Here is a 57,671-nt window from a genome sequence, read left to right as displayed (position 1 = left end):
CAAACTGAGCACCAACCACGGCGATATCGTCATTGAACTGAATGACGAAAAAGCCCCGATCACCGTGGCCAACTTCCTCGAATATGTGAAGGCCGGGCACTACAGCAACGTCGTGTTCCACCGTGTGATCAAGGGCTTCATGATCCAGGGCGGCGGTTTCGAGCCAGGCATGAACGAAAAACGTGACAAGCGTGCCAGCATCCAGAACGAGGCCGACAACGGCCTGAAGAACGACAAGTACACCATCGCCATGGCCCGTACCATGGAGCCGCACTCGGCCTCCGCGCAGTTCTTCATCAACGCCTCGAACAACGACTTCCTCAACCACAGCGGTAAGAATGTCCAAGGCTGGGGCTACGCCGTGTTCGGTAAAGTGACCGAAGGCACCGAGGTTGTCGACGCCATCGAAAAGGTCGCCACCGGTTCCAAGTCTGGCCACCAGGACGTGCCGAAAGAAGACGTGATCATCGAGAAAGCCGAGATCATTGAGTGATACTGCTGATCTCCGATCTGCACCTGCAAGAAGAACGCCCGGACATCACCCGGGCGTTTCTTGATCTGCTCGACGGCCGCGCCCGCCACGCCAAGGCGCTGTACATCCTCGGCGACTTCTTCGAGGCCTGGATCGGCGACGATGCGATGACGCCCTTCCAGCAGTCGATCTGCCAGGCCCTGCGCCGGCTGAGCGACAGCGGCACGGCGATCTACCTGATGCACGGCAACCGCGATTTTCTCATCGGCCAGGCGTTCTGCGACGCCGCCGGCTGCACCCTGCTGGCCGACCCCAGCGTGGTCGAGCTAGGTGGCGAGGCGGTGCTGCTGATGCACGGCGACACCCTGTGCACCCGCGACGTGGCCTACATGAAGCTGCGCCGTTACCTGCGCAACCCGCTGACCCTGTGGATCCTGCGGCACCTGCCGCTGGGCACGCGGCACAAGCTGGCGCGCAAGCTGCGTAGCGAAAGCAGCACGCAGGTGCGCATGAAGAGCACCGAGATCGTCGATGTCACCCCCGAGGAAGTGCCCAAGGTGATGGCCGCCCACGGCGTGCGCACCCTGGTCCACGGCCACACCCATCGGCCGGCGCTGCACAAGCTGGTGGTCGATGGCCAGCCGGCACGGCGTATCGTGCTGGGCGACTGGGACCGGCGTGGCTGGGCGTTGCAGGTGGATGAACAGGGTTTCCAGCTGGCCCCGTTCGACTTCTCCTGAAACATCGCGGGTCTCCCCCGCGATGTCTTCACCGGCACTATTGGGCGCTGACCACCCGCCCCTTGTCCCGCTCGCTGATCACATACTGCCGATACTGCGGATCAGCCTTGATCTGCGCCTCGGTGAACGGTATCGGCGCCAGTTGCTTGGCCGCGAAAGCTCGCGTCTGGTCAGCGGCATGCGCCGACGCCCGCTCGCTCGACAGCGAGAAAGCCAGCAGCCCTTGGGCCTGAGGGCCGTGCTCGGTAAAACTGACCACTTGCAGATAGCTCGAACCACTGACCACCAGGCGCTTGCCCGGCCCTACCGGCACACTGACCATCGCGTTGTAGACGCCCAACGCCTGCGGCCCGCCGGGCACCGGCGTGCCATCGGCGGCCTGCTGGATCTGCCCCCAACGCTGGTCGGCGGCGATACCGGCCTCCTTCACCTGCGCCAGCGAGTCCAGCGCCGCTTCGTGCAGCAGCTTGCGCACCGCGGCCTGCTCCACCGCCAGGCCACGAGGCGTGTGCAACGGGTCGGCCGGATCGAACGGCACGCGCCAGCTTTGCGGATGCTCGGCCAACGCGCCTGCGATGTTGATGAAATGAACCAGGCCGATGCCGCTATCCGGATCGGCCTTGCCGGCCCACGCCTGCAGACTGGCACACACCGACTGTATGTCCGCCTCCACGCCCTTGCACCATTGCAACAGGTCCGGCATCAGCAGGCTGGCCTGGTACACCTCGTCATCGAACACCATGTGCTGCAGCTCGGCGCTGCCCAGCTTGCCCTTGCCTTGCAGGCGCTGCAGGGCAAAGCGGCTACGCAGGCCCAGGGGCTGGTCGGCACGGCTGACCAAGGGCGAGAAGCCGGTCAACGGCTGGGCCGGGTTGGCCATCCACGCCGAATCGTTGGCGTGCTGTACATAATCGCGCCGCTCCAGGCTCGGCAGCAGGTTGGCCGGGAAGATCCCTGGCTGGGCCGCCTGCGCATCCACCTTCCATTGACAGGCACTGCGCGAGCCGTCGAGCACCACCAGCGGGCCCGACGCGCCCGGGTTGCTGCACTGCTCCAGCATCCCCTGGTCGACATAGGGCACCACCGACTGATTGAGGTACAAGGCCTGGCCAGCAGCGTCCACTGCCAAGGTGTTGACCCAGGGGATGCCCTGCAGCTCGCCCACCGACGCCTTCAGCGCCTGCAGGCTGTCGGCACGGTTGATCCGGTACCACTGCTGCAATACCCGGGTGTTGTCGAGGTTGGCGTCGCGCAGGCTGTAGGCGGCGTGATTGTCCCAATCCAGACGGCCGGGCCATTGCACCACAGGGCCAAACTTCGACAGGTGAATCGTGCGTTCGACCTGGCTGAGCGTACCGTCCTCACCCTTCACCGTGACCGTTAGCAGCTTGCGCTCCAGCGGCAGCGACTGGCCGTCATACAGGTAGCGGGTGGCGTCCTTGGGGTCCAGTTGCAGGCGGTAGAGGGTGAAGTGCTTGGAGGTGTCGACCGTGTGGGTCCAGGCCAGGTGCCGGTTGAAACCGATATTGACCACCGGCAGGCCCGGCAAGGCCGCGCCCATCACATCCAGTTGCCCGGGGATGGTCAACTGCATCTGGTAGAAACGCAGCCCACCGACCCACGGGAAGTGCGGGTTGGCCAGCAGCAACCCACGGCCATTGGCCGAACGTTCGGCGCCCACGGCCACGGCATTGCTGCCACGCTCGGCGGCGAACTGCGCCTGTCGCGCCAAGGCCACGCTGTAGTCGACCGCCGGGCGCTGCGCCGCCAGCTTGGGTGGCGTCGCGGCGACCACGGCCTCGACGAATTGCCCCACACCGCCCTCGGCCAGCAAGCGCCGGGTCAGCTTGACCAGATCGCGACTGGTGATCGGTCGTAGCCACTCCCCTGCCCCGCACTCGGCCGGCAGCCCCTCGGCCCGTCGTTCACCCAGGGCACGGTTGTAGCCGTTGGCATAACCATCAAGCAGGTCGCGCACCGCCACCGGCTGCGCCTTGAGGAAACTGTCTACCGCCGCAGGCTCGTTGAGCCAGGTAAAGAACAGGTCGCTGGAGAGATTGTCACGCTGCTCGACCGTCTTGCCGTCGGCACCGAAATAGCGGGAGCGCTCGCCATTGACGGTCAGTACTTCGCCAGCCAGCAGGCACAGGTTGTCCTGGGCATAGGCGTAGCCGATGCCGTAGCCCAGGCCGCGCTCGTCCTTGGCCAGGATGTGCGGCACGCCGAAACTGGTGCGCCGGATCTGCGCGGAGGCCTCGCCATCGACCTCGCGCGCCTGCAGGGTCAGGCTGGAAGCGACCAGGGCGGCGGCAAGGCCCAGGCGAAACAGGGGAAGAGGGATCACAGGCACTCCTCGTGCTTATCGGGGTCATCCCGAACAGACGAATGGCCAGATGAAAATTTTACGTTCGACGCGGTGCTGCAACGTTCTCAACAGAACGTGTCAGATTTTTTTCACCGGGGGTTGCAGTTTTGTCGAGCTCAAACGTCTTTAGATGTGAGGCACCCATGATTTCGGGACAGTCCACGAAAAGGAGCATTCACATGTACAACCCGCAACAATCGCTAGCGGCGCAGCCTGCACCCAGCCAGGCCGCCGCCTCCCAGGAGGAACGCGTGGGCAACGAACAGATCCGCGAGCTGCTGCGCGCCTACGGCCTGCGCACCAGCCTGATCCGCCTGAAGGTCATCGACGCCCTGCACACCGCCGGCCGCAATGGCCGCAGCATTGGTGTGCGTGGCGTGCATGCGCAACTCGAGCAGCTGGATATCCCGCTGTCGTTCCTGAGCGTGCGCGAGGTGCTCAAGCGCCTGTGCAGCGAAGGCGTGATCAACCTGGGCAGCGACAAATGCTACAGCCTGAACCCTCAGGCCCGGGCCGTGCTCGAACAACCCGCCTCGCGCTGAGCGCATGGCCGGCAAGGATATGCCGGCCCGCCTGCTTCAGGGTTTCACCTTGCGCCGCAGGATCCCGTTGATCACCACCACGACCACCGCAATGGCGATGGCGACGTACTGGAATGTCTGCTCGCTGATAGTGCCCTGCTTCTGCAGGTAACTTAGGCCAAGCATGATCCCCAGGACCACCAGGATGATCAGGATCGAATATTTCAGGCGCTGCACGTGTGTCATCGGAGGTTCCTTGCGACATCGGGGACATGAGGCTCCAGCGGAGCCGACGCCATGATACCTCGGCCGCTTTCCCCTCGCTGCAGTTCCTGCCGGCTCCCAACGCAGCCATCCCCTCTTTCCTGCCCCTGCCCCACGGAAGCGTCGAGATGCGCCCGTATGTGCATGTCTAGGTAAGCTACCCACTAAGCCATCATGGAACCCTTTCTCTAGATGGTTTGGGGCCTGCAGCGCAGGGGTGAAGGCATTTCCTACCTCAAGGCGTCCAGTTGCCCGCAAACAACAGACAAGGACGACTACAAACCCCGGTCCGCTTCGCGCCTAGCGACCCTTTCCGTCGCTGTTCGAAAATCTGGCCACGCCACGCGGACCTCCCCGTGGCAACCCACGCCGCAGCCCATCGGGACCTCGGCGCCGGCCAAACCCAATGACGGAAGGAACCATTTCGTGGAAATGCCAGACCTGAGCAACATCGACCTCACCCAACTGCCTCAGTCGCTGCAGGCACTGATCGAATGCATCGGTTTGGACAACGCCTACCGGCTGACCCATGCCTTTGGCGGACGCCCCAAGTACATCCCCAAGCATCGCCAACGCACCAAACTGGCCGATGTGCTGCCGTCCGAGGCGCTCGATGCGCTGATCCAGCGCTTCGCCGGCCTTGCCCTGGAGATCCCCAAGTCCGACCACTTCCAGCGCCAGCTGCGCAACCAGCAGATCCAGCGGGAGAGCGCCAGCGGGCTGTCACGCAGCCTGCTCGCCGACAAGTATGGGTTGAGCCTGCGACAGATCGGCAACATCCGTCGACAGGCGTAGCCACGGCAACCTCGAACTACTTTTCGCCGTCCTCGAGTGGTGTGCTCCACAGCACCAGCTCGAGCGCCGCGGCAATCTGGATACGGTGGTCGGCAAAGGGAATGGGCAGCATGTCCTGGGCGCGCTCCAGGCGCCGGAGCAAGGTATTGCGATGCGTACCCAATACTTCGGCGGTCTGGATCAGAAATCGCGCTTGTAGAAGATATCCAGCGAGCTGGCCAGGCCGCTGGCGGCTTCCAGGTAGACCTTCTTGCTGAGCTTGTAGCGCAAGGCAATGGTATTGGCCGGCTCGAACACGCCCACGCCATAGCGCAGGCTCAGGCGCTCGGTGAGGTTGCCGCTGGCCACCACGCTGGTCTTGTTGCCCGTGCCCTGGGTGTCGAGCTGGAAGTCGTCGATGCCCAGGTTCGAGGCCAGGCCGCCAGTCAGACCGGCGCTGCCCATCAACCCCAGCCCCAGCGCCGCCTCGGCGAGCATGTTGCTGTCTTCGCCGGAGCTGTTCAGCGGGCGACCCAATACCAGGTAGGACAACGCCTGCTCCTGGCTCATCGCCGGCTCCGAGAACACCTTGGTGGTCGGCTGCTCGGCGCTGCCGCTCAGGCGAATGCCGGCGATCACGTCGTCGACCTTTCGGATCGCCTCGATGTCCAGGTATGGCTGGTCGATGGGCCCGGCGAACAGCAGCCGCGCGCGGCGAATGGTCAGGCTCTGCCCATACTGCCGATAGCGTCCGTCGGCCAGGCTCAGCTCGCCACGGGTGTCGAGGTTGTCGCCGATATGCACGTGGCCCAGCAGGTTGGCGGTCAGGCCAAAGCCCTTGAACGACAGTTTTTCGCTGCCGACATCGACATCGATGTCCATCGCCACCGCCATCGGCGGCTTGCCCTGTTCGGTCTGGTGGCCCACGATCACCGTATCGTCCGAGACCTTGACCGTCGACGGCGGCAGCTCGCGCACGGTGATCTTGCCCTTGGGCACCTGCACCTTGCCGGTCACCGCCAGTTTGTCGTCCACCAGGCGAATGTTCAGGTCGGGCGCCACTTCCAGCGCCGCGTAGGGCTCGACGCTGACCGGCAGTTGCTGGCCTTGCAGGCGCAGGTCCATGCCCAGCGCCTGGCCCCAGGTCATATGCCCGGTCAGCTGCCCACGCCCTGCTGCGCCACTGCGCCAGTTGCCGTTCAGTTGCACCTGTTCACCGGCGATCAGCGCCTGCAGCGACAGGTCCTCCAGGCTCACCGGCAACTCCGCGCCGCTGACCTCGCCACCGCTCAAGGCCAGGCTGCCATTGACCTGTGGCGCAATCAGGCTGCCGGACAGACGCCCGCTGCCGTTGAGCTGGCCGGCCAGGCGCTCGACCATCGGCAGGAACGGCCGGATGACGGACAGCTCAAGCCCGGCCAGGCGGAAATCACCGGACAACGGCTTGTTGCGGCCCAGCGGATCAAGGCGGGTGTTCACATTCAGCTCACCCAGGCGCTCGCCCCGGAAGTCCAGGCGGGTGTCGACCCGGCGTGGCGCCAGGGTGCTGTCCAGGCGCAGCACCTGATAGGGGAAGTCGACCCAGCGGTCCTTGTCGCGTACCCGCAGGGTGCCGCCGCCGGCATCGACGCGGATGCTGCCCTTGGGGCCGCTGGCCGGGATGTCGAGGTTGATGTCGGCGTTGAGCAGGCCCTGCCAGGCGAAGTCCTTGGGCAGCCACTGCGCCAGGCTGTCCAGCGGGAACTGCTTGAGGTGGTAGCGCAGGCGCGGCTCCGGCGCCAGGCGCTGGTCCTCGCCGCACAGGCTGGCCTGGCCGGAACGCCAGCAATGGGCGCCGAAATCGAGCTGACCGCTGGCCAGGCGCTGCAGGCGCGCCGGGGCCTGCAACTGCCAGTCTTGGCCGCCGGCCTGGATCCGCCCGCTGGCCAGGCGACCACGCCAGTCACCCTTGGCCAAGGCGCCATCCAGCGCCAGGTCGAGCTTGAGTTGCGGGCCGTCGAGGGCCAGGGTGGCAGCCTGCTGGCGAAGATCGCCCTTGCCTTGCACATCAAGACTGCCCAGGGCGGTATCACCCACCCGGATACCGCCGGCCTTGAGCGTCACCTGGCCACGCTGGGCATTGTCCAGCCGGGCATCCAGGTCCAGTCGCTGCACACGGTTGTCGGCCTGGCCCAGCTGTTGCCCCTGCAGGGTCAGGGTGCCTTGCGGCGCGGCCAGGGTGCCGGCCAGGTCCAGACGGCCCTTGGCCTGCCCTTGCAGCTGTGGCCAGAGCTGGCCCAGGCGCGGCAGGTCGAGGTCGATGCGCCCGGCCAGGCGCTGCTGCACGCTGGCGCTGCCATTGATGCGGTTGTCGCCCAACTGCACCGCCAGGCTGCCCAGGGTCCAACGCTCGCCCGCGCCTTCGGCGTCGACCTTGACCAGCGCCGGCTGGCCGCGCAGGCGCCCTTTGAGGTCCAACTGAGCCTTGAGCGTCAGTTGCTCGTGCTTCAATTCGCCCTGGCTGCGCAGCGGGCCGGCCAGGGTGCCGGGCAGCTCCGCCAGCCAGTAGGCCGGGTCCAGGGCCGACAGTTGCAGGTCGACATTCCAGGCCAGGGTGTCGGCGAAACGCACGCCGACACTGCCGACGGCCTTGCCCTGCCCGGCGTTGAGCACCAGCTGTGGCAGGCGTACCTGGCCCAGGTCGCCGTCGAACGGGCTGGCCAGGCTGAAGGCGCCGGCCGGGCCATCCAGGTCGCCGTTGAACACCCCCTTGTAGCTGCCGTCGCGGTACTGCACCTGGGCGTTGAAGCGCTTGAGCGTGACCTGGGGCGCCGTCTCCAGCGGGTACAGGCGCAACCAGGGGAAGTCCAGCCAGTCGAGGCTGGCATCGGCGCTCAGGCCTTGCTGCCAGTCGGCGCTGGCCTGCAGCTTGAGGCGCTGCTGGTCGCTGGCGTTCAGATCCAAGGCATCGAGCCGGGCACCCTTGGCATCGACCTTGCCGGCCAGCACCAGGCCGATCGGCCCTTGCTCGGCGGGCAGCGTGGCCGAGCCGGACAGTTGATACCCCTTGAGCAAGTCACCCTGGGCATCGAGCCGCAGCTGGTCGAGTTGCAGGGTGTCGGGCAGCTCGGCGGCGGGTTTGAAGCTGTCCGCGCGAATGCTCAGGTGGGCCGGCAGGTGCTCGGCCAGGGCCTGGAGCTCACCGCTCAGCCGTGCGTCCAGGTAGCCACTGCTGGTGGCATCGACGGCAAGGGACTTCTGCAACTCGCCCTTGGCGCTCAACGCCAGTTGCCAAGGCTTGCCATCGACCGCGGGCAGTTGCAGCGTACCTTGCAACTGCAGCGGCCAGTCGCCTTGGGGCGTAAGGTCGCCCTGCACGTCCAGGCGCAGGTCGTCGCGGCGCAGTTGCAGGCTGTCCACGCGCAGGCCGCTCGCAGTCCAGTGCGCGGCCAGGCTGAGGTCACCCAGCAGATCGCTGCCATCCAGGCGCAGCTGGCCTACCTTGACCTCGCCCAGCTCGATGGCCAACGGCAGATTCAGCGTCGGCAGTTGCAGCGGGCCGCTATCGGGCTTGTCCTCGCCCGGGGCGAAGGCCATATCGATACGCTCGGCCTGCAGACGCTCGACGCACAAGGTGGCGCGCAGCAGGCAGGCTGGCGACCAGTCCAGTTGCGGGGCCTGCACCTCGACACGGTCTTCGCCCGCCGTCCAGCGCAGTTGGCTGGCCTGCCAACTGCCGCCGAGGCGTCCGGAAAAATCGCTGACTTGCAGCCCCGGCACCAGGCCCAGCACCCAGCGGCTGCCGCCCTGGGTACCCAGCACCAGGCCCAGCGCCAGGACGATCAGCAACAGCAGGCCCAGCAGTGCCAGCAGGATGGGTTTGACTACACGCGTCACAGCTCAGGTCCCATGGAGAAGTGCAAACGAAAACCACCGTCGTCATCCAGGGCGCGGGCCAGGTCCAGGCGCAGCGGCCCCACCGGCGACACCCAGCGCACGCCGATGCCGACGCCGGTCTTGAGGCTGGGCAGTTCCAGCGAATTGAACGAATTGCCCTGGTCGATGAAGGTCGCCAGGCGCCATTTCTCGGCAATCGAGTACTGGTACTCGGCGCTGCCGGCCACCAGGTAACGGCCACCGATGCGGTCGCCCTGGTTGTTCTTCGGCGACAGCGACTGGTAGTCGTAACCACGTACGCTCTGGTCACCACCGGCGAAGAAGCGTAGTGACGGCGGGATGTTCTGCTGGTAGCCATTGGTGGCACTGCCGCCGAACTGCACGCGGCCAAGGAAGCGATGGTTCTGGCCCAGGGTGGTCAGGCCCTTGAGCAGCACGTTGCCGTGGATCAGGTTGGTGTCCGAACCCAGGCCTTCCTTGGCCGCTTGCAGGTCGAACTGCAGGCGGTAGCCATTGTGCGGGTCGATACGGTTGTCGCTGCGCAGGTAGGAAAAACTGACGCCCGGCATCAGCAGGTTGCTCAGCCCCGAGTCGTCGCCCAGGCGATACTCCTCGCGCTGGTACTTGAGTGAAATCACCCGCTGCCAGCCGCTGGGCAGCTTGCTGTGCCACTCCGGGCCGACGGTGAGCAGTTTGCTCAAGGTATCGGTGCCGGAAATCTCCTCGTTCTGGTAGCCGCCGGCGAAGCGCAGCTTGTCGGTGAGCGGCGGGTCCAGCGGAACGTCGTACCACAAGCCGACGTTCTGCCGGGGCGCCGACAGCTCGGTTTCCCAGCCGTAGCTGTGCCCTTGCGGGTTGACCCAGTGGCGGGTCCAGTTGGCCTTGCCGCGCGGGCCGACGTCGGTGGAGAAACCCAGGCCCAGGCCGAGGGTGCGTGGCTTGCGGGTGTCGAGGTGGACGTCCACCGGAATGTCCTCGCCGACTGCGGCGGTGGGCGCGGCGTCCACGCGCACGCTGTCGAAGTACCCGCTGGACTGCAGGTCGTTGTTGAGTTCGGCGATCAGTTCCGAGTCGTACGGGGTGCCGGGCTTGAACCCCACCATGCGCTGCAGCAGGTCGTTGTCCAGCGGCGCATCGCCACCGAAGCTCACCGCGCCAAGGCGGTAGCGCGGGCCGCTCTGGTAGACCAGTTCGATGTCGGCCACACCGGCCTGCGGATCGACCGCCAGGCGCTGGCGCTCGAAGCGCCCGGCGAAGAAGCCGTAGCGTGAGGCCTGGTTCTGGATCAGCCGCTTGGCGTCCTCGTAGGTGCCATGGTTGAGCTGCTCGCCCGGACGCAGCGCCTTGCTGTCGGGAATACGGAACACCCTGAGCTCGCTGGCCGGCCCTTCGATACGCACGGTCACGTTGCGCAGGCGAATCGGTTCGCCGGGCTCGACTTGGATGATCAGTTGCGGTGGCTTGTCTTTTTCGGCCGGTGCCTTGACCTCGGTCTCGACCCGCGCCTGGTAATAGCCCAGGGCCTGGGCCGCCTTGCGCGCCTGCTCCTCGGCGCCCCGGCTGAAGCGCAGCAAGGCCTCTTCGTCGCGATCACCCAGGCTGCCGATATACCCTTCGATATTGGACTTGAGCGCCTTGTTGGCGGGTTTGACCCGCACCAGCAATTCGCTCTGCGCCCATGCCATGGAGCTGGCGGCCAGCAACAGCAGGCCCCAGCCAAGTCTTCCTGAATACGTCATGCGCGGCATGCTACCAGAGCGCAACGGCCAAGGGGCTTTCAGAAAACGCCTGTCACAGGTTCGCTACCCTCGACGAGCGCGGGTTGGGATGGAAGAACACCCGCTCACGGATCGGCCCCACGGCGATCTCGCCGATCTCTTCATAACCCTGGCGCTGGTAGAACGCCAGGTAGTGCGCATTGCCGGTGTCCAGCACCACGCCCTCGGTACCGGCGTCCTCGGCGCACCAGTCATGCACGGCCTGCAGCAGTTGCTCGCCGTAGTGCTGGCCCTGGAACTGCGGATGCACGCCCAACAGCGGCAGCACATGCACCTTGTCCCCCGGCAGGCAACCGGCCAGCGCGGCCTGGTAATCCAGGTAGCGGCGGGTGCAGCGCAGGCCGGTGCCGAGGATCATGCGCAGGCGCCAGGCCCAACTGTCGGCCACGCCGAGCCGGCGTTGCGGCGGCACGATCAGCGCCAGACCGATCAGGCGATCCTCCAGCAACAGGCCGATCGCCGGCAATTGCAGATAAAAGTGCTGGCGCACCCACTCGCGCACCATCACCCGCAGGCGGCGCTCGTACCCGGGGCGCTGGGCCTCGAACAGCCAGGCGAAGGTCGGTTCGTGGCGGTAGGCATGGTAGAGCAGCGAACGCGCCTCGCGGGCGTAGCCGGCGTCGAGCAGGCAGATCCGGGCCGGGGCGGCGATGTCGTCGGGCATTGCGGGCAGTCCTCCTGGAATGGGCGTACAGGGCCTTGGAGCCAGATTCCGGCGCTGGGTTCACCTCCTCCAGCACGTTAGCAGCGCCCGCAGCGCGGCGCCATGCTGGCCGTGGCCGGCGATGTCGGCTAGCATCCGTGGCTTTTACCAGGATCGTCTTTCCATGAAGATCGTCTCGTTCAACATCAACGGCCTGCGCGCCCGCCCGCACCAGCTGGCGGCGCTGATCGACAAACACCAGCCGGACGTGATCGGCCTGCAGGAAACCAAGGTCAGCGACGATCAGTTCCCGTTGGCCGACGTCGAGGCACTCGGCTACCACGTGCACTACCACGGCCAGAAGGGCCACTATGGCGTCGCCCTGCTCTCGCGGGAAAAACCGCTGTCACTGTCCAAGGGCTTCGCCAGTGACGAGGAGGACGCCCAGCGCCGCTTCATCTGGGGCACCTTCGCCGATGCCGACGGCACGCCGATCACCATCATGAACGGCTACTTCCCCCAAGGTGAAAGCCGCGACCACCCCACCAAGTTCCCGGCCAAGCAGCGCTTCTACAGCGACCTGCAGGCCCTGCTCGAAGGGCAGTTCAAGAATGACCAGCCTGTGGTGGTGATGGGCGACCTGAACATTTCGCCCCAGGACTGCGATATCGGCATCGGCCCGGACAACGCCAAGCGCTGGCTTAAGACCGGCAAGTGCAGCTTCCTGCCCGAAGAGCGCGAGTGGATGGAGCGTCTCAAGGGCTGGGGCCTGGTCGACAGCTTCCGCCACCTGTACCCGGACGTGGCCGACCGCTTCAGCTGGTTCGACTACCGCAGCCGCGGTTTCGAGGACGAGCCCAAGCGCGGCCTGCGCATCGACCTGATCATGGCCTCCCATGGGCTGCTGCCGCGAGTCAGGGCCGCCGGGGTCGACTATGAGCTGCGGGGGATGGAAAAGCCTTCGGACCATGCGCCGATCTGGCTTGAGTTGGGCTGATTGCGTACGGGCTGCGCGATTACAGGCGCAGCCCTACCACACCTGGATACAAATCCCCCTTAAACATCGCCTCGTTCAGTTCGTCCAACAGCACGAACTCCCGCTGTCTGCCCAGCAACCCTGAACAAGGCTTCCCCATGACCGCACCCCTGAACCGCCTCACCCTGGCCGCCCTGCTGGTCGCCTGCAGCCTGCCGGCCCTGGCCGCGGCGCCCGCGCACAAACCTGGCAGCGTGTTCCGCGACTGCGCCAAGACCTGCCCGGAAATGGTGGTGCTGCCCGCCGGCAGCTTCATGATGGGCACCCCGGATGACGAAAAAGGCCGCCAGGACGACGAAGGCCCGCTGCACCAGGTCACGTTCAACAAAGCCTTTGCCGTCAGCCAGTACCAGATCACCAACGGGGAGTGGAAGGCCTACCTCAAGGCCACCGGCTACAAGGTCCCCAACGGCGATACCCGCCCGGGCCGCGAGTGCATCGCCGGCGTGCCGCGCTACCAGCAAGGCGACCGCCAGCCCGCCGTGTGCCTGAACTTCCACGAAGCCGAGGCCTATGCCGCTTGGCTGTCGAAGAAGACCGGCAAGGTCTACAAGGTGCTCAGCGAATCCCAGCGTGAGTACGCCGTGCGCGGCGGCAGCACCGGGCCGTTCCCCTTCCCGCTCGATGACAACGACGAGCAGAAGTACCAGATTTCCAAGCACGCCAACACCTACGGCCCTACCGACGGGTTCTCCTTCACCTCGCCGGTCGGCAGCTTCCCGCCCAATGCCTTCGGCATCTATGACGGCCACGGCAACGTCTACGAATGGACCCGCGACTGCTACGTCGACAGCTACGCCAGCGCCCCCACCGACGGCAGCCCGCAGACCAACAGCAGCGAATGCGAGGATCGCCGGGTGATCCGCGGCAACGACTACACCGAGGCGCCGATCTTCTCGCGCTCGGGCAACCGCAACGAGCGCAGCTCCACCCTGCGCGGCGACTGGATCGGTTTCCGCGTCGCCCGCGAGCTGTAAGCCCTGCCCCGCCCCGGCGCCCTCGGCGCCGGGCGACTAAATCCGCGCAAAACCCTCTCGTCTACCAAGATCAGGACCTGCTCCTGCCCGGCGCCAACGAATACTCACGAGATGCCCCCATGACGCTCAAGACACCCAGCCTCGCCCAGGAAACCCTGCGCATACTCAAGCCGTTCTGGATGCTGGTCGCGCTTTCGGCGGCCCTTGGCGTGGTCAGCGGCCTGAGCGTCACCGCCCTGCTGGCCACCATCAACAGCGCAATGAATGCCGCCGGCGGGCCGGACACCCATACCGCCCTGCTGTTCGGCGGCCTGTGCGTGCTGACCCTGGCCTGCTCCACCGGTTCGAACCTGCTGACCAACTACGTGGGCCAGAAGGTGGTGGCGCGGCTGCGCCGCGAATTGTCCGCCAAGGTGCTGGTGGCGCCGATCGCGCAACTGGAGCGCTACCGTGCCCACCGCCTGATCCCGGTGCTGCTCAACGATGTCAGTACCATCAGCGCCTTCGCCCTGTCCGTGGCGCCGATGGTCATCGCCTTCACCGTCACCCTCGGCTGCCTGGCCTACCTGGCGCTGTTGTCCTGGCAGATCCTGCTGATCACCGCCCTGACCGTGGTGATCGGCACGGGCGCGCAGTTCCTCGCCCACCGCTTCGGCATGAAGAACATCCTCACCGCCCGCAACGGCGAGGACGAGCTGCAGAAGCACTACCAGGCCCTCTCCGGCGGCGCCAAGGAACTGCGCATCCAGCGCAAGCGCCGCCAGCACATGCATGACCAGCTGATCCACGACGCCACCGAGCGCATCTGCAAGGCCAACATCCGCGCGGCGAACATCTTCGTCAGCGCCGAGACCTTCGGCTCGATGCTGTTCTTCGCCGTCATCGGCGTGGCCATCGCCTTCCAGGCGCTGTGGCCGAGCACCGAGCGCACCGTGCTCGGCGGCTTCGTACTGGTGATGCTGTACATGAAGGGGCCGTTGGAGCAATTGATCACCAACCTGCCGAGCATCAGCCGCGCGCAGATCGCCCTGCGTCGTATCGCCGAGCTGTCGGCGCGCTTCTCGTCGCCCGAGCCGCACCTGCTGGTGAGCGATCGTGCCCCGGCCGTGTCCAGCGTCGAGTCGATCGAGCTGCGCCAACTGCGCTACGACTACCCGCAGGTCGAGGGCAGCCAGCCGTTCCACCTGGGGCCGGTGAACCTGAGCATCCGCCAGGGCGACATCGTCTTCATCGTCGGCGAGAACGGCTGCGGCAAGACCACCCTGATCAAGCTGCTGCTGGGCCTGTACAGCCCGCAACAGGGCGAAGTGCGCCTCAATGGCGAAACGGTCACCCCGCAGCGCCTGGACGACTACCGCCAGCTGTTCACCACTATCTTCGCCGACTACTACCTGTTCGACGAGCCGCTGCCCGGCCAGGCCGAGCTGCCGCCCGAGGCCGGCAAGTACCTCGAGCGCCTGGATATCGCCCACAAGGTGAGCATCCGCGACGGCAGCTTCACCACCACCGACCTGTCCACCGGCCAGCGCAAGCGCCTGGCGCTGATCAATGCCTGGCTCGACCAGCGCCCGGTGCTGGTGTTCGATGAATGGGCCGCCGACCAGGACCCGGCCTTCCGCCGCGTGTTCTACACCGAGCTGTTGCCGGAACTGAAACAGCAGGGCAAGACCATCATCGTCATCTCCCACGACGACCGCTACTTCCCAGTGGCCGACCAACTGGTGCGCATGCACGGCGGCCAGATCGTCGTCGAGCGCAACCAGGAACCCGCCCTGCCCGCCTGACCCCGCCTTACGGGCGGTGGTCCTCGCCACCGCCCGCACGTTGTAAATTCCCCGCCGCTCCGCTCGTTCCCCTATAGCCGCACGCTGAATCACCCCTGCCTACAGGGAAGTCACAGGTCAGGCCCCTGCCAACCGAAAATATTTTTCCGGTTTTGGCATGCGCATGCGTCCTACTCGCAACGGAATAATTTTCATTTACTTTGCGTACCTTGAGCCAGAGCATAAAAATGCCACTACCAGCCAACACACTGACCCCCTTGAGCAAGGCGCTGATGCTGCGCCGGATGCTGCGTTCCTCGCCGGCCATGGCCACCCTCGGCCTCGCCCTGTCCCTGCCGCTCGCCGCCCAGGTGCAAGCCCAGGAGCAGGACTTCGACATCCCTGCACAATCGCTGAGCAGCGCGCTGCAAGAGCTGGGCCGCCAGGGCAATCTGCAGGTGCTGTTCAGCCCGGAAACCGTACAGGGCCTGCGCAGCAGCCCGGTCAAGGGCCGCTTCTCGCCAACCCAGGCAGCTGGGGAGCTGCTGAAGAACAGCGGGATTCGCTACAGCGTGCAGGACAACACCCTGATCATCAGCGGCGCGGCTGAATCCGGCTCGGCCATGACCCTGGACGCCACCACCATCAATGGCCAGGTGCTGGGTGCCACCACCGAAGGAAGCAACTCCTACACCACCGGCGCGGTGACCATCGGCAAGACCGCGCAATCGCTGCGCGAGACCCCACAGTCGGTCACCGTGGTCACGCGCAAGCTGATGGACGACAAGAACCTGGTCTCGCTGGACCAGGTGATGGCCCAGACCACCGGTATCACCCGCGCCAACCGCGGCTATGGCAACCACCACTTCAGCTCCCGTGGCTTCGACCTCACCGACGAAAGCTACATGGTCGACGGCGTGCCCGGCCAGGCCTACGCCTACACCGGCTGGATGACCCCGGACATGGCGATCTTCGACCGCGTCGAAGTGCTGCGCGGCGCCTCCGGCCTGCTGGTGGGCGCGGGCAACCCGGGCGGCGCGGTGAACCTGGTGCGCAAGCGCCCGACCGCCGACCCGCGTTTTTCCGTCATCACCCGCGCCGGCTCCTGGGACAACTACCGCCTGGACCTGGATGCCAGCGGCCGCCTCAACCCCCAGGGCACCCTGCGCGGACGCATGGTCGCCTCCTATGAGGACCGTGGCTACTTCACCGATGTCACCAAGTCCAAGCGGCCGCTGCTGTACGGTATCGTCGAGGCCGACCTCAACGATGCCACCACCGTCGCTGTCGGACTGCGCCGCCAGACCTCGCGCATCGACGGCTACAGCGTGCTGGGTATCCCCAACAACCCCGACGGCAGCAACCCGCACCTGAAGCGCTCGACCTACCTCGGGCAGGACTGGACCAAGTTGCAGACCAACATGGACGAGGTGTTCGCCGACCTCACCCATCGATTCAACGACAACTGGACCGGCAAGCTGGCGCTGTCTCACTCCGAAGGCGGTTACAACCGCAGCGCCATCGAGTGGGGCGTGAATGACACGCTGGAGTACGGCGCCCCAGGTGGTCCAGTGGTCAAGGACGTCAGCTATCACAAGTTCGATGTCACCTCCAACGCCGTCGACGGCCACTTGGATGGCACCTTCGAAGCGTTTGGCCTGACTCACCAGCTCACCCTGGGTGCCAACTGGTCCAAGCGCAAGATGAACGACAAGGACGCCACGGAGTTCTTGCCCACCCCTATTCCTCTCGATGTGTTTGATCCCAGCCACAGCAATATTCCTGAGCTGGCGCGCCAGGGATGGGACTCCAAGAACGACACCATCGACACCCGCTACGGCACCTACCTGAGCGCCCGCCTGCACGCCACCGAAGACCTGAGCTTCGTCCTCGGTGGTCGCCTGAGCTGGTACAAGAACGAAGCCTGGAACGGTCCGAAGGTGACCACCAGCCGGCAGGACGAGGAATTCACACCCTTCGTCGGTGCGATCTACGACCTGAACGACCAGTGGTCCTGGTACGCCAGCTACGCCGACATCTTCCTGCCGCAGTCCAACTACCGCACCGTCAGCGGCAGCGTGCTCGACCCGTCGATCGGTTCGAACTACGAGACCGGGATCAAGGGCGAGCTGTTCGACAAACGCCTGAACGTGTCCTTCGCAGTCTTCTACATCGAGCAGGAAGACGTGGCCCAACAGGACGCCGCCAACCGTGGCAAGTGCCCGACCGATCCGGCCGGCCGCTGCTGGGTCAACGGCGACGGCATCAACCGCAGCAAGGGCTTCGAAGCCGAGGCCACCGGCGAACTGCTGCCGGGCCTGCAAGTGGCGGCTGGCTACACCTACAACACCACCAGCTCGTCCGAAGGCGGCCCGATCTCGGCGCAGACCCCGAAACACATGGTGCGCGTGAACACCAACTACACCTTCCCGGGCGAGTGGAACCGCCTGAGCGTCGGTGGTGGCGTTTCGGCGCAGAACTCCTACGTCGATGCCTACAACGAGGCGTACAACAGCGGCCGGGCGATCTTCGACGCGCGTGCCGCCTACAAGCTCGACGAGCACTGGACCGTGGGCGTGGACGTCGAGAACCTGTTCGACCGCAAGTACTTCGACTCGATGGGCTACTGGACCCGCGGCACCACCTACGGTACTCCGCGTAGCTACATGTTCACCCTGCGCGGCGACTTCTAACCCCCGCGCGGCAGAGACCGGCGCCCTCTCTCAAGAGGGCGCTGTGTTTTCAGCGGCATCCAACGCCCTGTTGTCTTTCCCCCCGCCCCACCGCACACTCGACCCCGCCAGCCAGGAAGCGGAGTCCGCAGTGCCCACGCCACGCCAATTCAGCAAGAAGACCAGCACCAGCAACATGCTGCGGCTCAAGTCCGGCGATGCCGGCGACCAGCGCCCCTATCGCGTCGACTTCGTCCTGCTCGAACACTTCTCCATGGCCAGTTTCACCGTGGCGATGGACGTGCTGGTCACCGCCAACCTGCTGCGCGCCGACAGTTTCACCTCCACCCCGCTGTCACTGGGCGGCGATCGCGTGCTCAGCGACCTGGGCCTGGAACTGATCGCCAGCCCGCTCGACCCCCGCAGCCTGCACGACCTCGACCTGTTGGTGGTGTGCGGCGGCCTGCGCACGCCATTGAAGTACCCCGACCTCGACCGCCTGCTGGGTGACTGCGCCAGCCACGGCATGACCCTCGGCGGGCTGTGGAACGGCGCCTGGTTCCTCGGCCGCGCCGGGGTGCTCGACGACTACGGCTGCAGCGTGCACCCCGAGCAGCGCGCCAGCCTGGCCGAGATCAGTCCGCAGACGCGCATCACCCCGGCCAGCTTCACCCTGGACCGCGACCGCCTGAGCGCCGCCAGCCCCAATGGCGCCATGGAGCTGATGCTCGGCCTGGTACGGCGTCTGTACGGCGATGCCCTGGCCGAAGGCGTGGAAGAGATCCTGTCGTTCTCCGGCGCGCGCTATCGCCAGGTCGGGCCCGGGGCGAAGAAATCCATGAGCCTGCACCTGCGCACCATCGTCGAACTGATGGAGAACAACCTCGAGGAAACCCTGAGCCTCGACCAGCTGGCCGCCTACTCCGGTCGCTCGCGGCGGCAGATCGACCGTTTGTTCCAGGCCCAGCTGGGTACCTCGCCCAGGCGCTACTACATGGAACTGCGCATCACCAAGAGCCGGCGGCTATTGCAGTATTCGGACCTGTCGGTGATGGAGGTGGCGGTGGCCTGCGGCTTTGTTTCGGTATCGCATTTCAGCAAGTGCTATGCGGCGTACTTCGGCTATCCGCCGTCGCGGGAGCAGCGGCTCGGCGAATGATGCTGCCTGGGCGGGCCCTATCGCGGGGCAAGCTCGCGCAGGTTGCTAGACGGCGGTCGTGGGAGCGGGCTTGCCCCGCGATAGGGCCGGAACGGACAACGGATCAGCCCTGCTCATCGAGCAATGCCTGGATCACCCGCTCCTGCCCCGCATAATCGCCTTCGCCAAAGTGCACATGGCGCACCTGCCCCTTGCGGTCGACGAAGTAGTGCGCCGGCCAGAACTGGTTGCCCCAGGCGTTCCAGATCCGGTAGCCGTTATCCACCGCCACCGGATAGGCGATGCCCAGTTGCTGCACCTGCGCCCGAACACTGTCGATGTCATGCTCGTAGTCGTACTCCGGCGTGTGCACCCCGACCACCACCAGCCCCTGCGCGCTGTAGCGCCGCGCCCAGTCGTTGACATGCGGCAGGCTGCGTCGGCAGTTGATGCAGTCATAGGTCCAGAAATCCACCAGCACCACCTTGCCCTCGAGGGCCGGGCCGTCCAGCGGCGGCGAGTTGAGCCACTGCTCGGCCCCGGCCAGCGAAGGCATGGGGCCATAGCTGTCGCGGGCCAGCAGGTGGCCGGCCAGGCCCAGCCCGAGCAGGGCCAGGGCCACGCCGCCGGCCTTGAGCAGGCGGCGCTTGCCGCGCGCCTCAGTTGTCATGGCAGCCACTGGTGGCGTAGGAGCGGTACTCGACGCTCTGCGGCTTGCCCTGGGAGTCGAGGTAGTCCATGCGGGTGTTGACCACGCCGCAGGTGTCACTGCGGTCATCCTTCACTGACAGCACCTTCTTCACATCCAGCTTGTCGCCGTAGCGGTACTGCATCACGCTGGCCTCGTTGAGCGAGGTGCTGCTGGCCTGGGCGGTGATGGCGCCGAGACCGAGGGCGGCGAACAGGGCGGCGCTGGCGAGGGTCTTGATAGTCATGGTGGTTCTCCTGATGCGAGGTCTTGGCATTGGGGAGGCGTCGCTCCCCGGTAAGGCCATTTCACTCCCGCCAGGTATCCCGCTTGTGTCCGCCCAGGCTGTGAAGTGCTTGCTCCTGTATCCACGGCAGCGCCAGATACACTGCAATACAAAGCGTGGCAGGCAAGCCCGGATTCGCTCGGTACACTGCGCCCAACCCTCACCTACAAGGACACCCCGATGGAGCATGTCGATCACATTCTGGTCGTCGACGACGACCGCGAAATCCGCGAGCTGGTCGGCAACTACCTGAAGAAGAACGGCCTGCGCACCAGCATCGTCGCCGATGGCCGGCAGATGCGCGCCTTCCTGGAAAACAACACGGTCGACCTGATCGTCCTCGACATCATGATGCCCGGCGACGACGGCCTGCTGCTGTGCCGCGAACTGCGCGCCGGCAAGCACCGCAACACGCCGGTGCTGATGCTGACCGCTCGCAACGACGAGACCGACCGCATCATCGGCCTGGAAATGGGCGCCGACGACTACCTGACCAAGCCGTTCTCCGCCCGCGAGCTGCTGGCGCGGATCAACGCCGTGCTGCGCCGCACACGCATGCTGCCGCCCAACCTGACCATCAGCGAAAGCGGTCGCCTGATCGCCTTCGGCCCCTGGCGCCTGGACACCACCGCCCGCCACCTGCTCGACAGCGAAGGCACCCTGGTGGCGCTATCCGGCGCCGAGTACCGCCTGCTGCGGGTATTCCTCGACCACCCGCAGCGGGTGCTCAGCCGTGAACAGCTGCTCAACCTGACCCAGGGCCGCGAGGCGGACATCTTCGACCGCTCCATCGACCTGCTGGTCAGCCGCCTGCGCCAACGCCTGGGCGACGACGCCCGCGAGCCCACCTGCATCAAGACCGTGCGCAGCGAAGGCTATGTGTTTTCGCTGCCGGTGCAGCTGCTGGAGTCGCCGGCATGAAGTGGCCGCGTACCCTGGCCTCGCGCCTGGCGCTGATCTTTTTCACAGGATTGGTGCTGGCCTATGGCCTGTCATTCAGCCTGCAGGCGTACGAGCGCTATGTCAGCAGCCGCTCGATGATGCTCAGCAACCTGGAGCTGGACGTGTCGACCTCGGTCGCCATCCTCGACCGCCTGCCCGCCGCCGAGCGCCCGGCCTGGCTGTCGCGCCTGGAACGGCGCACCTACCGCTACCGACTGGACGAGGGGCTGTCCGGCGAAGCCATGCCCAGCGAGAACCCGCCGATGGCCGCCGACTCGATCGTCAAGGCCATCGGCGACCGCTACCGCCTGACCTTCCAGGAAATCCCCGGCCCCAATGCGCATTTCCAGGCCCACCTGCGCCTGGCCGACGGCGCGCCGCTGACCATCGACGTCACCCCGGCACCGGTACCGGTGGCCACCTGGCTGCCGGTGGTGCTGCTGATCCAGCTGGCGGTGCTGCTGGCCTGCACCTGGCTCGCCGTGCGCCTGGCCATCGGCCCGCTGACCCGGCTGGTCCAGGCCGTGGACGACCTTGACCCGAACAGTCCCGGTCCGTTGCTCGACGAAAGCGGCCCGCGCGAGGTGCGCTACGCCGCCGTGGCCTTCAATGCGCTGCAGGCGCGCATCGCCGCCTACCTCAAGGAGCGCATGCAATTGCTGGCCGCCATCTCCCACGACCTGCAGACGCCGATCACGCGCATGAAGCTGCGGGTCGAACAGATGGACGACGGGCTGGAAAAGGACAAGCTGTGGCACGACCTCGACGCCATGGAGCACCTGGTGCGCGAGGGCGTGGCCTATGCCCGCAGCATGGACAGCGGCACCGAGGCGCCGTGCCGGGTCAACCTCGACGCCTTTCTCGACAGCCTGGTGTTCGACTACCAGGACAGCGGCGCGCAGGTGAATCGCAGCGGCAGCGCCCAGGCCACCCTGGAAACCCGCCCCCACGCCTTGCGCCGGGTGCTGGTGAACCTGGTGGACAATGCGCTGAAGTTTTCCGGCGCCGCGCAGCTGGAAGTCGGCTGCGAGAACGGCGTGACGCTGATCCGCGTGCTCGACGATGGCCCCGGTATCCCCGAGGCGGAACTCGATGACGTGCTCAAGCCGTTCTACCGGGTCGAAAGCTCGCGCAACCGCAGCACCGGCGGCACCGGGCTGGGGCTGGCGATCGCCCAGCAACTGACCCAGGCCATGGGCGGCAGCCTGACCTTGCGCAACCGCGCCGAAGGCGGACTGTGCGCGCAGGTCGAGTTGCGTTGAAGTAAAGGGCAAGCCCGCTGCTCAAGCCTGTGGGCTTGCCCTTTGACGCGGCCAGCAAAGGCGACAACAAAGCAAGATCGTTCAAGCCACCTCCGGCCCCCTCTGGCATGCTTGTCTGCCCTGTCGATTCGTTGCCGCTTCCATGCCCAGCCCACCCCTCGCCCGCCAAGCGTTCCTCCACGGCGCCATCGCCATCCTGCCGCTGTCCGTGGCCGTTGCCCCCTGGGGCCTGCTCGCCGGCAGCATGGCCATCGAAGCCAACCTCAGCGCCTGGCAAGGCCAGGGCCTGTCGGCCATCGTCTTCGCCGGTGCCGCGCAACTGGTGGCCATCGGCATGCTCAAGGGTGGCGCCAACCTGTTCTCGATCCTGCTCACCACCCTGCTGCTGACCTCCCAGCACCTGCTCTACGGGCTGTCGATGCGCCCGGTGCTGTCGGGGCTGCCGACCCGCTGGCGGTTGGGCCTGGGCTTCCTGCTCACCGATGAGTTCTTCGCCCTCACCAGCCACCACGACCAGCAGCAGTTCAACCGCTGGTACGCCTTGGGCGTGGGCCTGACCTTCTACGTGGCGTGGAACCTGTTCACCCTGGCCGGCATTGTCCTCGGCCAGAACATCCCGCACCTGGATCAGCTGGGCCTGGACTTCTCCATCGTCGCCACCTTCGTCGCACTGATCGCGCCGCTGGTACGCAACCTGCCGACCGTGGTGTGCGTGGCGGTGTCGCTGTTCTGCTCGGTGCTGTTCAGTTACTGGCACTGGGAGACCGCCCTGGTCGCCGCCGGCCTGCTGGGCATGACCGCCGGTTTCGTCTGCCAGAAGTTCTCCGGAGGCCGCCCATGATCTGGCTGCTGATCTTCGCCATGGGCGCGGTGGTGTTCCTCAACCGCTACGCCTTCCTCGAACCGCGCCTACCCCTGCGCCTGAGCTCCAACGCGCGGCAGTTCCTCGGTTTTGCCGTGCCCGGCATGCTCACCGCGATCTGCGGGCCGATCATCTTCCTGCCCGGGCACCAGCTCGACCTGAGCCCGCTGAACCCCTATCTGCTCGGTTCACTGGTTGCCATCGCCCTGGTGCTGTTGACCCGCAGCGTATTGCTGAGCATGCTGGCGAGCATGCTGATCTTCTTCCTCCTGCGCAGCTGGCTGGCATGACCACGCCCCTGCGTGAACAGGCCCACCTGTGGCAGGCGCCCGCCCTGGGCGATGTCGAGATGCTGCACGCCCGCTATATCCAGCAGCGTTTTGCCCCGCACGTGCACGAAGGCTATGTGTTCACCGTGATCGAGTCCGGCGCCCAGCGCTTCTGGCACCGAGGCAGCGAGCACCTGGCGCCGGTGGGCAGCATGGTGCTGATCAACCCCGACGAGCTGCACACTGGCGCCACCGCCCACGAGGCCGGCTGGCGCTACCGTGGCTTTTACCCCGAGCACGAACGGGTCACCGGCGTGCTCGACGAACTGGAACTGGGCCGCCATGGCCTGCCCCGGTTCAAGGACAGCGTGATCCAGGACCCGGCCCTGGCCGCCACGTTCAGCCACCTGCACCGGCTTTCGGAGTCCTGTGCCAGCGCCCTGGAGCAACAGACCGCCTGGCGCCAGGCCGTGCTGGCACTGGTGCAGCGCCATGGCCATTGCGCCGAACCCGTCGCCCCCGGCAACGAACCGCTGGCCGTGGCCCGCGCCCGCGAGCTGCTGGAGAGCCAGCTGGCCGATCCGCCGTCGCTGGAGGCCTTGGCGGCCGCGGTGAACCTATCGCCGTTCCACTTCGCCCGGGTATTCCGCCAGGCCACCGGCCTGCCGCCGCATGCCTGGCTCAAGCAGCGCCGCCTGGCACGCGCCCGGGAACTGCTCAAACGCGGCCAAGCCGTCCTCGAAGTCGCCTTTACCCTGGGTTTTGCCGACCAGAGCCATCTGAGCCGGCAGTTCAAGCAGGCCTATGGAGTCAGCCCGGGGGTTTATCGGCGAGCCTGGCTGGGCTAGACCCAGATACCTATACTCCCTTGCAGACGATCACCCGCTTAACTGAACGGAGCGCCAAAGCCTGATACTGCGCCAAGCTACTTACTGGCCTCTAGCGCCACGAGCAGGTATTCGATTACAGCTGTTTCCGAAATTTTTCAACCCAGTAGAAGGCATATTCCTGCTCGCCCATGAATGGGCTAAAATCTGCATCCTTACCGGCCGAGGTGACCATTTCAAAACTCAAAGTACTATGAGCGGGCTTACCTATCTTCAATTGGTTAATATAAATACCCTTAACGACCCCGCGAGCAGTATGTTCACGCAATACTTCATAATTATTCGTAGCAACTGCCAAGACTGCACCGGGCTCCCCCTTTTGCGCATATCCCGAAGCGCCCACAAAAGTATCTGTAACAAAAAAGCTATTACTAGACTCTTTTATCCCACTGCGCATGATGCTTATTGCATTTTCCTTGCTTGTGCCATGATACCCAAAGAATACTCCTTTAGACCTACGCGGAGTGGCAATGGCGGCAGAAGTAGTAATGGCGACAGCGGTAACAATGGCAGCATTAATGGCTGTGGCTGTGGCTGTGGCTGTGGCTGTGGCTGTGGCTGTGGCTGTGGCTGTGGCTGTGGCGTCGTTCTTTATTTTTCTAGAGAATAATTTCCCCAAAAACTTCAACACACCATGACCCGAAGGATCAATATGATTAACAGGGTCGCACCCGCAATAACTGTAGGCATTTATCCAACCTACCCCCCAAGGGCTCTCACTGTCCGCCGACAGAAATCGCATGAGTGTCGTGCTGTAGCAACGGTAACCGTTACCTAGAGAGTAAACATGCTCCATTTTCTTCAAAGCAATTTCAGCATTATACCTCAGAACAGGAGAAGACCCGAGTCTAAAAGCATCAAAACCATACGGCATGTAACTCACCGCATAACTTTCTTTTAGCGCACAACCGATCATTGATGAACCCTGCACATCAGAGCCAAGCAAAACTGATATGCGGTTATCTTGGATAAACGCCTCCATGTAACCTCCTGGGAAATTTGCCGAGCACTTAATATCTACTTGCTTTCGATGGACGGCAACTGGCAAAAATGATAGGCGTATATACATCAGCATAGAGCTGAAATTCGGCAAATAACAGATGTCTTGCATTAGACCGAAGAGGGTGTGGTCAGCGAATACAACTACAGGGCCCGCATTGCCGCTGATCGCCATTGCCATCTGCGGCCCACGACTAGCCTGTGCGGGCTGTGACCGCTGCTACACTCACAAGGCTGAACGGAGGAACCCGCCATGTCCGAACGAGAAATCACCACGCTCCTGTCGCTGATGAGCCAGCGTCAGGCCTGCCTGAGCAGCGCCTGCAAGGAGATCGCCGACTGGATCGACCGCCAGGGCGACGTGCCCGCCGCCGGCAAGATCCGCGCCAGCCTCAAGGCACTCGAGGCCGAAGACGCCCAGGTGCGCAAGACGCTGACCTCGCTGAACATCGAACGGCCGCTGCCACGTTTTCGTAGCTGACCGCTGACAACCATCGCGAGGGAGCAGGCTCGTCGGAGCGCCGCATCGCCCGCGATGGGTGCTGCATCAGTGGTTCATGTGCATATGGTCGTGGCCAGCGCCGGCCTCGGCGTTGAGCGCACGCACCGGAGCCTGCACCTGCAGGGTTTCCTTCGCGCCCTTGGCATCCTCGATGGTCAGGGTCAGCGGCACCTGCTCACCCTCCTTCACCTGCTGGTTCAGGCCCATCAACATCACGTGGAAGCCGTTCGGGTCCAGCTTCACCGCCTTGCCGGCCGGCAACTCGACCGCCTTCACTTCACGCATGCCCATCACGTCGCCGTTCATGGTCATCTCGTGCACCTGCACGGTCTTGGCCACGGGCGAGGCAACGCTGACCAGCTTGCTGTCGCTGCTGGCAGTCAGGGTCATGAAGGCCCCGGTGGCATGCTGGTGCGGCACGCTGGCGCGTACCCAGGCGTCGCTTACGGTGGTCTGGGCCAGGGCCGGCAGAGCCAGGCTCATCAGTGCCAGGGCGGCCAGGCCGCGCTTGATCGGTTGCATCGACATTCAGCAGATCTCCATCAGGGTGACCAGGTCTTCGGCGCATTCCTGGGCGTTCAGGGAATGGCCCAGGCTCAGGCGCAGGGTGCCACGGGTATCGTAGACGTAGCTGGTGGACGAGTGAGAGATGGTGTAGGTATCGCCGGCCGGGACCTTCTCGTAGAACACCTTGAATTCACGGGCCACCGCGTCGATTTCCTCAGGGGTGCCGGTCAGGGCGACGATCGACGGGTCGAAGGCCTTGACGTAGGCATCGAGCACCTCGGGGGTGTCGCGCTCCGGGTCCAGGGTGATGAACACCGGCTGGAACAGGTCGCGGTCGCGGCCACGCAGGATCTTGCGGATCTGCGCCACACGCGCCATGGCGGTCGGGCAGACGGCCGGGCACTGGGTGAAGCCGAAGAAGATCATCGGCATCGAGCCGTAGAAGCTCGACAAGGTGCGCTCGTTGCCTTGCGGGTCCTTGAGCTTGAACTTGCGCCCGAGGATCTCGTTGCTCATGTTCTTGCCGTACTTGAAGTCCAGGCCCCTGGCCGGGCTGCAGCCCGCCAACAGGCCAAGCCCCAGTACGCCCATCCCGGCGACAACCGCGCGCCGGGTCAACAGATCATTCATGGAACCATCCTTTACAGGGAAGGTGCCGACCCCTGGGATGGGCCGGCCAGAAAACCGGGGCATTCTGTCACGCCACCCCCGCACCATCTACCCGACATCCGGTTGATCGGGCTGCAGCCCTTTGTTTACGGGGCGCGACCGGTTGTCGCAGGGGTTGAATCCGTAACACTTTGTTGCTAGGGATCAATGCACAAAGCCTGAAAAACATCGCGGGGCAAGCCCGCTCCCACACCTGGGCAGCAGCTGCATCCAAGCGTGGGAGCGGGCTTGCCCCGCGATGGCGTCACCACTGGCGATCAGTAGTACGCGTTTTCCTTCTGGCTGTGGTCAGTCACGTCACGCACGCCCTTGAGCTCGGGAATACGCTCGAGCAGGGTGCGCTCGATGCCTTCCTTCAGGGTCACGTCGGCCTGGCCGCAGCCCTGGCAACCACCGCCGAACTGCAGCACGGCGATGCCGTCGTCGACCACGTCCACCAGGCTCACGGCGCCGCCGTGGCTGGCCAGGCCCGGGTTGATCTCGGTCTGCAGGTAGTAGTTGATGCGCTCGTTGATCGGGCTGTCCTCGTTGACCATCGGCACCTTGGCGTTCGGCGCCTTGATGGTCAGCTGGCCGCCCATGCGGTCGGTGGCGTAGTCGACCAGCGCGTCCTCCAGGAACGGCACGCTGACCGCATCGAGGTAGGCGGTGAAGCTCTTCAGGCCCACCGGCTGGTCGTCGGGCTTCTCCTCGCCCGGCTTGCAGTAGGCAATGCAGGTCTCGGCGTAGGTAGTGCCCGGCTGGGTAATGAAAATACGGATGCCGATGCCAGGCGTGTTCTGCTTGGAGAGCAGATCGGCCAGGTAATCATGGGCGGCGTCGGTAATGGTTATAGCGCTCATGGAAGTTCCTCACAGACTTGCCGGCAGTGTACGCCAACCCGGCCGGGTAACAAAGTCCTAGCATTTGACTCGGGATAGCGCCAACGCCGGTTCCCGCGCCGCACCGGCGGCCAACCACCCCTTGAGCCGCCAATACAGGCCACGTTCCAGCCATTGGTAGCTGAGCCACGACATTAGTCCGATTGACGGCACGCACAAGGCGAACACCAGGTAAGGGTTCAGGCGCAACCACTCGCTGATGAACAGGCCGCCGTACAGCACCAGCACATGCACCAGGTACACCGAGTAGGAACAGTCGCCGAGTGCCTTGAGCACCTGGTTGCCCTTGAAGTACGGCTCCAGGGCAATGAACGACAGCACCACCAGGGCGCTCGGCAGGCCCCAGTGCAACAGGCGCTGCGAAGCGTCGAGATGATAGAGCGCGAACCCTGCAAGGCCGAGCAGGCCCAGCGGCAACCACAGGCCTTCGCGGATCAGCCCGCGGCGGTACAGCACGCCCAGGCCGATGCCCAGCAGGAACTCGTAGACGATGTCGTTGTTGTAGAAGCGGCTGAGCACACCCAGGCGCCCCAGCACTTCGCTCACCAGCAGCAATGCCGCCGTCACCAGCAACAGGTGATGACGCTGGCGCACCAGGAAGGCCAGGCCGAACAGCAGGTAGAAAAACATCTCGAAGTTCAGCGTCCAGCCGACATTGAGCGTCGGATACAACCCGTAGCCACCGGGGTTTTCCGCCGGAATGAACAGCAGCGACAGCAGCAGGTGCTGCCACTCGAACACCTGGTGCGGCATCCAGTGGCTGGCGACCAGCATCAGCACGGCCATCAGCAGGCTGTAGAACCAGTAGGCGGGCACGATGCGCAAGGCACGGTTGAGCAGGAACTGTCCGGGGGCGATGGCCTTGTCGCGGGTCGACAGGTAGATCACCAGGCCACTGATGACGAAGAAGATGTCCACCCCCACCGCGCCGCGATCAGCGAGCAGTTGGCCAATGGGGCCGGTGGCGTGGAAGTCGAAGAAGATCTGCATGAAGTGGTGGCAGACCACCACCCAGGCGGCGAATGCCCGGAGTGCCTGAAGCGAATACAGCATGAAATATCCTGTGATCGGCGGTGCATTGAGGCCCGGCAAGCCGGCTCCCACAGGGTTCGCGCACTTCTGTGGGAGCCGGCTTGCCGGCGATGGGCTGCAGAGCAGCCCAGGGCCTACCTACCGATTCCGACCGCAGGATGCCGGGAAAGTCCCGGCCAACCGATCAGAGGTTCTCGTAGCGGTTCATGTCCAACACCCCTGCCTCCACCGGCTGGGTCTGCTTGATGTAGCTGTTCAGGTCATGGAAGTAGTGCCAGAACTCAGGATGGCTGCGGCGCACGCCCCAGCGCATGACGATGCGTTCGAACTTGTCGGTGTCGTCACGCGCCGCCTCCATGTCTTCGACGAACTCCGGCACATCGGCCGTCGGGATATTGAAGATGAAGTTGGGGTAGCTGCTGAGCACGCCCGGATACAGGGTCAGGGTGTCCAGCCCCGGCTGGTAGCGGTAGGCCTCGCCAAGCAGGAACGCCACGTTGCTGTGCGCGCGGTTGCGCAGCAGGCTGTAGACCTGGCGCTGGCCGCCCTGCCCTTCGATGCGCAGCATGCTCGCCTCGGGCAGTTGGCCGATCACCTTGAGCCCCGCCGCCGGGCGCGACACCAGGCGGCTCAGCGACTGCTCGGCGTCACGGAACTCCGCGGACAGGCCGGGCCGCGAGCAATAGGCGCCCTGGCAGCGGTTGATCGGGTCCGGGGCGGCGTTCAGGCTGCCCGTGCGTTGCAGCAGCTTGAGGCCGAAGTCACGCTTGGGATCGTGCTTGTCCAGTTTCAGCGCGCTCGGAGTGCTGGTGTCAATGTCCTCGTAGTCCATCCACATCTTCACCTTGCCGCTGTTCTGGTACCAGTCGCCGAGGATCTCGCCGCGCTTGCCCGCAGGCATCAGGCGCAGGAAGTTGACCTCGGCGCCGTTGCGGATCAGGTCGAAGTACAGCCGCGTCTGCAACTGGTGCGAGACGTTGCCGAACACGTCGAAGTTCACTGCCAGCTGATAGTAGGTGCGCTCGAACAGCGGGTAGTCGAACAGCCACATGGTCAGCGGCACGTCACCGATCAGGCCCTTGGTCACCGAGGCGCTGTCGAAGTGGCGGAAGATGCTCAGCAACGCGTTGTCGTTGCCCGCCCACAGCGTCGACCAGCTAGGCGCCGGCTGTTCGGCATAGGCTTCACGGCGCAGGGCTTCGTACTCGTTGCGCTTGTCGCGGTAGGCGTGCCACAGGCTCAGCACGCTGCCCACGTCGTCGATCTGCCCTGGCATGGCCAGCAGCGGCGTGGCTTCGCCACGGTACTGGGCGTCGGTGATGTACAGGTCGTGGGCCGGCTCCTGGAACAGCGCCCAGAAATTGTCGCGGATCACGTCGGTGGCGATCTGCCCGCGGCACACCGGGCCACGGATGAAGGTACGGACGAAGTACTCGGCGTTGTCCAGCATGAACTGGTAGCGGGCCACCGCCGGGATCGCCTCGAAGGTCTCGAACGGGTTGGACCGGTGCCGCGGCCCATAGCCCGGCAGTGCGCTGGCGTGCCAGTCGCCGCTGTAGAACAGCTGCTTGACCCGCTTGAGCTTCTGCGGCCCCATCGGGTAGGTGATGTGGGTCTTGTGCACGATCACGCCCTGCACCGGGATCAACCGATAGTAGAAATCGGTGCCCGGCGGGTCGTTGGGGCGGCGGGTGGCGATCAGGTCCACCGGCTGGCCACTCGGCGTGCGCGAGCGCACCCACTGGAAGAAATGGCCCTGCTCGCCGCCGACGAAATGGATGTGCGCGAGGAACAGGTGCTCGTACAGCCAACGGCCGACCAGCGCCTCGGTCGAGCCGGGACGATTGAGCAATTCTTCCCAGTCGGCGATCTGCTTCACCTCTGCCGCGCTGGGCTGGATCGGCGTCTTCTCCACTGGCGCGCCAGCGGCCAGCCAGCGCTGCAGGGTCTGGTACTCCTGGTCGGTCAGGCCGGTGACCGCCAGGGGCATGCCCTCCTTGGGATGGGCGCCGGCATAGGCGTCGAATTCATGCGGCAACGGGCACATGTTGTTGCGATTAAGCCCCAGCACGATCTCTTCGGGCAGCTTGGCGTTGGGCGTGAGCGGAGTCTTGTGGCCCAGTTCGAGCATGCGCGCCATCAGCGCCGCCTGGCTGCCCTGCTTGTCCAGCACCGAGTAGAAGCCCTGCTTGCGCCAGCCCGCTTCGTCGCGGGCATCGTAGAACAGCCGCGTGGTGGGTACCGCCTGGCTGCGCTCGCCCTGGTAGACCGGCACCTTCGAGGCGCCGCGCTCGGCGCCCTCGGCGCTGCCCAGGTTGAGCTGGCAGGCAGCATCGTTGCAGGCGTGGCAGGCCACGCACTTCTCGGTGAAGATCGGTTGGATATCCCGGGTGTATGAAATCGTAGGGCTCGATTGGGGGGCCTGCCCGAACGCCGCGCCACTGATGAGCAAGGCGAAGGCGCTGGCAAGTATGCGATGCAGCATGTGCCGAATGTCCTGGTTACTTGAAGCCATCACGATGTGCCTGGCGGGTCCTGAGGTGTTGGGGGCGTCGCGCTAACATGAGGGAAATTCATGCGAATGTGCGATACGCCTAAAATCCGTGCAGCTTTGTTATTATTCGGCACCTTCTGTTATTTGCCCGACCAGGTAGTCCTATGTCCGACCGCAGCGCTCGTTTACAAGCACTCCAGAACGCACTCAAAGAGCGCATCCTGATCCTCGACGGCGGCATGGGTACTATGATCCAGAGTTACCGCCTCGAGGAACACGACTATCGTGGCACGCGCTTTGCCGATTGGCCAAGCGATGTCAAAGGCAACAACGATCTTTTGCTGCTCAGCCGCCCCGATGTGATCGCCGCGATCGAGAAAGCCTACCTGGACGCCGGCGCCGATATTCTCGAGACCAACACCTTCAACGCCACGCAGATTTCCCAGGCCGACTACGGCATGGAGGCACTGGTCTACGAGCTCAACGTCGAAGGCGCGCGCATCGCCCGCCAGGTGGCCGACGCCAAGACCCTGGAGACCCCGGACAAGCCGCGCTTCGTCGCCGGCGTGCTCGGCCCGACCAGCCGCACCTGCTCGATCTCCCCCGACGTCAACGATCCCGGCTACCGCAACGTCACCTTCGACGAACTGGTGGAGAACTACATCGAGGCCACCCGTGGCCTGATCGAGGGCGGCGCCGACCTGATCCTGATCGAGACCATCTTCGACACCCTCAACGCCAAGGCGGCGATCTTCGCCGTGCAGCAGGTGTTCGAGGACGACGGCATCGAACTGCCGATCATGATCTCCGGCACCATCACCGACGCCTCCGGCCGCACCCTGTCGGGCCAGACCACCGAGGCGTTCTGGAACTCGGTACGCCACGCCAACCCGATTTCCGTGGGCCTGAACTGCGCTCTCGGCGCCAAGGACCTGCGCCCGTACCTCGAAGAGCTGTCGACCAAGGCCGGCACCCACGTCTCCGCCCACCCCAACGCCGGCCTGCCCAACGCCTTCGGCGAGTACGACGAGACTCCGGCCGAGATGGCCGCGGTGGTCGAGGAATTCGCCGCCAGCGGTTTCCTCAACATCATCGGCGGCTGCTGCGGCACCACCCCGCCGCACATCCAGGCCATCGCCGAGGCCGTGGCCAAGTACAAGCCTCGGGCGATCCCGGACATCCCCAAGGCCTGCCGCCTGTCGGGCCTCGAGCCGTTCACCATCGATCGCCAGTCGCTGTTCGTCAACGTCGGCGAGCGTACCAACATCACCGGCTCCGCCAAGTTCGCCCGGCTGATCCGCGAGGAAAACTACACCGAGGCGCTGGAAGTCGCCCTGCAGCAGGTCGAGGCCGGCGCCCAGGTGATCGACATCAACATGGACGAAGGGATGCTCGACTCCCAGGCCGCCATGGTCCGCTTCCTCAACCTGATCGCCGGCGAGCCGGACATCTCCCGGGTGCCGATCATGATCGACTCCTCCAAGTGGGAGGTGATCGAGGCGGGCCTGAAGTGCATCCAGGGCAAGGGCATCGTCAACTCCATCTCCATGAAGGAAGGCGTCGAGCAGTTCAAGCACCACGCACGCCTGTGCAAGCGCTACGGCGCCGCCGTGGTGGTGATGGCCTTCGACGAGGTCGGCCAGGCCGACACCGCCGCGCGCAAGCGCGAGATCTGCCAGCGCAGCTACGACATCCTGGTCAACGAAGTCGGCTTCCCGCCGGAAGACATCATCTTCGACCCGAACATCTTCGCCGTCGCCACCGGCATCGAGGAGCACAACAACTACGCCGTCGACTTCATCGAGGCCTGCGCCTACATCCGCGACCACCTGCCGTATGCCCTGAGCTCGGGCGGCGTGTCCAACGTGTCGTTCTCGTTCCGTGGCAACAACCCGGTGCGCGAGGCGATCCACTCGGTGTTCCTCTACCACGCGATCAAGAACGGCCTGACCATGGGTATCGTCAACGCCGGCCAGCTGGAGATCTACGACGAGATCCCCGCCGACCTGCGCGAAAAGGTCGAGGACGTGGTGCTCAACCGCACCGCGCATGGCACCGACGCCCTGCTGGCCATCGCCGATGACTACAAGGGCGGCGGCGCCACCAAGGAAGTCGAGAACGAAGAATGGCGCTCGATGCCGGTCGACAAGCGCCTCGAGCATGCGCTGGTCAAGGGCATCACCGCCTACATAGTCGAAGACACCGAAGAGTGCCGCCAGCAGTCGGCGCGCCCCATCGAAGTCATCGAAGGCCCGCTGATGAGCGGCATGAACGTGGTCGGCGACCTGTTCGGCGCCGGCAAGATGTTCCTGCCCCAGGTGGTCAAGTCGGCCCGCGTCATGAAGCAGGCCGTGGCCCACCTGATCCCGTTCATCGAGGCCGAGAAAGGCGACAAGCCCGAAGCCAAGGGCAAAATCCTCATGGCCACGGTCAAGGGCGACGTGCACGACATCGGCAAGAACATCGTCGGCGTGGTGCTCGGTTGCAACGGCTACGACATCGTCGACATGGGCGTGATGGTCCCGGCGGAGAAGATCCTGCAGACCGCCCGCGAGCAGAAGTGCGACATCATCGGCCTGTCCGGGCTGATCACCCCGTCGCTGGACGAGATGGTCCATGTCGCCCGCGAGATGCAGCGCCAGGACTTCCACCTGCCGCTGATGATCGGCGGCGCGACCACCTCCAAGGCGCACACGGCGGTGAAGATCGAACCCAAGTACTCCAACGATGCGGTGATCTACGTTACCGACGCCTCGCGCGCGGTGGGCGTGGCCACCCAGCTGCTGTCCAAGGAGCTCAAGAGCGGTTTCGTCGAGAAGACCCGCCAGGAATACGTCGAGGTGCGTGAGCGCACCGCCAACCGCAGCGCCCGCACCGAGCGCCTGAGCTACGCCCAGGCCATCGCCGCCAAGCCGCAGTACGACTGGGCCGCCTACCAGGCCGCGGTGCCCGCCTTCACCGGCGTCAAGGTGCTGGAGAACATCGACCTGCGCACCCTGGCCGAGTACATCGACTGGACGCCGTTCTTCATCTCCTGGGACCTGGCCGGCAAGTTCCCGCGCATCCTCACCGACGAAGTGGTCGGCGAGGCCGCCACGGCGCTGTACAAGGACGCCCGCGAGATGCTCGACAAGCTGATCGACGAGCAACTGATCAGCGCCCGCGCGGTGTTCGGCTTCTGGCCGGCCAACCAGGTGGCCGATGACGATATCGAGGTGTACGGTGACGCCGGCGAGACCCTGGCCACCCTTCACCACCTGCGCCAGCAGACCATCAAGCCCGACGGCAAGCCGAACTGGTCGCTGGCCGACTTCGTCGCGCCCAAGGCCAGCGGCGTGACCGACTATGTCGGCGGCTTCATCACCACCGCCGGCATCGGCGCCGAGGAAGTGGCCAAGGCCTATCAGGACAAGGGCGACGACTACAGCTCGATCATGGTCAAGGCCCTGGCCGACCGCCTGGCCGAGGCCTGCGCCGAGTGGCTGCACGAACAGGTGCGCAAGGAGCACTGGGGCTATGCCAAGGACGAGCACCTGGACAACGAGGCGCTGATCAAGGAGCAGTACAGCGGCATCCGCCCGGCGCCTGGCTACCCGGCCTGTCCGGACCACACCGAGAAGGAAACCCTGTTCCGCCTGCTCGACGGCACCGCGATCGGCGAGACCGGCCCCAGCGGCGTGTTCCTCACCGAGCACTTCGCCATGTTCCCGGCGGCGGCGGTCAGCGGCTGGTACTTCGCCCACCCGCAGGCGCAATACTTCGCCGTGGGCAAGGTCGACAAGGACCAGATCGAGCAGTACAGCGCACGTAAGGGCCAGGACATTGCCGTGAGCGAGCGCTGGCTGGCGCCGAACCTCGGCTACGACGCCTGACCACACCGGGGCTGCTTTGCAGCCCCGCGTTCCCCCGACACATGCACAAGGACCCCAGCATGTCTCCCCGAATCCTGGTGATCGGCGCCTACGGCAACTTCGGCCGTATCATCTGCCGCCACCTGAACCAGATGCCCGCCGTGCAACTGGTGATCGCCGGCCGCAATGCCGAAAGCCTATCGCAACTGGCCGCACGGTTGAACGGCAGCGAAAGCTGGTGCGGCGACGCCATGGCCCCAGGCTTCGCCCAAGCCCTACGCGACCTGCGTATCGACTGGGTGATCCACACCGGCGGCCCCTTCCAGGGCCAGCCCTACCGCGTGGCCGAAGCCTGCATCGAAGCCGGCGCGCACTACTGCGACCTGTCCGACTGCCGGCTGTTCGTCAATGGCATCGCCCAGTTGGACGAGCGCGCGTGCCAGGCCCAGGTCACCCTGCTCAGTGGCTGCAGTTCGGTGCCGAGCCTGTCGTCGGCGATTCTCGACGAACAGCGCCATCACTTCGGCCGCATCGACCGCATCGAGCACGGCATTTCGTCCTCGGCGAAGATGCCCGGCCTGTCCACCATCGAAGGCGTGCTGGCCTATGCCGGCCGGCCGATCCGCCAGTGGCGTGATGGCCGCCCGTACAGCGTCGACGGTTGGCTCGGCCTGCAGCTGCGCCATCTGCCGGGCCTGGGCTGGCGCCTGCTGCACAACGTCGACGTGCCGGACATGGACATCTTCGCCGAACGCTATGGCGCCCGTGACCTGGCATTCAAGGCCGGCTCCGGGCTGATGCTCGGCGGCCTGGCCAACGCGACACTGGCGCGGTTGGTCAAGCTGGGCCTGGTGCGTGACCCGCTGCCTTGGGCGCGACGCCTGCATCGGCTGGGCAGCCGCTTCGAACGCTGGGGCGATGGCAAGAGCGCGATGTACCTGGATGTCCGCGGGCTGGACCCGCAAGGGCAGCCACTGCACCTGCAGGCCCAGGTCAGCGCCAGCGACGACAAGGGCCCGGAGATTCCCAGCTGCGCGGCGGTGGCGCTGATGGCCAGGGTCGTCGCAGGCTACCAGCCTGAACCGGGCGCCCGCCCCTGCGTCGGCGAGATCAGCGTCGAACAGTACCTGGCGGCCATCGGCGAGCCGGACAAGGTGCGCTACAGCGTCAGTTTCCAGCACGGACGATGCTGAGATGAGCTACCTGCTGCTCAAGTACCTGCACATCATCGCTGCGGTATTTCTCTTCGGCTTCGGCATGGGCTCGTACCTGTACCTGATTGCCGCCAATCGCAGCGGCGATCCGCGGGTGATCGCCGCTGTGGCGCGGATGGTGGTGCGCTTCGACGCCTGGATCACCACGCCGGCGGGCGTACTGCAACTGCTGACCGGCTACGCCATGGTCAGCATGGGCGGCATGCCGTGGTCCGCCGACTGGCTACGCGCCGCGCTGCTGATCTTCTTCGCGGTCGGCGCCTTGTGGCTGCCGGTGTTGCTGTTGCAAAAACGCCTGCACACCCTTGCCGTCCAGGCGGTCGACAGCGGCGCGGCCCTGGGCCAGGCCTACCAGCGGCTGTATCGCCCATGGCTGTGGATGGGGGTGGTGGGATTTGCCGGGATGTTCCTGATCGTGCTGGTGATGGTTACCAAACAGGCGCCATGGCAGTGGCTTTGATACGCCAAGAAAATATTTCTACATACAAGCAAATAGCGAGTAGAAGTTTTTCCTGAAAGCCCCCCAAGCTGGAAAAATTGGAAAACATTCACATCACCATTTCCCTAGCATGAGTCCATGGATGCCGACAGGCGGCGTCCACGCACGGACCCGCCCGCGATCATGCCCAGCACCCCGCTCTACTTCGATTACGCCGCTACCACGCCGGTCGATGACCAGGTCATCGCCGCCATGCTCACCTGCCTGGGCCGAGAGGCGAACTTCGGCAACCCCGCCTCCAGCGGCCATTTCCACGGCCAGGCGGCCCGCGAAGCCGTCGAGCATTCCCGCCACCAGGTGGCCGTGCAGGTCGGCGCGCAGCCCGACGAGCTGGTCTGGACCTCCGGCGCCACCGAATCGAACAACCTCGCGCTCAAGGGCATCGCCCAGGGCTTCGCGCAGCCGGGGCATGTGATCACCAGCCAGCTTGAGCACAAGGCCATCCTAGACACCGCTGCCGAACTGGAGCGCCTGGGCTGGGCGGTGACCCGCCTGGCCCCGGATGCCCGAGGGTTGATCCAGCCCCAAGCGGTCCAGGCCGCGCTGCGCCCGGACACGCGCCTGGTGTCGCTGATGGCGGTAAACAACGAACTGGGCACGGTGACCGACTTTGCCGCCATCGGTGCAATCGTCCGCGAGCACGGTGCGCTTTTGCACGTGGATGCGGCGCAGGCCGTGGGCAAGGTTCGGATCGACCTGGCGCAGCAGGCGGTCGACCTGATGTCGTTCTCGGCGCACAAGGTCTACGGCCCCAAGGGCATCGGTGCCCTCTACGTCGGCCCTCGCGCCCGCCCGGCGATGCGTGCGCAGATGCACGGCGGCGGCCATGAGCGCGGCCTGCGCTCTGGCACCCTGGCCACCCACCAGATCGTCGGCATGGGCAGCGCCTTCGCCCTGGCCGGCCAGCCCGGCGCGGCGGAGTACCAGCGCCTGGAGCAACTCGCCCGACGCTTGCGCGACGGCCTGCTGGCAATGCCCGGGGTCACGCTCAACGGCTGTGCGGTGCAGCGCATTCCCCACACCCTCAACCTGTGCATCGACGCCAAGGGCTTCAACAGCCTGGCCCTGGCGGGCGAGCTGGCACTGTCGAGCACTTCGGCGTGCAACTCGGCGAGCAATGCGGCGTCCCACGTGCTGCTGGCCCTCGGCCTCGACGAGCGCCAGGCGCGCAACAGCGTGCGCCTGAGCGTCGGGCGCTACACCAGCGAAGCGGACGTGGACACGGCGCTGGCGGTGTTTGGCCGGGTGATCGGCGCGGCGGCAGTAGCGCTCTGGTAAGGCAGCACGTTCGCAGGCGGGAACGGCGCCGCTGACGCGCCGCATCGCCGGCAAGCCGGCTCCCACAGGCATGGCGCCTGGCTTGAGCGCGGTGCGGTCGGTGTGGGAGCCGGCTTGCCGGCGATGAGGCCCGCACAGCCGACACACGTACCGTCTAGACCTCAGAAATCAATGCTCCCCGAGAACTTCACCAGTCTCGGGTCGCCTTGGGTCAAATACCCCCCATTGGCCGACGCCCAGTAGTTCTTGTCCGTCAGGTTCTCCACGTTGACCCGCAGGGTCACCGCCTTTTCCTGCACCTTGAAGCGATAGCGCGCGCCAACGTCGAAACGGTTCCAGCTCGGCAGGCTCAGGGTGTTGGCCGGGTTGGCATACTGCCCGCCGGTGCGCAGCATGCGCGCATTGAGCGCCACGCCTTCCAGCCCCGGCACATCCCAATCGACACTGGCATTGAGCTGGAAGGTCGGCACGCCTACCGCGTGGTTGCCATCGGCCGTGCCGCCCTGGGTGTTTTTCAGCTCGGTGTCCATGCGCGTGCCACCGGCCATCAACCGCAGCCCCGGCAGCGGCTCGCCGAACACACTGAGCTCAAGCCCCTTGTTGACCTGCTCGCCATCCTGGACGAACACATTGCCGTCGACGAAGCCATCGGTGGGCCGCTCGATGCGGAACACCGCCAGGTTGGCGCCGAAGGTCTGGTAATCGAGCTTGCCCCCGCCTCCACCTGTTTGGTCTTGGCCGGCGGGAACAATTGATACGGGCAGGCACGTGTCATGGAGGGCTCCCGGGAAGGGTCACGGCCGTCCTGGCGGATGAGAAACTTGAAGTGACTGAATAGTGTTTCTAGCCGATAGTGCGAATTATTACCAAACAACCGCACTTTTTTGCCGACCAGCGGTCTACCCCCTCTTTTGCCGACTGCAATCGATTGCAAGGCTTGGTTTTCATACCGCACAGGGCCGGGCCAAAAGCCTTGCGCTTGTGTAGGATGGGCAGCGCAGATCCAGACGCTGCCAGTTACAGGGAGATCCACATGCGCGTCCCATCCGTTGCCTGCCTCGGCCTGACGCTGGGCCTGCTTGCCGCCCCCGGCAGCCAGGCGTATGCCGGCGAAGAAGCGCAACTGATCGATACGATCAACGTCTACCGCAGTCAGGCCCAGCGCTGCGGCGGCGAGGCTTCGCTGGAGCTGCCGCCGCTCAACAGCGACACCCGCCTGGCGCTGTCGCCGGAGGGCACCCGCGACCTGCAGCAGGCCATGACCCGCGCCGCCTACCCGATGGTCAACGTGCAGGCCATCAGCCTGTCCGGCCCACGGGATGCCAAGGCGGCGATGAAAGCCATCGAGGAGAGCTTCTGCCAGGTGGTGCTCGACCCGCAGTTCGTCGATATCGGGGTCAGCCAGGAGGGTCGCGACTGGCGCATCGTCCTGGCCCGCCCGCTGCTCAGCGGGCGCCTGGGCGACTGGCAGGCCGAAGGGCAGAAGCTGTTGCAGGAAATCAACGCCGCGCGCAACCTGCCGCGCCAGTGCGGCGGCCAGCCCTACCCCGCCGCCCCGGCGCTGGCCTGGAGCGCGACCCTGGCCGGCGTCGCCGCCAACCACACCCGGGCCATGGCCAACCAGAACTTCTTCGACCATATCGACCGCGATGGCCGCACGCCGGGCGACCGCGCGGAACTGGCCGGCTACCTGTATCGGCAGATCGGCGAGAACATCGCCGCCGGGCGCGATACCGCGCGCAAGGTGGTCGATGGCTGGCTGGCCAGCCCTGGGCACTGCGCCACGCTGATGAACGCGGACTTCCGTGAACTGGGGGCGGCGTATGCGGTGGACCCGAAGAGCGATGCCGGGATCTACTGGACGGGGTTGTTCGGTACGCCGCAGTAAACCCACATCCCGAAGCCCACTCCCACGCCCCTGCAAGCTGCGAGTCAGACTGTGGGAGCGGGCTTGCCCCGCGATGAGTCCGGCTCGGACCTGCGCAGCGCCAGCGCCGTACAACCGAAGCGCCGCCGCACCCACTTGCCCAGGTAACTGGCATCGCCCATGCCCACTTCATCGGCGATCTGCGCCAGGCTGTGGCTGGAGTTGAGCAACCGCCAGCGCGCCTGCTGCAGGCGCAGCTCCTGCCACCAGGCCTTGGCGCTCATGCCATGGCAGGCCTGGAACTGGCGGTCGAGCTGGCGCCGGCTGATCCCCAGCTCCGCCGCCAGCGCCTCCACCGGCAGCCGCGCCGCCAGGTGATGGCGCATCAGCGCCGTGGCCCGTTGCACCTGGCGCCCCTCCCCGGCGCCGGCCTCCAGCGAGCGCAAGGCATGGCGACTGTCGCGGCTTTCATCCACCAGCATGTCGGCCAGGCCCTTGAGCGCCCGGGCGCGGCCGCTGGCGCGGGCGATCAGCTCCACCGCCAGGTCGATGGCCGCCGTGCCGCCGGCGCAGGTGATACGGCTGCCGTCGAAGCAATACAACTGCCCGGTCAGCAGCCGCACACGGGGAAACGCCACGCGGAACTCGGCCTCATGACGCCAGTGCACCACCACCTGATGACCGTCCAGCAGGCCACAGGCCGCCAGCAGGAAGGCCGCGTTGTCGACGCAGACCAGCCTCACCCCCGCCTTGGCCGCCTGTTTCAGCAAGGCCCGGTAGCGTGGCGCCAATGCCGCCGTGGCGCTGGCATTGCGCCCGCCGAACAGCACCAGATGGTCGTAGGCGCTCCAGTCGACCTGCGCGGACGTCGCCTCCACCTGCACCATGGCCCCACTGCTGGACGGCACAGGCGCCAGGTCCAGGCCGATCACGGTCCAGCGGCAGTAGCGCTGGCGGCTGTAGTCCTCGTCGTCGGCGGAAAAGCGCAGCTTGTCGAGGAAGGCGCCGAAGGGCAGCAAGGCGAATTCCGGCAGCGGCAGGATCAGCAGACGCAGGTCGGGTGTCATGGCAATGTCCGGATATGACCATCAGTTGTCCGAATACTACCCTGCATTGCTACCACCCTGCCCTACACTGGCGCCCTCACCACCGACAAGGCAAACCCATGGCACTCGACACCTGGCTCATCTACCTGCTCGCCAGCATCGGCCTGTCCCTTACTCCAGGCCCCAACAGCCTGCTGGCCCTGACCCATGGCGCGCTGTACGGCGCCCGGCGCACGCTGTTCACCATCGGCGGCGGAGTGTTCGGTTTCAGCGCCCTGATCGCCCTGACCATGTTCGGCCTGAGTGCCCTGCTGCAGGCCTCGGCCTCGGTGCTGACGGTGCTCAAGTGGGTGGGCGGGGCCTACCTGGTCTGGCTGGGGATCCAGCTGTGGCGCACCCCGGCGCTGCATCTCGAGTTGCCCCGCGGCAGTACCGCGCTGAGCAATGCCGGACTGTTCCGCCAGGGCTGCCTGTCGGCGCTGGCCAACCCCAAGGTGCTGTTGTTCTATGGCGCGTTCCTGCCGCAATTCATCGACCCGCAGCGCGGCCTGCTGCTGCAGTTCGTGGTGATGGCGGCGACCTTCGCCAGTGTCGAGTGCCTGGTGGAGTACCTGCTGGCGCGCCTGGCATTTCGCATCCGGCCATGGCTGGCCAAGGGTGGCCGGGGGTTCAACCGTGCCTGTGGCGGCCTGTTTGCGCTGATCGGCGTGGCCCTGCCGTTGGGGCGCTGAACGTATCTGCAGGTGCGGGCTTGCCCGCGATGGCATTCGATCAGCCCAAGGCTGATACGTGATCAAACGCTATCGCGGGCAACCCTGCTCCCAGCTACGCCTGGGGAGCGGCAAGGTCATTATTTTCTAAACAAAGCCCCAAAATCCCCCCAAGGCAAGGCGGTAAAGTTGTTCTTCCACGAATTGGTCGTTTGGATCACGCCATCCTCATACGCTTCGGTAAGCCCCAGCACGCCGGTCACGCCATACATAACCGTATTGACCTCTCCAACGCCCAGCGCCTTGAAGGCCAGCCGCAATGGAGTGTCTTCCTTGACAATGGCCCGCAAAGCCCCCGTGTAATCGTTCCTCATGTTCGGCCGAAAGCGGTCCAACTCCCCGATGCGCAATTCACCCAAGGACTCTTTGACAATGTTGCGTAACGCGCCAGGCACCGGTTTGACCACAGTCTTCGGCAGCCGACCAGGCCCTTGCCGGAGGCTGCGCAAGGCACCGGCACCTTTCTGTATCAGGTGCCGGGCAGCCTGCCTGCCCGAACGCCCCAATTGCACCATGAGCACGGTGATTTTCCTGCCCATTTGCGCCAGCCCACCTGCGATGCCCGCGCCCAACGACACCCAACCCAGGATCCGCGACGCCTCTGGGTCGCTCTCGGCCACGATCGCCCCGGCAATCGCCGTAGCCGCCGATACCACCGCCAGCGTCACCAGCGCCGCGGTCACCATTAGTGACACGCCACCGGTCATCACCGCCGAGAGCACCGTGATCCCACCGAAAATGATCGCGGAGATCAGCGCACCGTGCTTGCCCAAGCTCATCGGTGCCGGTTCGCAGTCCGTATAGTCCCAGTACTGGCGTCGCCGTTTCCATTGCCCGCTCGGGTCGCTGTGATTCACCGGGTCGCCGTCGCAGTAGCCATAGGCGTTCGGCCCGCCCTGGCCGAATGGGCTGGCACCATCCTGGGCCTGGAACTGCATGAGCTGCGGCGCGTACCAACGATAGCCACTGCCCAAAGGATACTGGTCGCACTCGGCCTCGCGGTACTCACCGTTATAGCCGTGCAGGGCACCCTGCTCGTCCGAGCTGTGCGCGCCATAGGCGCTGTAAGCGTGGTGTACCGGCTTGCGCGACACCACATCGAAACTGAGCAACACGCTGCCATCGTCATCGCACAGGTTGAACAGGGTGCGCTCGCTGGTGCCGGCCTTGTTCTTCTGTACCTGGCAAGCACTGCTGCCCGGCAGCACGATACGCTGGTCCTTGTGCTCGCCCACCGGGTATTCGCCGCGCACACGGTAGCCTTCGTGGATCAACTGGTGCGGCGTGGCGCCCTCTTTGTCGGCACTGCTGGCCAAGCGGTTCAGCGGGTCGTAGGTGTAGTGCCGCGAGCCGGACTGCACCAGCCGCCCCAGCCAGTCGTAGGCGTAGGTCTTGCCGGCTGCGTCCTTGATCACGCGGCCGGCCGCGTCGTACACGATCGTCACGGCGGGCTTGTAGTCGGCATGGCTATGCTCGACCTTCTGCAGCCGATAGCCCTTGGCGCTGTCGTAGGTATAGGTGGAAGTACAGCTCTGCTTGTCAAAGGTGCTGATGCAGGTTTTCACGTTGCCCAGATTGTCATAGGTGAACGCCTGCATGCTGATCGCCGTGCCCTTGGGCGTCTTCGGCTGCCAGACACCGGTCGAACTGCAGGTTTCCACGGCGCCGCCCACGGTATAGCTGTAAGCGTGCGAGCCCAGCGTTTTCTTGGCCTGCTCGTCGTACAGTTCGATGGATTTCAGCCGCCCTTCGCCACTGTACTCGCGCTTGATGCTCAGGTCGAAGGCCTTGTCCAGGGTGAACCTGCGCTGTGTTTCCTGGCCACCGGTGTCGTAGGCATAGGTCACCGTGACCTTGTCGCCACCCAGGGTGATCGTGTCGTTTTCCAGGCGACCACGCTCGTCATAGGTGTGCTGCGTCGTGTGCAGCGTCGTGGTGTCGCCATTGACGACCACCTTGTCGCGCTGCCCTTTGCCGTTGTAGCTGAACACGCTCTTGTTACCGGCCGCGTCGGTTTCAGACAGCAGACGCCCCCCTTCGGAAACGCTGCGGCTCACGGTGGTACTGGCCTTGGCGCTCAGCTTGGCCTGCTGCTTGGTCCATTGATTGCGTTGATGATCGAAGGTGATCACCTGCCCGCCCTCGCTCGCCGTGGCTTGGCTGCTACTGCCATGGGCATAGGTGAACGTCTGTTTGCCCAGCTGCTTGTCATCGGCGCTTTTGCCGCTAACGCTCTTGACCTCGTTGCCCAGCTCGGGGAAATACTCGAACGCCAGCGTGACACCGTCGGCCCCCGTGCGTGATTCCGGCACGCTGTTCATGCCTGCGTACTTGTAGGTTTCGCTGATATCGCCGCGGCTCAACCGCGTCACCCGACCCAAGCTGTCGAACGCGCGCTCGCCCAGTGCCTGGCCATCCAGGCTGATCTTGGTGGGCTCGGTCATCAGCCAGTTGGCGGGATACTCATAGGTGTAGGCATAGGTGGTTTTTTCTTTGGCATCGGCGCTGGCACGCTCATCATGGGCCTGCTTGAGCAGGCGCCCCGCAGCGTCATAGGTATAGGTAGTGCACCGCCAACTGCCTGCGCCTTCGATCGTACGGGTGTGTACCTGCGCGGCATGGGTGTAGGTCAGCGTCTCTCGCTGGCACTCTTCGCCCTGGGCATCCGTCCAGACGATGTTGGCCACGGTGTCGTCATCATTGTAGGTGGTGACCTTGCGCTGCTTGTCCGTCGCCCTGCCGCTCCACTCGGTGCGGGTATGCGCCACCGGGTCATACTGGTTGAATACGTGCTGGCCGGTGCTGTAGGTCTGCTGGCACTCCTGGTTCCAATTATCGTACTTCAGCTCGCACCACTCGCTGACCTGGGTGCCGTCAGCCAGGTAGTCGTAGCGGGTGGTCTTGCTCTTGCGGCCACGGTTGTCATAGTCGACTTTCAGCGTCTGGCGCCAGGGCTTGTTGGCGTCCGCGCGCACGTACTCAGCGATAAGGTTGCCCAGGCCATCGTCTTCGGTAGCGCGTTGCGTGCCATCCGGCTCGATGATCTCCAAACGTCCGGCACTGGGGTAGCTATAGGTGGTCCGTTGCTGGTAGGTGTCACTTTGGGCGCAGCGGGTAAGGGTCTTCAGGCGGCTATGTTCGTCATAGGTGTAGGTGGTCTGGTTGTCGTGCACATCCGTCTGCGTGATCAGGCGGCCACTGAGAATGCTGGTTGTTTCACTCCCCTCGTTACTCGTTTCGGCACGCCGCTCAAGCTTGTCTACCCGAACTTTAAAATCTTTGCTGCTGATAAGGACCCACCGACCATCAGCATCTTTATAATGATGAGATATTTGCTCGAGCCTATCTTGATCATCGCACCTTCTGAGCTCGCGTACTTTCGCCATTTGCCCATCGGCAAAACTCATTACAACAACGGTTGACGACCAAATTTTACGAGTCCGATCTAGATATCTCCTTTGAATCCTAAAACTGAACTTGCTCCACGCAGGTGTTCGAACGCTCGGAGTGACATCCATGACCTCAACCTTAACCTCCCCACCCTCAAGATTATCATCTTTTTTACCATCGTCCTCGATTTCTAAATCGGAGCTATCGAACTTGCTCCCGATGCTAAAAAAACCATTGCGGTCTGGAACAATTTTTTTCACTTTAAAAGAGTGCGTAGCGCCAGGGACAACCTTAAGCACTAAGCGACCTGAATTAAAATGGCTTTCATCGTTGATTATTCGACACCCTCCACTCGTAGTCGAATACGAAACCTTGGTTACTGCCTTAAAACCATTGTGGTCTGCCTGATTTGAATACTCCTTCGTTATCTCACATGCGCCCTCACTGGTCGTCTCCTTTACTCGCTCATGGGTTTTATCGTAGCGATACACTGTCTTGCACGCCCCGCCTCCCTGAGTGGTAGTGGTTGAGTACTGGCCATCACTGCCGTTGTCCCGCTGATAAGCATAGCTCGTCACAACCGGTTGGCTCGTTGCACCCCGGGGCGTGAGGGTGTGCTGGCTGACACAGGGCAACGCCGACAGTTTGGCGTTATCTTTGAACGTCAGCCCGTTGTCCTTGTAGGCCACCTCCTCCTTCACCTCTTCGAAAGTCGTGAGTTCGTTGAGCAGGCGACCACACTGGGCGTGGTCTTGATATTTGAACTCACACGCCCGGCCATCGGGGGCGTCGACCCGGGTCAAGGCATAGTCCGCCAGGCTCAGTGTGAAGCTCACATGCTCGCTGGCCTCATCCGGCCAATACGCCAGCGTGACCTTGGTATCGGTATAGGTAAGCTTGACCAACGTACGGCTATCGGCCGAGATCTGCGCAAGGCGAATGTAACTGGCTTCAAGTGCCGTCTTTTCCACACCTCGAAGCAATGCGGCGTATTTTTTCTTTACCGACGGTTCAAGAGTTTGTTGCTGCCACGTCAGTTCTACCGCGCCAGTGAGAGATTCTATGTACGTGGGCATCCATACCTTGCTGCTTCCCACTTGCTTTAGCCACTCGCTCCGACCATCTGGGCGCCTCACTCTGACACTCGTACCATTGAAGTCCCACATCACCGTTACACCATTATTCTCGAGATTCTCAGGGTTCTTGCCTTTCTCAACCCTCAGCACCTCCCCCGAATGCAGCGTCAATTGCTGCTGTTCTTCCCGATAACAGGTAAAGGCAAACGACCAGCCATCCCCCAGTCCGGCATGGTTGTTGACCAAGGGTGAATAGAACAGGCTCATGTCCACCACAGGCCCTTCACCGTCGCCGCACACAATCGAGGGCAAGGGCACGTAGGCTTCGAACAACCCCGTGCGCGGGTCCACGGCATTGCGCTTCTGCGTGGTGGCATTGAAAATCGGGTGGTTTTGCTGATCACATGGATCTACCCCGAATGGATGGTGGACAACGTCGTTGGTGCTGCTCATGGTAAGCCTCCGTGCCCTGCGTGGTTGGTGTTGCCACAGCGTGCTACGGCAGGAACACCTCGGCTACTGGCAAAACTATCAGGTCGGGGTGGTTTGAAGTGGTCGCCCTCAGGCCCGCTGCGCCCTCCCCACGAACAGCATCAGTGCCACGGCCGGCAACACAGCCCCCAACAGCGCCACCCCATGCCAGCCGAACTGCGCATACACCCCGCTGGCCAGCGCCGAGCCCACGGCGCCGCCGAGGAAGATGCTGGTCATGTACAGGGCATTCAAGCGGCCACGGCTGGCCGGATCCAGCGCGTACACCTCGCGCTGGCCGATGACCAGGTTCATCTGCACGGCAAAATCCAGCAGCACCCCGGTCAGCCCCAGGCCGATCACGCTCATGCCCGCGGTACTCAGGCCGCCGAGCAACGCCAGCGGCGCCAGGCTCAGCGCCAGCAACGAAGCGCGCCGTCCATGTCCGGCATCGGCCAACCGCCCGGCCAACGGCGCCGCCACCGCGCCCACCGCCCCGACCAGGGCGAACAGGGCAATCTGGCTCTGCGACAGGCCATGTTCAGCGGCCAGCGCCAGCGGCACCGCCGTCCAGTACAGGCTGAACGCCGCGAACATCAGCGCCTGGTACAACGCCCGCTGGCGCAACACCGGATAACGGCGCAACAGCACCCGCAACGAGGCCATCAGCTCGGCATAGCTGGCCTTGTGCTCGGGGACGCGGCGCGGCAGGGTCGACGCCAGCAGCAGGATGATCGCCAGCATCAACCCGGCGGCACCGACGAACACCGCACGCCAGCCGAAATGATCCGCCACCAGGCTTGCCAGTGGACGCGCCAGGAGGATCCCCAGCAGCAACCCACCCATGATGTTGCCGACCACCCTGCCACGCTCGCGCTCCGGCGCCAGATGCGCCGCCAGCGGTATCAGCATCTGCACCGCCACCGAACTGAAGCCGATCAGCAACGCGTACAGCAGGAACACCTCGCCCTGCCCATGGCCGCTGGTGCCAGCCAGCAACAGGCTGCCGGCGGCCAGCACCGCCGTGGCGACCATCAGCCGGCGGTTCTCCAGCAGGTCGGCCAGCGGCACCAGGAACAACAGGCCCAGGGCGTAGCCGATCTGGGTCAGGGACACGATCAGGCCGGCCTGCTCGGTGGACAGGCCAACGTCCGGGGCGATCAGGCCGACGATGGGTTGCGCGTAGTAGATGTTGGCGACGATGGCGCCGCAGCAGAACGCCAGCAGCATCACCAGGGCGCGACTCAGGCCTGGGGCCGCTGGCTGGGCGACGGCGAGGGAGGGATTCATTCGAGGGTACCTCGGCTTGCGAAAGGATGTGCGCGAAGGGTGACGGACATTCGCCCCGGGGAGAATCCATCGCCTGCGCAACAGGCCTTTGCGCGACACGCAACGCCTCAGCCTGCCAGCAGCCCCTCACAGAAGGCGACGAACGCCATCACCCGTCGCGAACCACGGTGATTGGGCAGGTACAGGGCGTTGATGCTGGCGCTGGCATTGCCCGGATTCACCGTCCAGTCGGCGAACAGCCGTTGCAGGCGCCCGGCCTCGACATCCTCGCGCACCAGCCAGTCGGCCAGCAACGCCACCCCACTGCCAGCAATCGCCGCCTCGCGCAACAGGTCGGCATTGGCGCTGCGCAGCGGGCCGCTGATATCCAGTTCCAGGCATTGCTCGCCCTGGCTCAGGCGCCAGGGCCGCGCCGACTGGCCGTAACGAAAACGCAGGCAGGCGTGATCGGCCAGTTGTCGCGGTTCGCCGAGCGGCGGGTGCTGACGCAGGTACGCGGGACTTGCCACCAGCCAACGCTCGAAGCGGCCCAGCGGCCGGCACACCAGTTCATCGCCGGGCGCCGGTTGGCCCAGGCGGATGGCCAAGTCGTAGCGCCCGTCGAGCAGGTCGTCGAAACGGTCGCTGAGGTCGATGTCCAGCTCCAGGGCCGGGTGACGGGCGAGAAACGCCCCCAGGTGCGGGGCAATCACCCGCCGGCCGAACTCCACCGGCAGACACAGGCGCAGCACCCCCACCGGCTCCTCGCCACGGTCGGCGACGCTGGCGTCGGCTTCAGCCAGCGCCTCGAGGATCTCGCGGGCGCGCTGGTAGTAGCTGATGCCGGCCTCGGTCAGGCTGACCTGGCGGGTGGAGCGGTTGAGCAGGCTGGCCCCGAGCGCTTGTTCGAGGGCATCGACCTGGCGGGTCACCGAAGACGTCGCCACCCCTAGCCTGCGCGCGGCGGCGGAAAAACCCCCGGTCTCGGCGGTGGCCATGAACACCTTGATCGCCAGCAGCTTGTCCATCGTGGTTTTCCGTGGGGCAAAAGCCGAAACCTTCCTACAATTGCCCCTCTGCAATCAACCACCCGCGAGCCGTCCCATGCCAGACAACCTGTTCACCGCCCTGCCACCGCTGGCCCCCGAGGCCGATGAGCAATTCACCGAACTGCTGCGGCGGCCGGGCTTGCGCATCGAACGCATCGTCTCCAGCGGCCAGGCCAGCCCTGAGGGGTTCTGGTACGACCAGGCCGAGGGCGAATGGGTGGTCGTGCTCAGCGGCAGCGCCGGGCTGCGCCTGGAGCACGAGACGCACACCCGCGTGCTGCGCGCAGGCGACCACCTGGACATCCCGCCCCGCTGCCGCCACCGCGTGGAGTGGACCGAGCCCGGCGTGGCCACGGTGTGGCTGGCGGTTTTCTATCAGGGCTGAACCAGCGCCGCGGTGAGCGGCCTTGCCTGCAGCCGATAGAAACGCCACGGCAGCAGCACCGCCGACACCGCCAGGCCACAGGCGAAGCCCACCCACACACCCACCGGGCCCAGCGCGGAATGGAAGGCCAGCCAGTAGCTCATCGGCAGCGCCAGCAACCAGTAGCTGACCAAGGTCACCCCCACCGGCCAGCGGTAGTCCTGCAGGCCACGCAAGGCGCCCAGCGCGGTGGATTGCAGGCCGTCGGCCACCTGCATCGCCGCGACCACCACGAACATCGGCACGGCGATGGCGATGACCTGCGGGTCGTCGCTCATGGCTTCGGCGATGCGCCGCCCGAACAGCGCCAGCAGCACGGTGGCCACCAGCATCCAGGCGGTGACGCTGGCGAAGGTGGCGCTGCCGATGGCGCGGATGCGCGCCGTCTCGCCGCGGCCCTGGGCCTGGCTGATGCGAATGCTCACCGCCGCGGCCATGCCCAGCGGCAGCATGTACAGCAGCGCGCCGATCGACTGCACCACCTGGTTGGCGGCCAACGCGGCATTGCCCAGCCAGCCAAGCATCCATGCCGCGATCACCACCGCGCCGGCCTCGGCCAGGTAGCCCAGCCCCAGTGGCCAGCCCTCGCCAAGCAGCGTGCGCCAGGACAAGTGCGGCCCCTGTGGCGCCTGGCGATAGCGCGCCAACGACGGCGCCATCCGCCAATAGGCCAGGGCCAGCACCACCGCCAGCGACTCGGCGATCACCCCGGCGATGCCCGCACCCAGCAACCCCAGCGCCGGCAAGCCGAAATGCCCATGGATCAGGCCATAGCTCAGCGGCAGGTTGAACAGCACCGCGCTCATCACCAGCAGCACGGCCACCCAAGGCCGGCCGATGGCCTCCAACACGTCCTTGAACACCACCGCCAAGCAGTACGGGATCAGGAACACCGCCATGGCCTGCCAGTATGGCGTCAGCAGGGCCACGTCCGGCAGCGGCACGCCCAGCCATTGCACCAGCGGCAGCGTGGTCAGCATGGCCAGGCAGCCGAGGATGCCTACCAGCAGCCCATAGCCGAGGCCGCCACGCAGCGTGCGCGCCACCTCGCCCGGATCATCGGCGCCGAAGGCGTGGCCGACGCGCACGCTGAGGGTGGCGAGCATGCCGTACAGCCCGGCATGGAAAATCAGCCCGGCACTGCTGGTCAGCGCGACACAGGCCAGCACCAGCGTGCCCAGCGAAGCCAGCAGCACGGTGTCGGTCAGGCTGATCAGCTCGGCCGCCGACAGGCCCAACACCAGCGGCAGTGCCAGGCGCAGCAGGCCCGGCAGCTCGCCCAGCCAGGCAGTGGGTTTACGCGAAACGAGGGCAGACACGGTGACAATCTCCAATTGACATACGCCGCGTATGCTAATGCCATTTATTGACATACGCAACGTATGCTAATTTGCATCCATCGTTTTTTTTCATCGGAGCCTCAATGCCCACCCCACGCCGCAGCCGCGCCGCCATGAGCGCCGACACCACCGAACGGCTGATCGCCGTTGCCCGTCGCCAGTTCGCCGAAAAAGGCTTTGCCGCCGTGGTGATGGACGAACTGTGCGCTGAAGCCGACCTCACCCGCGGCGCCCTGCACCACCACTTCGGCGGCAAGGCCGGGCTGTTCACCGCCGTGGTGCAACACCTGCTCGACGAGATCAACCAGGCCATCGATGCCCGCTACGCCACCCACGCCGATCCGTGGGAGGGCTATATCGACACCTGCCTGTACTACTACGACCTGCTGCATGAACCAGCACTGCGGCGCATCCTGTTGCAGGATGCCCCCGGCGTGCTCGGCCCGCGCCTGCGCGAGATGGAAGAGGCCAGCTACATCGGTCCCATGGCTCAGGGCCTGGTCGAGTTGCAGCAGGCCGGCAGGCTGCGCGCGTTCGATGCCGTGGCCATGGCCCACCTGCTCAACGGCGCCATGGGCGACAGCGGTATCTGGGTGATTGCCCAGGACGATCCGCAGGCGGCCGCCGAACGCGTGAAAGGGGCGTTGCGCTGCGTGCTGGAGGGGTTGCAGGCCTGACGCCATTCGCATGTTGCAGCGCAGGGGCTCCAGCAGGTCTGCACGCCCCTGCGACAATCGGTCCCGATTTAAAATGTACTAACTTGTTAATTAGCTTGCTAAGGGATTAAACTGCCGGCATTCCACCTGCGAGATCCCTGGCATGAAAGACTCCCCCCGCGCCCGTGGCGCCTCAACCTTCATCCTGGTCGGCCTGGGCGTTGTCATCGCCCTGCTCGGCCTGCTCCTGGCTGCCGGCGGCCTCAAGCTGGCCGGCCTGGGCGGCTCCTGGTACTTCCTGACCGGCGGCCTGGCCATGGCCCTTGCCGGCCTGCTCATCGCCCGAGGCAAACCCGCCGGCGCCTGGCTGTACGCCCTGTTCCTCGCCGGCACCGCGATCTGGGCCGTGGCCGACAGCGGACTGGTGTTCTGGCCGCTGTTCTCGCGCCTGTTCATGTTCGCCGCCATCGGCCTGGTGGTCGCGCTGGTTTACCCGCTACTGGTGCGCCACAAGGCGCGCGGTGCCTATGGCATCGCCGGCTTGCTGGCCGTGGCCCTGGCGATCGCCGCCGGCAACATGTTCGTTGCCCACCCCAGCGTCGCCCCCACCGGCAACGGCCCGGGCCTGACCCCGGTGGAGCCCGGCCAGCAACAGAAGGACTGGGCCCACTACGGCAACACCGAAGGCGGCAGCCGTTTCGCCGCCCTGGACCAGATCAACCGCGGCAACGTCGACAAGCTCAAGGTCGCCTGGACCTACCACACCGGCGACGTCGCCCTCAGCGACGGCAATGGCGCCGAAGACCAGCTCACCCCGCTGCAGGTCGGCGACAAGGTGTTCATCTGCACCCCGCACAACAACCTGATCGCGCTGGACGCCGACACCGGCAAGCAGCTGTGGAAGAACGCCATTAACGCCCAGTCCAAGGTCTGGCAGCGTTGCCGTGGCATGGCCTACTTCGACGCCACCACGCCGATCGCCCAACCGAGCCAGCCGAACAGTTCACCGATCACTCTGGCCAGCGTGCCGGCCGGCGCCAACTGCCAGCGCCGCCTGCTGACCAACACCATCGACGGCCGCCTGATCGCCGTCGACGCCGACACCGGCGCGTTCTGCCAGGGCTTCGGCGAAAACGGCCAGGTCGACCTCAAGGCCGGCCTGGGCGATGTCCCGGATTCCTACTACCAGCTGTCCTCGGCACCGCTGATGGCCGGCACCACCGTGGTGGTCGGCGGGCGCGTGGCCGACAACGTGCAGACCGACATGCCCGGCGGCGTCATCCGTGGCTTCGACGTGATCAGCGGGGCCCAGCGCTGGGCCTTCGACCCTGGCAACCCGCAGGACCGCGCCGCCCCTCAGGGCGACGGCACCTACGTGCGCAGCACTCCCAACAGCTGGGCGCCGATGTCGTACGATCCGGCGATGAACACCGTGTTCTTGCCGATGGGCTCCTCGTCCACCGATATCTACGGCGTGGAGCGCAGCAGGCTTGACCACACCTATGGCGCCTCGGTGCTGGCCCTGGACGCCACCACCGGCAACCAGAAGTGGGTCTACCAGACCGTGCACAACGACCTCTGGGACTTCGACCTGCCGATGCAGCCAAGCCTGATCGACTTCACCAAGGATGACGGCAGCAGCGTGCCGGCCGTGGTGATCGGCACCAAGGCCGGGCAGATCTACGTGCTCGATCGCGCCACCGGCAAGCCGCTCACGCAAGTTGATGAAGTGCCGGTCAAGCCAAGCAACATCCCCAACGAGCCATACTCGCCGACCCAGCCGAAATCGGTGGGCATGCCGCAGATCGGCGCGCAGACCCTGACCGAGTCGGACATGTGGGGCGCCACGCCCTATGACCAGCTGCTGTGCCGCATCGACTTCAAGAAGATGCGCTACGACGGCCTCTACACCGCGCCCGGCACCGACCTGTCGCTGAGCTTCCCGGGCTCGCTGGGCGGGATGAACTGGGGCAGCATTTCCACCGACCCGGTGCATGGTTTCATCTTCGTCAACGACATGCGCCTGGGCCTGTGGATCCAGATGATCCCGTCGCAGAACAAGGGTGATGCCGCCGCCGGTGGCGAGGCGTTGAATACCGGCATGGGCGCGGTGCCGCTCAAGGGCACCCCGTATGCGGTGAACAAGAACCGCTTCCTGTCGGTGGCTGGCATCCCGTGCCAGGCACCGCCGTTCGGTACCCTGACCGCCATCGACATGAAGACCCGCCAGGTCGCCTGGCAGGTGCCGGTCGGTACCGTCGAGGACACCGGCCCCCTGGGCATCCGCATGCACCTGCCGATCAAGATCGGCCTGCCGACCCTCGGCGGCACCCTGTCCACCCAGGGCGGCCTGGTGTTCATCGCCGGCACCCAGGACTTCTACCTGCGCGCCTACGACAGCAGCAACGGCAGCGAGATCTGGAAAGCCCGCCTGCCGGTCGGCAGCCAGGGCGGCCCGATGACCTATGTGTCGCCCAGGACCGGCAGGCAGTACGTGGTGGTCACTGCCGGCGGTGCGCGCCAGTCGACCGACCGCGGCGACTATGTGATGGCGTACGCATTGCCATAAATCGCGTCGCCTGTATCGCCGGCAAGCCGGCTCCCACAGGGTGCGCGCACTCACTGTGGGAGCCGGCTTGCCGGCGATGAGGCCCTTTCAGACCACCCGAGACTTCGCAATGTCATCCGTTTCACGCCTCACCCCCACCCTGCTCCTTGCCCTCGCCAGCACCACTGCATTCGCCGCCGACAACACCCTGACCGGCGACTGGGGCGGCCTGCGCCACCAGCTCGCGGCAGACGGCATCACCTTCACCGGCGACTACAGCGGCGAGACAGCCTACAACGCCCACGGCGGCCTGCACCGTTCGGCCCGCTACTCGCAGAACCTCAAGCTGGGCGCGCAGTTCGACCTGTCGAAACTGTACGGCCTCGACAACGGCGGCAAGGTCCAGCTGACCATCAACGACCGCCGCGGCAACAGCGCCTCGGAGGACCTGGTGGGCAACCGCCTGCCGATCCAGGAAAACTACGGTGGCCTCTACACCCGCCTCACCGAACTGAGCTACGAGCGCAACCTGTCGCCTTCGCTCAACCTCAAGCTCGGCTACATGGCCATGGGCAACGACCTCGGCGGGCTGGACAGCGGCATCCTGTGCAACTTCATGAACGCCGGCTTCTGCGGCCACCCGCTGAACATGTCCGGCGGCAGCGGCTGGACCAACTACCCCAACGCTCACCTTGGCGCGCGGCTCAAGTACGACCTGGCGCCGGACTGGCAACTGCGCGTTGCGGCGTTCAACGTCGACCCCGAGAGCAACGGCAATTCCAGCCGTGCCTGGCACCTGGGGCCCAAGCACAGCACCGGCACCGTGCTCCCGCTCGAACTGGTGTACAAGCTGCGTGGCGAGCTGCCGGGCGAATACAAGGTCGGCTACTACTACGACAGCTCGAACGTGAAACGCATCGGCAGCAGCGAGGAAGTCGCCGGTCGCGGTGGCCATTACCTGCTGGTCGACCAGGCCGTGTGGAACGACCCGGCATTACCAGGGCGCAGCCTGCACGCCTTCGGCCAGTACTCGGCGTCGAGCAAGGCCGCCTCGCCATTCACCAAGTGGTACGGTGCCGGCGTGGTGCTGTACCAGCCGTTCGTGGGCCGGCCTCGGGATACCGTGGCGCTGGGTTACGGGCGCGCAGTGCCGAACCCGCGCAGCCGCGACGTGCTCGAGGATGCCGCATTCAATGCCGGCCAGCCATTCCCCGACATCGACAGCGCCGAGCAACTGATTGAGCTGAGCTACGGCTACCAGGCCACGCCGTGGCTGAACCTGCGCCCGGACGTGCAGTACATCGTCGAGCCGGGGGCGTTTTCCGGGAAGGACATCGACAACGCGCTGGTGCTCGGCTTGCAGGTCAAGGCGACATTCTGAGCACCAGGGCCGCCCTGCGGCCCTTTCGCCGGCAAGCCGGCTCCCACACCGACCGCGCAAACCTCAAGCCTTGCGCTGTCCCTGCGGGAGCCAGCTTGTCGTGGCGACGAACCACGGCGAAAGGAATGCGCAACAACCCCCGGCCAACCCAGCTTTTTCCTCTGCACCAACCACATATTTACTAATTTCCCCGCCTGCCACCCTGTCCCAGTATCTGCGCACTAAAACAACAAAGAGCGGGGAACTGTCATGAGTGCAAGTGCGTCCGTGCCTGCCAGCGTGCAGCACGATCAAGCCGGCTTTCGCCGGGTCCTGGGGCTGGGCTCGCTGCTGGCGGTAGCCGTCGGCCTGGTGGTGTCGCAAGGGGTGATGGTGATGATGCTGCAGGGGGTCGGCGCCGCCGGCCTGGGCTTCATCGTGCCGTTGGGGCTGGCCTACCTGCTGGCCCTGAGCTATGCGTTCTCCTTCTCCGAGTTGGCCCTGCTGGTGCCGCGCGCCGGCAGCCTGTCGAGCTACACCGAGGTGGCGCTGGGGCACTTCCCGGCAATCCTCGCGACCTTCTCCGGCTACGTGGTGGTGGCCATGTTCGCCCTGTCGGCCGAGTTGCTGCTGCTCGACCTGATCGTCGGCAAGGTCTACCCCGGGGTGTTCCCGCAGTATTCGGTGGCCTTCGGCGTACTTGCCCTGTTCACCGCCCTCAACCTCATGGGCATCGACATCTTCGCCAAGCTGCAGAGCGCCATGGCCGTGGTCATGGTGATCGTGCTGCTGATCCTCGGCGTTGCCGCGATCAGCGAAGGGCATGCCGACGGTGTCACCACCACCCTGCTGCAGGGCGACTGGAACCCCATGGGCGCCGGGGTGCTGGCCCTGACCGCCATGGCCGTGTGGGGCTTCGTCGGCGCCGAGTTCGTCTGCTCGCTGGTGGAGGAAACCCGCAAGCCCGAGCGCAACATCCCGCGCGCGATGATCATCGGCCTGACCGTGATCTTCGCCACCATCGGCCTGTACGGCCTCGGCGCGCTGTTCCTGGTGCCACGCGAGGCGCTGGGCAGCGATGCCCTGCCCCACTACCTGTTCGCCACCACGGTGTTCGGCAAGACCGGCGAGGTGTTCCTGGTGATCGCCGCAGTCACCGCCACCTGCAGCACCCTCAACACCTCGCTGGCGGCCATCCCGCGCATGCTCTACGGCATGGCCTGCAATGGCCAGGCGTTCCCCCAGTTCAAGCAGCTCAGCCCGCGCGCCCGTACACCTTGGGTCGCCGTGCTGTTCGTGGCGGCGATCACCGGGCTGCCGATCCTGCTGATGGGCCAGGACGCTGCGGCGATCAACCTGTTGCTGCTGGCCGCCGCGCTGGCCTGGCTGCTGGCCTACATCATCGTGCACCTGGACGTGATCGCCCTGCGCCATCGTTACCCGCACCTGGCTCGGCCGTTCCGCACGCCGTTCTATCCGCTGCCGCAACTGTTCGGCATCGGCGGCATGCTGTATGCGATCTGGAACGCATCGCCCAGCCCCGAGATGAGCCTGAAGATCTATGGCACCGCCGGGCTGGTGCTGGCGGTGGTTTCACTGATCGCGGTGGTGTGGATCAAAGCGGTGATGAAGAAGCCGTTGTTCAGGCCCGAGCCCTTGCAGCCCTGACCGCTGATCAAGCCGATGCGGCACGCTTGGCCCGGTAGCTGCCCGGGCTCTGTCCGGTCCACTTCTTGAACGCCCGGTGAAACGCGCTGGGCTCCTGGAAGCCGGTGTGCTCGGCGATCTCGGCGATGCTCAGGTGGCCTTCGCGCAGCAGCTCGAAGGCCATTGCCCGGCGCACCTCGTCCTTGATCTGCTGGTAGGAGCGCCCTTCGCGCTCCAGCTGGCGGCGAAAGCTGCTGGCGCTGAGCTTGTGCCGTGCGGCCATGGCGTCGAGCGTCGGCCACTGTCCGTAATGCAGGGCGCGCAAATGCCGATAGACCTCCGCCACCCGGCCATTCTGGTTGCGAAAGCGGATCACCAGCCCCTGCGGCGCGCTGCGCAGAAAGCCCTTCAACCCCGCCAGATCCTGCACCACCGGCAGGCGCAGCCAGGCGCTGTCGAACTCCACCTCGGTGCGCCCGCTGCCCAGGCGCAGGTCCGGCCCCCAGAGCAATGCGTCATCCTCCTGCGCCGGGCGCGCCAGGGCCAGCTCGGTACGGTCGATGGCGATGCGTCGGCCGGCCAGCCAGCACAGCAGGCCGATCACCAGCACCAGGTAG

At 65.3% G+C, this 57,671-nt stretch carries 45 protein-coding genes and 2 pseudogenes (2 of these 47 cut by a window edge); 26 read left to right on the top strand and 21 right to left on the bottom strand.

The window, feature by feature from the left end; translation table 11 throughout:
- On the top strand, positions 1-493 hold the 3' portion of the coding sequence (locus ACVWY1_RS08225) for a peptidylprolyl isomerase (protein ID WP_110699387.1). The gene continues 11 nt to the left of window position 1, outside the view; the window shows 493 of its 504 coding nt (coding positions 12-504); the start codon falls outside the window, past its left edge; it ends in the stop codon at positions 491-493.
- On the top strand, positions 490-1,212 hold the full coding sequence (locus tag ACVWY1_RS08220) for a UDP-2,3-diacylglucosamine diphosphatase (protein ID WP_110699389.1): 723 nt from the start codon (positions 490-492) through the stop codon (positions 1,210-1,212). Before ACVWY1_RS08225 ends, ACVWY1_RS08220 begins: the two co-directional genes overlap by 4 nt.
- 37 nt (positions 1,213-1,249) lie before the next feature.
- Here ACVWY1_RS08220 and pvdQ read toward each other — a convergent pair whose 3' ends face one another.
- Positions 1,250-3,556, bottom strand: coding sequence for a bifunctional acylase PvdQ (pvdQ, locus tag ACVWY1_RS08215; RefSeq protein WP_457378099.1), 2,307 nt, complete (start codon positions 3,554-3,556; stop codon positions 1,250-1,252).
- Positions 3,557-3,756: 200 nt separating this feature from the next.
- Here pvdQ and ACVWY1_RS08210 point away from each other — a divergent pair, with 200 nt between their 5' ends.
- Complete coding sequence (locus ACVWY1_RS08210) at positions 3,757-4,119, top strand: fe2+ zn2+ uptake regulation protein (protein WP_102682323.1); 363 nt, start codon at positions 3,757-3,759, stop codon at positions 4,117-4,119.
- A 36-nt stretch (positions 4,120-4,155) separates the two neighbouring features.
- Here ACVWY1_RS08210 and ACVWY1_RS08205 read toward each other — a convergent pair whose 3' ends face one another.
- Positions 4,156-4,344, bottom strand: coding sequence for a hypothetical protein (locus ACVWY1_RS08205; protein WP_023632313.1), 189 nt, complete (start codon positions 4,342-4,344; stop codon positions 4,156-4,158).
- A gap of 444 nt (positions 4,345-4,788) precedes the next feature.
- Here ACVWY1_RS08205 and ACVWY1_RS08200 point away from each other — a divergent pair, with 444 nt between their 5' ends.
- The gene (locus ACVWY1_RS08200) at positions 4,789-5,157 is read left to right on the top strand and encodes a Mor transcription activator family protein (protein ID WP_139670908.1); all 369 of its coding nucleotides are present in this window, start codon (positions 4,789-4,791) and stop codon (positions 5,155-5,157) included.
- Positions 5,158-5,275: 118 nt separating this feature from the next.
- On the opposite strand, the pseudogene ACVWY1_RS08195 reads toward ACVWY1_RS08200, so the two are convergent.
- The 4 genes and pseudogenes from ACVWY1_RS08195 to ACVWY1_RS08180 all read right to left on the bottom strand — a co-directional run.
- Positions 5,276-5,320: pseudogene (locus ACVWY1_RS08195) on the bottom strand (hypothetical protein); the annotation flags it as partial.
- 17 nt (positions 5,321-5,337) lie between these two features.
- Positions 5,338-9,012 carry a translocation/assembly module TamB domain-containing protein gene (locus ACVWY1_RS08190; RefSeq protein WP_457378098.1) on the bottom strand — a complete coding sequence of 1,225 codons (3,675 nt, stop codon included), beginning with the start codon at positions 9,010-9,012 and terminating at the stop codon, positions 5,338-5,340.
- Positions 9,009-10,751: an autotransporter assembly complex protein TamA gene (locus ACVWY1_RS08185; RefSeq protein ID WP_102682349.1), complete on the bottom strand. Its 1,743-nt coding sequence runs from the start codon at positions 10,749-10,751 to the stop codon at positions 9,009-9,011. Before ACVWY1_RS08185 ends, ACVWY1_RS08190 begins: the two co-directional genes overlap by 4 nt.
- Positions 10,752-10,803: 52 nt before the next feature.
- Positions 10,804-11,454 (bottom strand): GNAT family N-acetyltransferase, encoded by a 651-nt coding sequence (locus ACVWY1_RS08180; RefSeq protein ID WP_102682350.1) that lies wholly within the window; start codon positions 11,452-11,454, stop codon positions 10,804-10,806.
- A 163-nt stretch (positions 11,455-11,617) separates the two neighbouring features.
- On the opposite strand from ACVWY1_RS08180, the gene xthA reads away from it, so the two are divergent.
- From xthA to ACVWY1_RS08155, 5 genes are all read left to right on the top strand, one after another.
- Complete coding sequence (gene xthA / locus ACVWY1_RS08175; RefSeq protein ID WP_102682351.1) at positions 11,618-12,430, top strand: exodeoxyribonuclease III; 813 nt, start codon at positions 11,618-11,620, stop codon at positions 12,428-12,430.
- Positions 12,431-12,567: 137 nt separating this feature from the next.
- Positions 12,568-13,446, top strand: coding sequence for a formylglycine-generating enzyme family protein (locus ACVWY1_RS08170; RefSeq protein ID WP_277503787.1), 879 nt, complete (start codon positions 12,568-12,570; stop codon positions 13,444-13,446).
- 119 nt (positions 13,447-13,565) lie between these two features.
- Positions 13,566-15,230, top strand: coding sequence for a cyclic peptide export ABC transporter (locus ACVWY1_RS08165; RefSeq protein WP_277503785.1), 1,665 nt, complete (start codon positions 13,566-13,568; stop codon positions 15,228-15,230).
- 227 nt (positions 15,231-15,457) lie between these two features.
- Positions 15,458-17,902: a TonB-dependent siderophore receptor gene (locus ACVWY1_RS08160; RefSeq protein ID WP_198754546.1), complete on the top strand. Its 2,445-nt coding sequence runs from the start codon at positions 15,458-15,460 to the stop codon at positions 17,900-17,902.
- Between the two features lie 130 nt (positions 17,903-18,032).
- Positions 18,033-19,040 (top strand): GlxA family transcriptional regulator, encoded by a 1,008-nt coding sequence (locus ACVWY1_RS08155; RefSeq protein ID WP_277503781.1) that lies wholly within the window; start codon positions 18,033-18,035, stop codon positions 19,038-19,040.
- Between the two features lie 103 nt (positions 19,041-19,143).
- On the opposite strand, the gene ACVWY1_RS08150 is transcribed toward ACVWY1_RS08155, so the two are convergent.
- The gene (locus tag ACVWY1_RS08150; RefSeq protein WP_431197023.1) at positions 19,144-19,659 is read right to left on the bottom strand and encodes a thioredoxin family protein; all 516 of its coding nucleotides are present in this window, start codon (positions 19,657-19,659) and stop codon (positions 19,144-19,146) included.
- A 19-nt stretch (positions 19,660-19,678) separates the two neighbouring features.
- The gene (locus ACVWY1_RS08145) at positions 19,679-19,954 is read right to left on the bottom strand and encodes a DUF2790 domain-containing protein (protein ID WP_139670899.1); all 276 of its coding nucleotides are present in this window, start codon (positions 19,952-19,954) and stop codon (positions 19,679-19,681) included.
- A gap of 219 nt (positions 19,955-20,173) precedes the next feature.
- On the opposite strand from ACVWY1_RS08145, the gene ACVWY1_RS08140 reads away from it, so the two are divergent.
- The 5 genes from ACVWY1_RS08140 (at position 20,174) to ACVWY1_RS08120 (ending at position 24,176) form a co-directional block, all read left to right on the top strand.
- On the top strand, positions 20,174-20,914 hold the full coding sequence (locus ACVWY1_RS08140; RefSeq protein WP_046855862.1) for a response regulator: 741 nt from the start codon (positions 20,174-20,176) through the stop codon (positions 20,912-20,914).
- Positions 20,911-22,197, top strand: a complete 1,287-nt coding sequence (locus ACVWY1_RS08135; protein ID WP_046855863.1) for a sensor histidine kinase — start codon at positions 20,911-20,913, stop codon at positions 22,195-22,197. Before ACVWY1_RS08140 ends, ACVWY1_RS08135 begins: the two co-directional genes overlap by 4 nt.
- A gap of 142 nt (positions 22,198-22,339) precedes the next feature.
- On the top strand, positions 22,340-23,038 hold the full coding sequence (locus ACVWY1_RS08130) for an AzlC family ABC transporter permease (RefSeq protein WP_258598044.1): 699 nt from the start codon (positions 22,340-22,342) through the stop codon (positions 23,036-23,038).
- Positions 23,035-23,349, top strand: a complete 315-nt coding sequence (locus ACVWY1_RS08125) for an AzlD domain-containing protein (protein WP_102685400.1) — start codon at positions 23,035-23,037, stop codon at positions 23,347-23,349. Before ACVWY1_RS08130 ends, ACVWY1_RS08125 begins: the two co-directional genes overlap by 4 nt.
- Positions 23,346-24,176, top strand: coding sequence for an AraC family transcriptional regulator (locus ACVWY1_RS08120; protein WP_277503771.1), 831 nt, complete (start codon positions 23,346-23,348; stop codon positions 24,174-24,176). The genes ACVWY1_RS08125 and ACVWY1_RS08120 overlap by 4 nt, the downstream gene beginning before the upstream one ends.
- A gap of 115 nt (positions 24,177-24,291) precedes the next feature.
- Here ACVWY1_RS08120 and ACVWY1_RS08115 read toward each other — a convergent pair whose 3' ends face one another.
- Entirely contained in the window at positions 24,292-25,197 is a 906-nt protein-coding gene (locus ACVWY1_RS08115) for an RHS repeat-associated core domain-containing protein (protein WP_457378097.1), read from the bottom strand.
- 270 nt (positions 25,198-25,467) lie between these two features.
- Here ACVWY1_RS08115 and ACVWY1_RS08110 point away from each other — a divergent pair, with 270 nt between their 5' ends.
- Complete coding sequence (locus ACVWY1_RS08110) at positions 25,468-25,695, top strand: hypothetical protein (protein ID WP_023630605.1); 228 nt, start codon at positions 25,468-25,470, stop codon at positions 25,693-25,695.
- A gap of 66 nt (positions 25,696-25,761) precedes the next feature.
- Here ACVWY1_RS08110 and ACVWY1_RS08105 read toward each other — a convergent pair whose 3' ends face one another.
- The 5 genes from ACVWY1_RS08105 to ACVWY1_RS08085 all read right to left on the bottom strand — a co-directional run bounded on the left by ACVWY1_RS08105 (position 25,762) and on the right by ACVWY1_RS08085 (position 31,290).
- On the bottom strand, positions 25,762-26,244 hold the full coding sequence (locus ACVWY1_RS08105) for a copper chaperone PCu(A)C (protein WP_038705971.1): 483 nt from the start codon (positions 26,242-26,244) through the stop codon (positions 25,762-25,764).
- Positions 26,245-26,853 (bottom strand): SCO family protein, encoded by a 609-nt coding sequence (locus ACVWY1_RS08100; RefSeq protein WP_031315095.1) that lies wholly within the window; start codon positions 26,851-26,853, stop codon positions 26,245-26,247.
- Positions 26,854-27,149: 296 nt separating this feature from the next.
- Positions 27,150-27,734, bottom strand: a complete 585-nt coding sequence (gene nfuA, locus ACVWY1_RS08095) for a Fe-S biogenesis protein NfuA (protein ID WP_023630602.1) — start codon at positions 27,732-27,734, stop codon at positions 27,150-27,152.
- Positions 27,735-27,791: 57 nt separating this feature from the next.
- Positions 27,792-28,826: an acyltransferase family protein gene (locus tag ACVWY1_RS08090; RefSeq protein WP_277503764.1), complete on the bottom strand. Its 1,035-nt coding sequence runs from the start codon at positions 28,824-28,826 to the stop codon at positions 27,792-27,794.
- A 163-nt stretch (positions 28,827-28,989) separates the two neighbouring features.
- The gene (locus ACVWY1_RS08085) at positions 28,990-31,290 is read right to left on the bottom strand and encodes a fatty acid cis/trans isomerase (RefSeq protein ID WP_102684609.1); all 2,301 of its coding nucleotides are present in this window, start codon (positions 31,288-31,290) and stop codon (positions 28,990-28,992) included.
- 173 nt (positions 31,291-31,463) lie between these two features.
- Between ACVWY1_RS08085 and metH the strand changes: the two genes are divergently transcribed.
- The 4 genes from metH to ACVWY1_RS08065 all read left to right on the top strand — a co-directional run bounded on the left by metH (position 31,464) and on the right by ACVWY1_RS08065 (position 38,141).
- Positions 31,464-35,171, top strand: coding sequence for a methionine synthase (gene metH / locus ACVWY1_RS08080; protein WP_277503762.1), 3,708 nt, complete (start codon positions 31,464-31,466; stop codon positions 35,169-35,171).
- Positions 35,172-35,230: 59 nt separating this feature from the next.
- Entirely contained in the window at positions 35,231-36,343 is a 1,113-nt protein-coding gene (locus ACVWY1_RS08075) for a saccharopine dehydrogenase NADP-binding domain-containing protein (protein WP_457378096.1), read from the top strand.
- A gap of 1 nt (position 36,344) precedes the next feature.
- Positions 36,345-36,824 carry a DUF2269 family protein gene (locus ACVWY1_RS08070; RefSeq protein ID WP_139670886.1) on the top strand — a complete coding sequence of 160 codons (480 nt, stop codon included), beginning with the start codon at positions 36,345-36,347 and terminating at the stop codon, positions 36,822-36,824.
- A gap of 162 nt (positions 36,825-36,986) precedes the next feature.
- Positions 36,987-38,141 carry a cysteine desulfurase family protein gene (locus tag ACVWY1_RS08065; protein ID WP_457378095.1) on the top strand — a complete coding sequence of 385 codons (1,155 nt, stop codon included), beginning with the start codon at positions 36,987-36,989 and terminating at the stop codon, positions 38,139-38,141.
- A 161-nt stretch (positions 38,142-38,302) separates the two neighbouring features.
- Here the strand turns inward: ACVWY1_RS08065 and ACVWY1_RS08060 are convergent.
- Positions 38,303-38,895: pseudogene (locus ACVWY1_RS08060) on the bottom strand (TonB-dependent receptor); the annotation flags it as partial.
- Between the two features lie 279 nt (positions 38,896-39,174).
- Here ACVWY1_RS08060 and ACVWY1_RS08055 point away from each other — a divergent pair.
- Positions 39,175-40,029 (top strand): CAP domain-containing protein, encoded by an 855-nt coding sequence (locus tag ACVWY1_RS08055; RefSeq protein ID WP_277503758.1) that lies wholly within the window; start codon positions 39,175-39,177, stop codon positions 40,027-40,029.
- A gap of 44 nt (positions 40,030-40,073) precedes the next feature.
- Here ACVWY1_RS08055 and ACVWY1_RS08050 read toward each other — a convergent pair whose 3' ends face one another.
- Entirely contained in the window at positions 40,074-41,075 is a 1,002-nt protein-coding gene (locus tag ACVWY1_RS08050; RefSeq protein ID WP_457378094.1) for a GlxA family transcriptional regulator, read from the bottom strand.
- Between the two features lie 98 nt (positions 41,076-41,173).
- On the opposite strand from ACVWY1_RS08050, the gene ACVWY1_RS08045 reads away from it, so the two are divergent.
- A complete protein-coding gene (locus ACVWY1_RS08045) occupies positions 41,174-41,785 on the top strand; it encodes a LysE family translocator (RefSeq protein WP_139670879.1) in 612 nt (203 codons plus the stop codon).
- A gap of 119 nt (positions 41,786-41,904) precedes the next feature.
- Here ACVWY1_RS08045 and ACVWY1_RS08040 read toward each other — a convergent pair whose 3' ends face one another.
- The 3 genes from ACVWY1_RS08040 to ACVWY1_RS08030 form a co-directional block, all read right to left on the bottom strand.
- On the bottom strand, positions 41,905-46,743 hold the full coding sequence (locus ACVWY1_RS08040; RefSeq protein WP_457378093.1) for an RHS repeat domain-containing protein: 4,839 nt from the start codon (positions 46,741-46,743) through the stop codon (positions 41,905-41,907).
- Positions 46,744-46,851: 108 nt separating this feature from the next.
- Positions 46,852-48,051 carry an MFS transporter gene (locus ACVWY1_RS08035; RefSeq protein WP_457378092.1) on the bottom strand — a complete coding sequence of 400 codons (1,200 nt, stop codon included), beginning with the start codon at positions 48,049-48,051 and terminating at the stop codon, positions 46,852-46,854.
- A gap of 107 nt (positions 48,052-48,158) precedes the next feature.
- Entirely contained in the window at positions 48,159-49,058 is a 900-nt protein-coding gene (locus tag ACVWY1_RS08030) for a LysR family transcriptional regulator (RefSeq protein WP_457378091.1), read from the bottom strand.
- A gap of 76 nt (positions 49,059-49,134) precedes the next feature.
- On the opposite strand from ACVWY1_RS08030, the gene ACVWY1_RS08025 reads away from it, so the two are divergent.
- Entirely contained in the window at positions 49,135-49,464 is a 330-nt protein-coding gene (locus tag ACVWY1_RS08025; RefSeq protein ID WP_139670871.1) for a cupin domain-containing protein, read from the top strand.
- Here ACVWY1_RS08025 and ACVWY1_RS08020 read toward each other — a convergent pair.
- Positions 49,455-50,822 (bottom strand): MATE family efflux transporter, encoded by a 1,368-nt coding sequence (locus tag ACVWY1_RS08020; protein WP_277503752.1) that lies wholly within the window; start codon positions 50,820-50,822, stop codon positions 49,455-49,457. The two genes, ACVWY1_RS08025 and ACVWY1_RS08020, sit on opposite strands and share 10 nt — an antisense overlap.
- Positions 50,823-50,926: 104 nt before the next feature.
- On the opposite strand from ACVWY1_RS08020, the gene ACVWY1_RS08015 reads away from it, so the two are divergent.
- The 4 genes from ACVWY1_RS08015 to ACVWY1_RS08000 all read left to right on the top strand — a co-directional run bounded on the left by ACVWY1_RS08015 (position 50,927) and on the right by ACVWY1_RS08000 (position 57,075).
- Positions 50,927-51,520 carry a TetR/AcrR family transcriptional regulator gene (locus tag ACVWY1_RS08015; RefSeq protein WP_139670867.1) on the top strand — a complete coding sequence of 198 codons (594 nt, stop codon included), beginning with the start codon at positions 50,927-50,929 and terminating at the stop codon, positions 51,518-51,520.
- 142 nt (positions 51,521-51,662) lie between these two features.
- Positions 51,663-54,068 (top strand): glucose/quinate/shikimate family membrane-bound PQQ-dependent dehydrogenase, encoded by a 2,406-nt coding sequence (locus tag ACVWY1_RS08010; RefSeq protein WP_457378090.1) that lies wholly within the window; start codon positions 51,663-51,665, stop codon positions 54,066-54,068.
- A 109-nt stretch (positions 54,069-54,177) separates the two neighbouring features.
- Positions 54,178-55,428 (top strand): carbohydrate porin, encoded by a 1,251-nt coding sequence (locus ACVWY1_RS08005; RefSeq protein WP_102684623.1) that lies wholly within the window; start codon positions 54,178-54,180, stop codon positions 55,426-55,428.
- Between the two features lie 249 nt (positions 55,429-55,677).
- Positions 55,678-57,075, top strand: a complete 1,398-nt coding sequence (locus ACVWY1_RS08000) for an APC family permease (RefSeq protein WP_457378089.1) — start codon at positions 55,678-55,680, stop codon at positions 57,073-57,075.
- Between the two features lie 7 nt (positions 57,076-57,082).
- Here ACVWY1_RS08000 and ACVWY1_RS07995 read toward each other — a convergent pair whose 3' ends face one another.
- On the bottom strand, positions 57,083-57,671 hold the 3' portion of the coding sequence (locus tag ACVWY1_RS07995; protein ID WP_111532397.1) for an AraC family transcriptional regulator. 425 nt of this gene lie beyond the right edge of the window; the window shows 589 of its 1,014 coding nt (coding positions 426-1,014); its start codon lies beyond the right edge, outside the window; it ends in the stop codon at positions 57,083-57,085.

It is taken from the genome of Pseudomonas sp. TE6288 (assembly GCF_054062095.1).
This window is presented reverse-complemented; position numbering and strand designations above follow the sequence as displayed.

What these genes read in the sequence shown, in the direction of transcription:
- ACVWY1_RS08210 (WP_102682323.1), top strand. Translation starts at nt 3,757, where the DNA reads ATGTACAACCCGCAACAATCGCTAGCGGCGCAGCCTGCACCCAGCCAG.
- ACVWY1_RS08205 (WP_023632313.1), bottom strand. Translation starts at nt 4,344, where the DNA reads ATGACACACGTGCAGCGCCTGAAATATTCGATCCTGATCATCCTGGTG.
- ACVWY1_RS08185 (WP_102682349.1), bottom strand. Translation starts at nt 10,751, where the DNA reads ATGACGTATTCAGGAAGACTTGGCTGGGGCCTGCTGTTGCTGGCCGCC.
- ACVWY1_RS08180 (WP_102682350.1), bottom strand. Translation starts at nt 11,454, where the DNA reads ATGCCCGACGACATCGCCGCCCCGGCCCGGATCTGCCTGCTCGACGCC.
- xthA (WP_102682351.1), top strand. Translation starts at nt 11,618, where the DNA reads ATGAAGATCGTCTCGTTCAACATCAACGGCCTGCGCGCCCGCCCGCAC.
- ACVWY1_RS08170 (WP_277503787.1), top strand. Translation starts at nt 12,568, where the DNA reads ATGACCGCACCCCTGAACCGCCTCACCCTGGCCGCCCTGCTGGTCGCC.
- ACVWY1_RS08165 (WP_277503785.1), top strand. Translation starts at nt 13,566, where the DNA reads ATGACGCTCAAGACACCCAGCCTCGCCCAGGAAACCCTGCGCATACTC.
- ACVWY1_RS08160 (WP_198754546.1), top strand. Translation starts at nt 15,458, where the DNA reads ATGCCACTACCAGCCAACACACTGACCCCCTTGAGCAAGGCGCTGATG.
- ACVWY1_RS08145 (WP_139670899.1), bottom strand. Translation starts at nt 19,954, where the DNA reads ATGACTATCAAGACCCTCGCCAGCGCCGCCCTGTTCGCCGCCCTCGGT.
- ACVWY1_RS08140 (WP_046855862.1), top strand. Translation starts at nt 20,174, where the DNA reads ATGGAGCATGTCGATCACATTCTGGTCGTCGACGACGACCGCGAAATC.
- ACVWY1_RS08135 (WP_046855863.1), top strand. Translation starts at nt 20,911, where the DNA reads ATGAAGTGGCCGCGTACCCTGGCCTCGCGCCTGGCGCTGATCTTTTTC.
- ACVWY1_RS08130 (WP_258598044.1), top strand. Translation starts at nt 22,340, where the DNA reads ATGCCCAGCCCACCCCTCGCCCGCCAAGCGTTCCTCCACGGCGCCATC.
- ACVWY1_RS08125 (WP_102685400.1), top strand. Translation starts at nt 23,035, where the DNA reads ATGATCTGGCTGCTGATCTTCGCCATGGGCGCGGTGGTGTTCCTCAAC.
- ACVWY1_RS08120 (WP_277503771.1), top strand. Translation starts at nt 23,346, where the DNA reads ATGACCACGCCCCTGCGTGAACAGGCCCACCTGTGGCAGGCGCCCGCC.
- ACVWY1_RS08115 (WP_457378097.1), bottom strand. Translation starts at nt 25,197, where the DNA reads ATGGAGGCGTTTATCCAAGATAACCGCATATCAGTTTTGCTTGGCTCT.
- ACVWY1_RS08110 (WP_023630605.1), top strand. Translation starts at nt 25,468, where the DNA reads ATGTCCGAACGAGAAATCACCACGCTCCTGTCGCTGATGAGCCAGCGT.
- ACVWY1_RS08105 (WP_038705971.1), bottom strand. Translation starts at nt 26,244, where the DNA reads ATGTCGATGCAACCGATCAAGCGCGGCCTGGCCGCCCTGGCACTGATG.
- ACVWY1_RS08100 (WP_031315095.1), bottom strand. Translation starts at nt 26,853, where the DNA reads ATGAATGATCTGTTGACCCGGCGCGCGGTTGTCGCCGGGATGGGCGTA.
- nfuA (WP_023630602.1), bottom strand. Translation starts at nt 27,734, where the DNA reads ATGAGCGCTATAACCATTACCGACGCCGCCCATGATTACCTGGCCGAT.
- ACVWY1_RS08090 (WP_277503764.1), bottom strand. Translation starts at nt 28,826, where the DNA reads ATGCTGTATTCGCTTCAGGCACTCCGGGCATTCGCCGCCTGGGTGGTG.
- ACVWY1_RS08085 (WP_102684609.1), bottom strand. Translation starts at nt 31,290, where the DNA reads ATGCTGCATCGCATACTTGCCAGCGCCTTCGCCTTGCTCATCAGTGGC.
- metH (WP_277503762.1), top strand. Translation starts at nt 31,464, where the DNA reads ATGTCCGACCGCAGCGCTCGTTTACAAGCACTCCAGAACGCACTCAAA.
- ACVWY1_RS08075 (WP_457378096.1), top strand. Translation starts at nt 35,231, where the DNA reads ATGTCTCCCCGAATCCTGGTGATCGGCGCCTACGGCAACTTCGGCCGT.
- ACVWY1_RS08070 (WP_139670886.1), top strand. Translation starts at nt 36,345, where the DNA reads ATGAGCTACCTGCTGCTCAAGTACCTGCACATCATCGCTGCGGTATTT.
- ACVWY1_RS08065 (WP_457378095.1), top strand. Translation starts at nt 36,987, where the DNA reads ATGCCCAGCACCCCGCTCTACTTCGATTACGCCGCTACCACGCCGGTC.
- ACVWY1_RS08055 (WP_277503758.1), top strand. Translation starts at nt 39,175, where the DNA reads ATGCGCGTCCCATCCGTTGCCTGCCTCGGCCTGACGCTGGGCCTGCTT.
- ACVWY1_RS08050 (WP_457378094.1), bottom strand. Translation starts at nt 41,075, where the DNA reads ATGACACCCGACCTGCGTCTGCTGATCCTGCCGCTGCCGGAATTCGCC.
- ACVWY1_RS08045 (WP_139670879.1), top strand. Translation starts at nt 41,174, where the DNA reads ATGGCACTCGACACCTGGCTCATCTACCTGCTCGCCAGCATCGGCCTG.
- ACVWY1_RS08040 (WP_457378093.1), bottom strand. Translation starts at nt 46,743, where the DNA reads ATGAGCAGCACCAACGACGTTGTCCACCATCCATTCGGGGTAGATCCA.
- ACVWY1_RS08035 (WP_457378092.1), bottom strand. Translation starts at nt 48,051, where the DNA reads ATGAATCCCTCCCTCGCCGTCGCCCAGCCAGCGGCCCCAGGCCTGAGT.
- ACVWY1_RS08030 (WP_457378091.1), bottom strand. Translation starts at nt 49,058, where the DNA reads ATGGACAAGCTGCTGGCGATCAAGGTGTTCATGGCCACCGCCGAGACC.
- ACVWY1_RS08025 (WP_139670871.1), top strand. Translation starts at nt 49,135, where the DNA reads ATGCCAGACAACCTGTTCACCGCCCTGCCACCGCTGGCCCCCGAGGCC.
- ACVWY1_RS08015 (WP_139670867.1), top strand. Translation starts at nt 50,927, where the DNA reads ATGCCCACCCCACGCCGCAGCCGCGCCGCCATGAGCGCCGACACCACC.
- ACVWY1_RS08010 (WP_457378090.1), top strand. Translation starts at nt 51,663, where the DNA reads ATGAAAGACTCCCCCCGCGCCCGTGGCGCCTCAACCTTCATCCTGGTC.
- ACVWY1_RS08005 (WP_102684623.1), top strand. Translation starts at nt 54,178, where the DNA reads ATGTCATCCGTTTCACGCCTCACCCCCACCCTGCTCCTTGCCCTCGCC.
- ACVWY1_RS08000 (WP_457378089.1), top strand. Translation starts at nt 55,678, where the DNA reads ATGAGTGCAAGTGCGTCCGTGCCTGCCAGCGTGCAGCACGATCAAGCC.